We start from the raw sequence: 57,671 nt of genomic DNA on the forward strand, positions 1-57,671 counted from the left end.
CCCTCGTAGGCGGCAAGAACGCCTCGCTGGGAGAGATGTACCGCGAGCTGACCGCAGAGGGGCTACGGGTCCCGGACGGGTTCGCGATCACCTCGGAGGCCTACCGGCACACGCTCGAGGCGAGCGGCGCGTGGCCGGCGCTGCATGCTGCGCTGGACGGGCTCGACCCGACCGATGTCGTCGACCTGGCCGGTCGCGCCCGTCGAGCCCGGGAGATCGTCTACGGCGCACAGCTGCCTGCCGAGATCGTCGAGCAGGTGCTGGAGTCCTACCGCCGCCTGCTGGCCCAGTACGGCGAGCACACGGCCGTCGCCGTGCGCAGCTCGGCCACGGCGGAGGACCTCCCGGACGCGAGCTTCGCGGGCCAGCACGAGACCTTCCTCAACGTGCGCGGGGAGCGAAGCCTGCTCGATGCCGTCCAACGTTGCTTCGCCAGCCTGTTCACCGACCGCGCCATCCACTACCGGGTCGACCAAGGCTTCGATCACTTCAAGGTGGCGTTGTCGGTCGGCGTGATGAGGATGGTGCGCAGCGACATCGGCGCCTCGGGGGTGCTCTTCACGATCGACACCGAGTCGGGGTTCAACGACGTGGTCTTCGTGACGTCGGCCTACGGCCTGGGGGAGAACGTCGTGCAAGGGGCGGTGGATCCCGACGAGTTCTACGTGCACAAGCCGACCTTCTCGGCCGGCTACCGGGCCGTGCTGCGCCGCCGCCTGGGCGACAAGGCGGTCAAGATGGTGCTGTCCGAGGGCGGTACGCGCCACACCACGCGCAACCTGCCCACGCCCAAGGCCGATCGCGCCCGCTTCTCGATCAGCGACGCCGACGTCCTCGACCTCGTCCAAGCCGCACTCGTGATCGAGCGGCACTACGGCGTGCCGATGGACGTGGAGTGGGCCAAGGACGGTGTCGACGGCCTGACCTACATCGTGCAGGCGCGCCCGGAGACCGCCGCGTCGCAGCGCTCGGCGGTCGTCTTGGAGAGCTACGTCGTCGACGAGCACGGCGCGACCTTGTGCGAGGGGCGATCCGTCGGCGAGCGGGTGGCGAGCGGAGCGGTTCGGGTGATCAACGAGCTCGGCGAGCTGAGCTCCTTCAGGCCGGGTGAGGTGCTGGTGGCCGACACCACGACGCCGGACTGGGAGCCGGTGATGAAGACGGCCGCTGCCGTCGTGACCAACCGAGGCGGACGAACCTGCCACGCGGCGATCATCGCCCGCGAGCTCGGCATCCCTGCCGTGGTCGGCACCGGGGACGGCACGACGCGGCTGGCGACAGGTACCACGGTCACGGTCTCGTGCGCTGAAGGTGACACCGGCCGCATCTACGCAGGCAGCGCGTCGTTCCACATCGACACCACCGACGTGTCCGGTCTGCAACGGCCCCGGACCAAGATCATGGTCAACCTCGGCAACCCGGACCTCGCCTTCCGGACCGCCATGCTGCCCTCCGACGGCGTGGGGCTGGCCCGGATGGAGTTCGTGATCAGCGAGTCCATCAAGGCCCACCCCCTCGCGCTCGTGCACCCAGAACTCGTGAGCGACCCTGCGGTGCGCGCCGAGGTGGAGCGGCTGTCCAGCGGCTACCCCGACGGGGCGGCGTACTTCGTGGAGCGACTGTCGGAGGGGATCGGCACCATCGCAGCAGCGTTCTTCCCACGCCCGGTCGTCGTGCGGATGTCGGACTTCAAGACCAACGAGTACGCCAGCCTGCTGGGCGGCTCGGACTTCGAGCCGCACGAGGAGAACCCGATGCTCGGCTTCCGGGGGGCGTCTCGTTACGCGCACCCCGCCTACACCGAGGGCTTCGCTCTCGAGTGCCGGGCCGTGCGCCGGGTGCGGGAGGACATGGGACTGGACAACCTCATCGTGATGCTGCCCTTCGTGCGCAGGCTGCAGGAGGCGGACCTGGTTCTCGACCGGATGGCCGAGCTCGGCCTCAAGCGCGGTGAGAACGGGCTCGAGGTCTACGCCATGTGCGAGATCCCCAACAACGTCATCCTCATGGACCAGTTCGCCGAGCGCTTCGACGGCTTCTCGATCGGCTCCAACGACCTCACCCAGCTGACGCTCGGTGTCGACCGCGACAGCGCCCTGGTGGCGTTCGACTACGACGAGCGCGATCCGGGCGTCAAGGAGATGATCCGGCTCGCCGTCGAGGGTTGCCGCAGGAACGGCGTGCACTCGGGTCTGTGCGGACAGGCGCCGTCGGACTTCCCCGACATGGCCGAGTTCCTCGTCGAGATCGGGATCGACTCGATGAGCCTCAACCCCGACAGCGTGCTGGCCGTGACACGTGCGGTCCTCGACCTGGAGAGCCGGCTCGGGCGCTGAGGCGCGCGATCTCGGGACCAAAGACCCGCTGGGCCATGGTCCTGAGCCTCTGCGGCGACCACCCGGTTGATTCCTACCGTCAGATCAGTGCGGCGATGACGGATCGCAGCCAGGAAAGGGAGAACCATCATGCGATCGGCATTCGACAAGCTCATCTCTTGGACGGGGCTCGCCCTCGTCGCGCTTCTGCTGGCGGCGGGAGGCCTGCTCACCTGGGCCAACCAGTTCGTGGGAGACCAGGTTCACGACCAGCTGGTCATGCAGGACATCACCATGCCCGAGGGCGACGCGCTCAAGAGCGTCCCCGAGGCCGACGCCGCCGCGCTCAAGCAGTACGCCGGCAGCAAGCTCGACACCGGCCCGGAGGCCAAGGCCTTCGCCGACCACTACATCCTGGCCCACATGAACGCGGCCGGTGACGGACGCACCTACGAGGAGGTCAGCGGCGAGTTCATCGCGCTGTCGGACGAGCAGAAGGCATCCGAGGAAGGCCAGGCGCTGGCCGGGCTCCGCCAGACGCTGTTCATGGGCAACACCCTGCGCGGCCTGCTCCTCTACGGCTACGCGTTCGCCACGATCGGCACCATCGCAGGCATCGCCGCCATCGTCTCCTTCGTCGGAGCGGGCGTCCTGCTGGTGCTCGTCGCGCTCGGCTTCCGCCACGCTCGTCGCGAAGGGCATCTCGACCAGCCGCAGACGGGACGAGTGCCCCAGCCCGTCTGACGAGACACCGGAATCCTCCCGGGACCCCGTGGGTCCCGGGAGGTTCTGCGTCCGTAGGCCACGACCGGTCGTGCGTGGGCCAGGGACCATGGTCCCGGGTCGCGGCGACGCACGTCACTGTCGAGCCGCCGAGGCGACGGCGAGACTCTGAATGGAGGTCGGCCCCGACCGGCAGAGGAGGCGTGTTGAGCAGCTTGCTGTCCGGCACAACTACCACCGGGGCTTGGCCTCGGAGCTCCGGAGCCGGATCGCACGACGACAGCGGCCCGCTCGGTGCCGCAGCCTCGCGGACCTTCGAGGACGTGGTGGCGGGCCTTGGCTCAGACGCGAACGCGGGGCTGTCGACCGACGAGGTTGCGGTCCGGACCGCCGAGTACGGACCGAACGCGGTCTCCTCCCATCGTGCCCGCCTGCTGCCAGTGCTCTGGCACCAGCTCCGATCGCCCTTGCTGGGCCTGTTGCTGGCTGCCGCCCTGGCGTCGTACTTCGTCGGTGAGCGCAGCGACGCCGTCATCATCGCGGCCATCGTGGCGATGTCGGTCGGCCTCGGTCTCGTCAACGAGTACCGGGCCGAGAAGGCAGCCGACGCGCTCCACGCCGAGATCAGCCACCAGGCGGTGGTCGTCCGTGACGGTCGCCCGGCCTCCGTGGACGTGACGTCGCTGGTCCCCGGCGACGTGGTCCGGCTCCAGCTCGGCGAGGTCGTCCCGGCGGACCTTCGGCTGCTCGAGGTCAACGGCCTCGAGTGCGACGAGGCGATGATGACCGGTGAGTCGCAGTCGGTGGCGAAGACCACGACGCCGGTTCCGGTGGGGACCGCCATCGGCGACCTGACCTGCTGTGCGCTGATGGGCACGATCGTCAGGGCCGGCAACGGTCGTGGTGTCGTGGTCGCGTCGGGGGCCAGTACCCAGTTCGGCACCATCGCCGCGGGACTCAGCGTCCATCAGCTCGACACGGCCTTCCAGACGGGGCTGCGCCGGTTCTCGATGCTGCTGGTCTACGTGGCGGGGACCCTGACCTCGCTGATCTTCGTCGCCAACCTCGTGCTGGACCGACCCTTCCTCGAGGCACTGCTGTTCTCATTGGCCATCGCCGTGGGGATCACGCCTCAGCTGCTGCCCGCGGTGGTGGCCACCAGCCTCGCCGCCGGGTCCCGGCGGATGCTGCAGCGCAAGGTGCTGGTCAAGCGACTCGTGTGCATCGAGGACCTCGGCGACGTCGACACGCTGTTCACCGACAAGACCGGCACCCTGACCCTGGGGCAGATCACCTACGCCCGTGCGATCCCGGTGGGCACGGCGCGAACCGATGATGTGCTCCGCGCTGGTCTGCTGTGCACGGAGACGCTGGCGTCTGAGGGCGTGAGCGTCGGAGCAAACCCGCTCGACCAGGCGCTCGTCGACTCGCCCGCGGTGGCCCACCTCGCACCTCAGTTGGCGGGCGTCGGGCGCCTGGCCGTACTGCCCTTCGACCACGACCGTCGCATGGTCTCGGTGCTGGTACGTGAGCGCGCGACCACCACGATGGTGACCAAGGGCGCACCGGAGACGGTCCTCGAGCGCTGCCTCGACGTACCCGATGCGGCTCGTCAGGCGATGGCTCGCGAGTTCGACGCCGGCAACCGGGTGGTAGCCGTGGCAACCCGTCAGACGACCGGCGATCGGCTGGTGCCGGCCGACGAGGCCGAGCTGCACCTGCTCGGTTTCCTGGTCTTCCTCGACCCACCCAAGCCCGGAGCGGCCGAGGCCCTGCAGCGGCTCGCCGGGCTCGGGATCAACGTCAAGATCGTCACCGGTGACAACGCCTCCGTGGCCGCCAAGGTCTGCCACGACCTCGGGCTGGCCGGCGGCGCGGTACTCACGGGCCACGATCTCGACGCGCTGACCGACGACGAGCTGCCGGCAGCCGTGGACGCGACCACCGTCTTCGCCCGCGTCTCTCCCGAGCACAAGGCCCGCATCGTGCGGGCCCGACGCAGCGCAGGCGCCGGCGTGGCGTTCCTCGGCGACGGCGTCAACGACGCCCTGGCCCTGCATGGTGCGGACGTGGGGATCTCGGTCGACTCCGGCACCGACGTCGCCAAGGACGCCGCCGATGTCATCTTGCTCGAGAAGGACCTCGGCGTCCTGGCCGACGGCGTCACCGAAGGGCGGCGGATCTTCGCCAACACCATCAAGTACGTCCTGATGGGCACGTCCAGCAACTTCGGCAACATGTTCTCCGCAGCCGGAGCGTCGCTGTTCTTGTCGTTCCTGCCGATGCTCCCGTCCCAGATCCTGCTCAACAACCTGCTGTACGACGCCAGCCAGCTCGCCATCCCGACCGACAACGTCGACGAGGAGCAGCTCCGCCGGCCCTCGCACTGGGACATCGGCTTCATCCGGCGGTTCATGGTGGTCTTCGGGCCACTGAGCTCGCTGTTCGACTTCGCGACGTTCGCGGTGATGCTCGGAATCTTCCATGCCCACGCCGCGGAGTTCCGCTCCGGGTGGTTCGTGGAATCCCTGGCCACCCAGTCCCTCGTCATCTTCGCCATCCGCACCCGGCGGGTGCCGTTCTTCCGCAGCCACCCGAGCCTTCCGGTCGCGCTGGCCGCGCTGGGGGTGGCTGCCTTCGGCGCGATCCTGCCCGCGACGCCGTTCGCCGAGTCACTCGGCTTCGCCCCACTGCCTGGCGCCTTCTTCGTGACGCTGGTGCTGATGGTGCTGGGGTACCTGGTCATCATCGAGATCGGCAAGTGGTGGTTCTTCCGCGTCGCCCAGGCACCGGCCACACCGGTGACCGCGGCCGTGCCGTCGCCGCGCCGACTGCTCAGCCGCCGGGCGCGCCGCTTCAGCACCATCGCCAGGCCGCGCCCCGACCGGCGTATCGACGACCGTCGACGCACCGTAGCTCCACCGACAGGACCTGGAGGCTAGACCCGTGCGATCCACACACGAAGAGTCGCGAGGTGCCCTCCAGGATGCGCTCAGGGCAACCCTCATGGAGGCGACCGGACGCGAGGTCCGCGAGAACCCGGTCCGTCCCGGAAGTGGCGGACCGGCGGGCAACGCCTTGCTCACCGCATGGACGGCACTGGTGCTGCTGGCCCTCTCGGCTGCCGAGCTGCTGACGCTGTTCGACGTGCGAGGCCTCATCACCTGGCACGTCGCGCTGGGGGCCCTCTTGGTCCCGCCGGCACTGATGAAGACGGCAAGCACGGGCTGGCGGATGGTGCGCTACTACGCCGGCGAGACGTCGTACCGTCAGGCGGGGCCGCCGCCGCTCGTGCTCCGGTTGCTGGGCCCCCTGGTGGTCGCCTCGACCCTGGGTCTGCTCGGGACGGGGGTGCTGCTGGTGTTGCTGGGGGAGGACCGGTCGCGGCAGAGCCTGCTCACCATGGCCGGCCTGCGGGTGGACTGGGTCAGTGTGCACCAGGGGTTCTTCGCGGTGTGGGCCGTCGCCGCCGGGTTGCACGTCCTCGGGCGCCTCGTGCCTGCCCTGCGGGCGACTGTGCTGCGCGCGCCGGTGCTGCCGGGGTCGGTCGCAGTCGTGCCCGGGCGCTGGGCCCGCATCCTCTGGATGGTCGTGATGGTCGCTGTGGCCGCGGCCCTGGCCGTGGCGCTGGTGCACGCCGACGGCAGCTGGGCCACCTGAGGTTCGACCTGGCGGCGTGCGCGTTCGGTTTGTCGAGAGATCGCGTCGTTTGCTATGATTCGAACACATGTTCGATTCTCGGGTCTTCGCAACTCTCTCCACGGGTGTGGTGGACGAGTTCGCGCGCGCACTCTCCAGGACACTGGGCACGCCGTCGGACCTGCGCGATGCCGAGCGGGTCGACACGATCCGCGCGCTCGAGGAGCTCGTGTGCGTGGCGACGGCTGCCCAGGCGCTGCTGTCCGCTGAGCTCGACGAGTCGCGGAGGGCGTCGGAGGCCGAGCGCGGGGTGCCGGTTATGCGTCGGGGCCGGGGCGTGGCGAGCGAGGTCGCGCTGGCTCGGCGGGAGTCACCCCACGCCGGGCAGCGACACCTCGGACTCGCGACCATCGTGCGCCGCGAGCTGCCGTGCACCTGGGCCGCGTGGCGGGCCGGTCGGATCACCGAGTGGAAGGCCACCGTCATCGCCCGCGAGACCGCGTGCCTGACCCGCGAGCACCGCGCCGCGGTGGACCGGGAGGTCGCGGCCGACGCGGCGAAGGTGGAGCGGATGGGGGTTCGCGAGCTCGCTGCGGCGTGCCGGCGAAGGGCCTATGGGCTCGACCCGGAGTCCGACGTCGCCAAGCGGCGACGAGCCGAGAAGGACCGCACCGTCACCTTGCGACCGGCCCCCGACGCGATGACGTGGCTGACGGCCCTGCTCCCGGTCCAGGACGGCGTCGCCGCCTACGCCGGGCTGACCCGCACCGCCGACTCGGCCCGAGCCGCCGGCGACCCACGCAGCCGCGGTCAGGTGATGGCCGACACGCTGGTCTCCTCGGTTCTCGACGACGTCTCCCGGCGCGACGATGCCCAGACGCGCTGGCACCTGCCCGAGGAGGCGCCCCACGATGACGCCGCCAGGCCGGCGGGGGTTCTGGTCGAGCTGGTGATGACCGACCAGGCTCTGTTCGGCACCAGCGACGAACCAGCCAACGTCCCGGGCTACGGGCCGATACCGGCCGAGCTGGCTCGCGAGATCGTGACCGGCGCCTGCAGCCGCGACGAACAGGTCTGGCTACGACGGCTCTACACCAGCCCGACAACCGGACAGCTCGTTGCCCTGGACTCGCGCGCCCGCCGGTTCCGCGGTGGCCTCGCGCGATTCATCCGGCTCCGCGACCAGGTGTGCCGCACGCCGTGGTGCGACGCGCCCATCCGCCACGTCGATCACGCCCATGACGTCGCCGAGGGCGGCGAGACCCGAGCCGACAACGCCCAGGGGCTCTGCGAGGCCTGCAACTACGCCAAGCAGGCTGCCGGCTGGACTGCGCGAGGGTCGCCACCCGGCGCGGTGCGCCACCAGGTGGAGACCACGACGCCGACCGGCCACACCTGCCACACGAGTCCCCCCGCCGTCAGGGCGCCAAGGGCGCAGAGGGTCCGCATCGACTTCGTCCTGGCCTTCTAACGACGCACGCGTGCGCGGATCGTCGCCCCGTCGGTCTGGTGGGCACGGTCCCCGGCGTACCAAGCGCGCACTGCGTAGCGGCCGGGGTCCAGCGGCCTGACCCAGCCGAACTTCGCGATCGCGTGACCGTCAACCAGATTGACGACCAGACGCCGGTCGGCGACCTTGACGATGACCTCGCCCGTCGCGGTCGCGACACCGTCGGGGGAGGAGACGCGTACGTCGATGCGCAGCCGACCGTCGCCGCGGGCGTGGGGCATCAGGGTGACGGAGGAGGCAACCGTGACGCGCCGCGACGTCCACAGGGTGCGCTGCGCCGGCTGCATCCCGCTGTTGCGAGCCACCACGCGCACCGCGAGCTTCGAGCCGGCGTCGGCGGGCCGCACGACGTACGACGCCTCGTGGGCGCCTGCGATCGGTGTGCCGCTTCGCAGCCAGGTGTAGGACACGGTTGCGTCGCCAGGGTCGTAGCGGCCACCCTCCACCCGCAGCGTGTGGCCGAGAGCCGGCTCGCCGGTGAGCGTAGGTCGCTCGAGCACGTGGACCTTGGAGTAGTACTCGAGCAGTTGCGCCGTGCGACGCCGGATCTCGGGAATCGCGTGGTAGAGGTGGTCGCCGGGACACGCGGTGTCGTTGGTGTTGCGGTGCCCGTCGATGACCGGGAGGGTCACGGTCCGGCCGACGCGGTACTTGTCGCTGCCCTCGGAGTAGACCCGCACCAGACCCTCGGGGTCGCGACCGTAGGGGCCCAGCTTCCAGGCGGCGATCTTGGCGATGGCGTCGAGCACTGCCGACGACGGCCTCGCCGTCTCGAAGTTGCCGATCACCGAGATGCCGGTCGAGGTCGCGTTGAACCCCAGTGTGTGGGCGCCGCGCACCGGCCGGCCCGCGCCGCCGGCGCGACCGGTCCAGATCCGACCGAAGCGGTCGACCAGGAAGTTGTAGCCCACGTCGGACCAGCCCATGTAGCGGGTGTGGTAGCGGTAGATCCCGCGCAGCAGGGCCGGCACGTCCTCGCGCCGGTAGTCGTTGCTGTTGGCCGTGTGGTGCACGTGCACCTGCTGGATCGTCCGGTTGTAGCGCGGGCTGCCGTCGCGCCACGACTCGTCGGCGTGCCACTGGCGCCTGCCGCGGATGTAGGGCTTGGGCACCGAGACTGCGGCCGAGGCACGGGCCAGCGGTTCCGGCGCGTCGTCGCCGGGCTGCCGCCACGGCTGCATCAGCAGGAGGCGAAGGCCGCGCACCCGGCTGCCCGCGCCCCGGACCTGCACGCCGTCGGCCCGGCCGATCCACATCAGCTCGCTCCCGCCGCGGCTCACGGTCTCGGCTGCGTCGTCCTCGTCCGGCCGGTCGTGCAGCAGCGAGACGCGCCGCCAGTGGCTCCAGGTGCCCTTGCGGCGCGTGCGCACGTCGAGGACGGGCGCGGCGGCCAGGTCATCCCAGGTCAGGGCCAGCATGGAGTAGACCGACGTGGACATCGTCGAGGTCTGCCAGCCCGACGCCGACCGGCTGACCCGCTCGTCGTCGAGTGACACCTCGACCGAGCTGATCTGGTCGGTGCCGTCGCCGGCCAGCACCAACGTGCCTGCCGAGCCGCCGTCGGATCCGTCGTCAGGCCACCACCTGACGGCGCCGCTGACCGCGCCGACGGCCACCGCGCCACCGAGGGCTGCCTTCAGCACTCGACGGCGGGCGGCTGCGGGGGGCTCGTCCATCCCAGCATTGTTGGCACACGTCCGGCGCCCAGCTGGGAGGACACGTCGGGAACCGGCCATCTCTGGCCGGCATGTCCTGAGGCGATCTCGGGTACCCCGCCTCCATGACGGCTCGCATCGGCCGAGCCGGGGCCCCGGCGTGACGGCCGACCTCACCTTCCTGGTCGCCGGCCTGTCCTTGCTCTTGGCGGTCGTCCTTCCCGACCTCGTCAGCCGTTGGGCTCTGTCGGCTCCGATCGTGCTGGTGGCAGTCGGCCTCCTCCTCGGGCTGACACCGCTGCCCGACGGGCTCCCTCTTGATCCCCAGCGCAACCAGGCGACCATCGAGCACGTCACCGAGCTGGCGGTCATCGTGTCCCTGATGGGTGTCGGCCTGGCTCTGGATCGTCCACTGCGCTGGCGAGACCGGTCCTCATGGGCTGCGTGGTCGCCCACGTGGCGCCTGCTGGTCGTGGCGATGCCGCTGAGCATCGCCGCCATCGCCCTGCTGGGCTGGGGTCTGGGTCTGGCGCCCGCGGTCGCCGTCCTTCTCGGCGCGGTGCTGGCGCCGACCGACCCCGTGCTGGCCTCGGACGTGCAGGTGGCCGGTCCTCGCACGGGGGACGACTCGGCGGACGAGGACGACGAGGTGCGGTTCGCCCTCACCTCCGAGGCCGGTCTGAACGACGGGCTGGCGTTCCCCTTCGTGATGGCCGCTGTGCTGCTGGCCACGGAGGGACCCATCACCGGCTGGTGGGCCACCTGGGTCGCTTGGTACGTCGTGGGCAAGGCCCTCGTCGGCCTCGCGGTCGGAGTCGGTGTCGGGTGGGCACTGGCCCGGGTGGCGTTCCGGTCACCCCGCCGGGCACTGAGGGTGGCCGAGCGAGGCGAGTCGCTGCTCGCGATCGCGGCGCTCGTCACGGCGTACGGGCTGGCGGAGGTTGCCAGCGGCTACGGCTTCCTGTCGGTCTTCGCGTGCGCGATGGCCTTCCGATCGGCCGAGCGCGCCCACGAGTACCACGCCGCCATGCACGAGGTCGTCGAGAGGCTGGAGCGCCTGCTGACACTGTTCGTCCTGCTGGTGCTGGGGATCGCGCTGACGCGCGGCCTCCTGGGCAGCCTGGACTGGCGGGGGGTCGTCGTGGCTGTCGCGCTGGTGGCGCTGGTGCGGCCGGTAGCGGGCCTGGTCGCGCTGTCCTCGTGGCACCGCGATGAACGCGCACCCGGAGGGCTGTCGCGGGTGGAGCGCCTGGCCACGGCCTTCTTCGGGGTCCGCGGTGTCGGCTCGATCTACTACCTGGCCTTCGCATCGGGCCGGTCCGAGGAGCTCGACCAGAACTGGCTGTGGTCGACGGTGGCCTTCACGATCGTGTTGTCGGTGCTCGTGCACGGTGTGCTGTCCGCGCCGCTCATGCGAAGGGTCGAGGCTGCCAGGGAGGCGACCATCAGCTAGGAGCGCACCCGGGCCAAGCGGAACAGCAGCCACAGCGCCGCGTCGGCCATCGTCTGCAGCCAGCGGTCGGTTCGTGTCATCTGCCCCACCCCTTTCGGACGACGACGGGGCCAGAGGGTGATCCAGGGTTGAGCGAGCGTCATCCCAGGGTGCGACCCAGCAGGCGGCCTGTCCGTCGTTGGGCCGACGAACCACCCGGGTGGGGCACAGGTTCCTGTCCGAACGGACGATGCATGCGACCCGGACCACCTGGGTACGGTGGACGAATGCCGGTCCCCCCCGCCGGCGAGAGGTCACGTCACGTTCTCGGTGCGATCCTGAGCGTGCTCCTCGCCCTCGCCATCACCGTCCCCCCGACCACCCCCGACGCAGCCGAGGCCCACTCGGACCCGCCCGGCTCGACCCCCGACAACCCGCTCAGCGGCCGCACTTGGGGCGTCTACCAAGGCGGTCTCGAGCACTCGTGGGCGGCGTACCAGAAGGCGAGTGGTCGCCAGCGCGAGCTGCTCGCCAAGATCGCTCTGCGACCCAAGGCCACCTGGTTCGGCCAGTGGCTGCGCACCGACAGGGTGGCCAAGAACGTCCGGCAGTACATCAGTGACAGCCAGCACGGCGACCCCGAGGCGCTGGTCCAGATGGCGATCTTCGCGATGCAGCCGTGGGAGCGCGAGGCCTGCCGTCGGCTGCCCACGGCATCCGAGCGAGCCCGGTACAAGAGGTGGATCGACCACGTGGCCGGTGCGATCGGCACCGCACATGTGGCCCTGATCCTGCAGCCGGACGCGCCATTCGCCCTGTGCACGCCACGTGGCTCCGACCTACCGCTGCGGCTGATCCGCTACGCGACCCAGCGGTTCACCGCACAGCCCAACACCAGCGTCTACATCGAGGTGGGAGCCGCGGACTGGCTCCGCGAAGACGTCGCGAAGGCACTGCGGATCCTGGTGCCCGCCGGAATCGAGTTGGCGCGGGGCTTCGCGCTCAACAGCACCCACTACGACTCGACCGCACGGCAGGTCAGGGTTGCCGCCGACATCGCCCGGGCCCTGGAGCGACGTGGGATCCCGGACAAGCACGCCGTCATCAACACCTCGTCCAACGGCCAGCCCTTCAAGGGCTACGAGTACCGGGGTCCCAACTTCGACAACGCCCGGGTGTGCGCCGACAAGCAGGACTCGCGCTGCGCCACCCTGGGCATTCCGCCGACCACCGACGTCGCCGACCCGGCGTGGGGGCTCTCCGCCGCCGACGAGGCCGAGGCATCGGCGTACGTCGACGGGTACCTCTGGTTCGGGCGCCCGTGGCTCTACAACCAGGCCGCAGGCTGGGACCAGCAGCGAGCGCTCGCCCTGGCCCGGACCACGCCGTACGCCGGGCCCTGACGCACGTCCATCCCGTCCAGACGTCCAGATGGGTGGGCGCGATCTCGCGAGCCGCTGGTCGGGCAGGTGGCCGGCTGGCTAGAGTTCGCGGCGGGGATATGTGAGTTCAAAGGCCGTCATCGGCCGGTTGGAAACGAGGGGGGCCATGGCAACCGCGAGCGTGGCCGGCCAGAGGTGGGCAGCAGTGCTGATCCTCCTGGTCCTCGGCATTCTCAGCCTGCCGATGGCGGCCGCTCCCTTCGGCGAGGACGACAACGAGAACTGGATCATCGTGGTCGCCGTCGCACTGATGGTGCTGGTGGGCCTCGTGGTCGGAGCCCTGCTGCCCGGTCTGGCAGGCCCAAACGCCTCGCGCGCTCGAGGTGCCCGGGTGGGCGCGGTCGTCGGCGTTGCCATGCTGGTGCTCGGGGTCGTGGTCTTCTTCCTCCTGCTGAGCGGGTTCGACGGCGCCTGACCTCAGCCCGCCACGCCGCCGGTGCCGTCCATGGCGGCGGGCGTCAGTGCCGCGCGTCGGCGCGCATCCAGCGGCGACTGCCTGCGGTCGAGCCGCTGGTCGAGGATCTCGGCTGCCCGCTCTCCTTGTCCGGAGCGAGCCAGCGCATAGATCAGCGTGTGAGGACACCTGACGACGGATTCGCGGTGTGCTCACGGTCACGAGGCGACCACAGTGTCATGCCGGGCACAGACGTATCGGCCCGAGGGAGGGAAACTCCTTGATGAGGAACCCCAGGTCGGGCGGTAGCCTGGCGACCTGCGGTGGGGGCCGCGACCAGGCTGGATATTTCGGGGGAGACCGGTGAGGCAACGCAACGAGCGATCCAACACGCGACTGGGGCGGGCTGCGGCTCTGCGTCGTCTGTGTCTGGTCGCCGTGATGGCCCCGGTCGCCGGCGCTGCGCTCGCCGGACTGGTGCGCCCCGAGGCCGGCTCGCACTCCAGTGCCCTTGCCTTCCCCTCCGCCCATCGGGTCGAGCCGGTCGCGCCGCTGCTTCCCGAGCTCGCCGACCCCGTCGAGGCCCCGGCTTCGGTCTCGCGCGAGCCCCGACGAGACGGCGCCGGGCTCGGCGTGGTGGTCAACGCGGCCTACGCCACGGTCGACGCGATCCCCGGTCGCGCGTTGACGGCCTACCAGCGGGCAGGCACCGTGATCGGCTCGGCCGACGCGGCCTGCCACCTGGGCTGGCAGCTGATCGCGGCCATCGGCAAGGTCGAGAGCAACCACGGCCGGTTCGGCGGTGCCCTGATGACCGCCGACGGCGTGGTCCATCCAGCCATCCTCGGCCCGCAGCTGACCGGCAAGGGCGGCACCACGCGCATCGCTGACACCGATGCCGGACTGCTCGACGGCGACTCCAGCTACGACCGGGCGGTCGGCCCCATGCAGTTCATCCCGTCGACCTGGACCGTGGTCGGGGTCGATGCCGATGCCGATGGCCGTCGCGACCCACAAGACATCGACGACGCGAGCCTGGCGACCGCCGTCTACCTGTGCAGTGGCACCGACGACCTCTCGACCGCCGAGGGGCAGCGGGCCGCCGTGTTCCGCTACAACCACAGCGAGGCCTACGTCGAGAACGTGCTGGGCATCATGGCGGGCTACCTGCGCGCCGACCCGGCGCTGTTCCGCGTCTACGGCGGCAGCGGCGTCATCAACCCTGACGACTACCCAGGTGGGGGCTGGACGACCTCGACTCCCACGGCGACCCCCACCCACGGCACGCCGACCTTCGACGTCGTGACGCCGACCGCGAAGCCCACTGGCAAGCCGACACCGACGGCCACGCCCACTGCCTCGGCCACGCCGAGCAGCACGCCCACCGTCACCGCCGAACCGACGAGCGACCCCTCCACCGACCCTTCGACAGAGCCCACGTCGGAGCCCACCTCGGAGCCGACCCAGCCGGAGTCCACGACGACCTCGCCGACCGAGACCGGCACGGCCACCCCGAACGAGACCGGCACGGCCACCCCGACCGAACCGACCGACCCGAGCGACCCCAGCGACCCGACCGACCCCGGCACGCCCGGAGTGCCGCAGGACCTGCTCGACGCCTGGACGTCGTGCCTGGCCCAGGGCGTGTCAGCGGGCGATCTCGTGGCGATGACGGCGTGCCTGGCCCAGACGACCGGTCGCCCGGCGGACGACCCGGCGATCCTGGCGCTCCTGGCCGACCCGCCGGCCACGCCGCCCACCCCTACCCAGACCCAGCAGCAGCCGCGACGTCGGCGACAGACCGTGGAGGACTGAGCGGCTCATCGGTCCGCTCCCTCAGGCGCCCGCCATCACTCCCACGGTCTCGCGCACGAACCCCGGGAACACCGCCGACGTGCTGATCCCGAAGCGGCTGACCACGATCTCCGACAGCACGCTGCGGTAGTCGGTGGTGACCAACAGGTCGCCGTCGAGGCTGTTGGTCAGACCCGGCCACTTCGCGTAGTACTTCTTGCCCTGGACTCCCGCGCCAGCCAGGAACATCACGTTGCCGTAGCCGTGGTCGGTGCCACCGCTGGCGTTCTCCTGCACCCGGCGCCCGAACTCGCTGATCGTCACCACGGTGACCTTGTCGGTCCACGAGCCGAGGTCTGTCAAGAAGGCGCCGAGCGAACCCGCGAAGTCGCGGGCGTTGTTGAGCAGGTTGCCCCACTCGATGGTGCCCTCGCCCGTGTGGTGGTCCCAGTCGCCCTGGTCGACGGTGAGCACGGCGACGCCGATGTCGGTCTTGATCACCCGGGCCACCTCGGACAGCGCCCGACCCAGATCCGAGTCCGGGTAGACGGCACCGTTCGCGGGGTCGGTCGGGCTGGCCTTCAAGGTCTTGAAGGACTCGACCGCGCCGAAGGTCGCCTTCATCGAGCGCCCCAGCCCACTGCTGTTGCCGTCCCACAGCAGGTGCAGGGACTTGAGCCTGCGGTGGTCCTCGTCCCATTGGTCGTCGCCGGCGATGCCCATGTCGGAGATGCGGTCGGCGGACATCACCGGTTGCGGGCCGTACAGCGAGGTCGGCGGGACACCACCAGCCATGTTCAGCGCCTGCAACGGGTTGCTGTCGGAGTCGGTGCCGATGAGCCGGTTGAGCCAGCCCGATCGGGTCGAGGACCCCGGGTTGGCGTCCTCGACGGCCTCCATCGCCGCGAAGTGCGAGCGGTTGGGAGCCGGCAGGCCCGTGGCGTGAACGGCGGCGAGCTTGCCGGCGGTCCAGAACGGCACGAGCGGCGCGAGTGCGGGGTGCAGGCCGAAGTAGCCGTCCTTCTCGAGCAGTGACTCGGAGGGTACGGCGATGCTCGGGCGAGCCGCGTAGTAGGCCGGGTCAGCGTGCGGCACCACCAGGTTCAGGCCGTCGCAGGCGCCGCGCATCGAGAGCACCACCAACACCGACGGCGCGGGCGCTGCCGCAGCCGGGGAGGCGGTGACGACGGCCGATCCGAACACGGTGGTGGAGGCGCCGATCGCGATGGCGCCGCTGAGCAGCCCGCGACGGCTCATGGCGGCGTACTCCGCGCAGCACTCCCGCTGGTCCACGTCTGTCATCGAGGTCACCTGCTCATGAAGTCGGGGGAGTCGAGGATCGTCGTCAGCAGCCGCGGCATCAGCCACAGCACCACCGGGTGCTGGTCGGAGATGATCTCGCCGGGCTTGGCTGCGGTCGCCATGCAGCAGGCCTTGAGCAGCTTGTCGCTCGCGGGCCGGTGCAGGATCCGGCGCGACAGGTCGTCGACCAGCCGGTCGAAGCGCACCTGCTTGGCCGGCAGGCGGTCCACGGGCTGGATGTAGTGGGTGCGCTCGCGCGGCCACCAGCCACCGCTCAACGTGTAGTGCATGTCGAGCGAGGCCATCAGGCGCGCGGGCGAGGACCACGAGGCGTTGTCGATGGGCTGTCCGTCGGGTCGCGGCCAGGCGAGCGGGGTGATCCCGAGAGTGCCGGCCTGCCAGAGCATGGCGTTGACACCGGCGTCGTAGGTAGCTGGCGAGCCGAGGCGCACGCCGAGCAAGCGGTAGGTCGCCACGATGTCCTCGCCGGGGTCGCGTACCTTCGCGCCCACCGAGCGCTGGAACTCGCGCGAGGCGACCAGGGCTCGCAGCACCGGCGCGATCGCCGTGTCGTTCTTCAGGTAGACCTTGGCAAGGTGGCCGACCAGGGTGGAGGACGGCTTGTCCTTCACGAACTTGACCGCGAGCTTCCAGGCGATCCGACGAGCCGTGGCCGGGTGCTTGGCGAGGTAGCGCAGGTAGCGCCGGGTCAGGTCGCGACCGTCCTTGGAGGTGTTGGCGTCGCGGAAGCCCATCACCTTGACGGTGCCGCGCCAGTGCTCCTCGGGGTTGTAGAGCGCCTGCCAGGTGTCCCACATGTCCACCGTGTAGCCCGTGAGGATCCGGGCGGAGGCCTTGACGTGGTCCTCGGTGTAGTGGCCCCTGCCGACGGTGTGGCACTCCAGCAGCTCGCGACCGAGGTTCTCGTTGGGGTGCGCCTTGGTCGAGGTCGCCTGGTCGAGGTAGATGAGCATCGCCGGGTGCGTGATCGCATGGACCAGCAGGTCGCTGAACCTGCCGAGGGCGTGCTTGCGGATCATGTCGCCGTAGGCCGCGCGATAGGTGAACTGCGCGTCGCCGTTGACCGGGACGTTGAGATGGTTCTCCCAGAACTCGCTCATCATCTCCAGAACCGGCCGGTTCGTCCTCAGCCGGCGTTGCAGGGCACGACGCTGGTAGTTCGCCATCACCTCCCAGCCACCTTGTACCTGCTGGATCTGCCGCTGCCACAGCTTGGTGGGAGAGAAGCGGAGCTCGGGCCACCAGGTGTCGACCTTGGCGGCGTCAACGTCGGCGATGGTGCTGGGCCGCAGCTGACGCTCGAACCAGGCGTGGCCGCCTCCGGCCTTGCGCACCTGGTGGGCGAGGGTCGGATTCAGACCGTAGGAGAACCGTGTCACCAGATGACGGTCCGGCCCGCTGAGGAGTCGGATCGAACCGCTGGCGGCGTAGGCCGGCGCGCTGGTCGCAGCTGCGACCGCGGATGCGGCCAGTGCACCGCCGACGAGCGCGCGGCGGCTCGGTGGGGGAGTCGTCATGGAGTGCTCCGAGGGAGGGGGGTGGCCACATCGTAGGACGGGGCGCCCTCGCGCAACCTGTGAATCGTGAAGCGCGATGCGGCGGCACTAGAGTGGCGGAGTTCTCTTCCCCGGACCCCGAAGGACGCACGCGCCGCACATGGACGGCCCTCATCATCCTCGGCACGACCGATGACCGCGTGGATCCTGCTGTCGGTCTCGCTGCTGCTGATCGCGGCGTGCGGGGTGTTCGTGGCGGCCGAGTTCGCGTTCGTGACGGTCGACCGCTCGCGCGTCGAGCAGCTCGCCGCCGAGGGTGATGCCAGCGCCCAGGGCGTGCTGGCGGCCCTGCGCTCGCTGTCCACCCAGCTCTCGGGCGCCCAGGTCGGGATCACCGTCACCAACCTGGCCATCGGCTTCCTGGCCGAACCCGCCATCTCCGAGCTGATCGGTCCACCACTCGAGGGACTCGGCGTTCCGGCAGACGTCGTGCATCCGCTCGCCATCGGGCTCGGGCTTGCCGTGGGCTCGACGCTGACGATGATCTTCGGTGAGCTCGTGCCCAAGAACCTCGCCATCGCCAGGCCGATGGAGACGGCCCGAGCCACCCAAGGCGTGATGCGCGCCTTCACGACGCTCAACACCTATCCGATCCGCCTGCTGAACGGATCGGCCAACGCCATCGTCCGGGCCCTGGGCATGGAGCCCCAGGAGGAGCTGCGCTCGGCCCGGTCCTCGACCGAGCTGGCCTCCCTGATCGCGCGGTCGGCCGACCAGGGCACGCTCGACGCCGACACCGCCGAGCTGATGGAGCGCTCGGTGGAGTTCGGCCAGCGCACTGCCGGCGAGATCATGACGCCCCGCGTGCGCACCATCAGCCTCGAGGTCAGCGACCGGGCGATGGCGGTGCTCGAGGCAGCCAAGACCTCAGGACACTCGCGGTTCCCCGTTCTCGACAACGACGACAACGTCGTGGGGACCGTGCACGTCAAGCACGCGGTCGCGCTGTCGCCCGCCGAGCGCCACACCACGCGGGTCAAGCACCTGATGGTCAAGCCGATCGTGGTGCCCGACTCCCTGCGCCTCGACCCGCTCCTGTCGCTGCTGCGCGAGGACGGCTTCCAGATGGCTGTGGTGCTCGACGAGTACGGCGGCCACGCCGGCATCGTCACCCTCGAGGACGTCGTCGAGGAGATCGTCGGCGACATCGCCGACGAGCACGACCCGCGCGGTCAGCAGGTCCAGCAGCTGCGCGACGGATCCTGGTCCCTGTCGGGGCTGCTCAGGCCCGACGAGGTCGCCGACCTCACCGACGTCGAGCTGCCCGAGAGCGAGGACTACGACACCGTCGCCGGCCTCGTGCTCAGCGTGCTCGGCAAGGTCCCGAGCATCGGCGACGTCGCCGAGGTGGTGGTCCCCGTCCGCGACCGCGGTGAGGGTCCGGAGATCCAGGACGTCCAGCACCAGCTCGCCGCACTCACCGTGACCCACATGGACGGCCTGCGCATCGACCGTCTGTCCATGCGGCTGCTGATCGGGCAGGGAACCGAGCAGGGAACCGGGCAGGCAACCGGGCAGGGAACCGGGCAGGGAACCGGGCAGGGAACCGGGCGATGAACAGCGTCACCGCGATCTTCCTGGCGATCTTCTTGCTGCTGGGCAACGCGTTCTTCGTCGCTGCGGAGTTCGCGCTCGTCTCCGCCCGCCGTACCCAGATCGAGCCACTGGCCGAGTCCGGCAACCGCTTCGCCCGCACCACCTTGCGGGCCATGGAGAACATGTCGGAGGTCATCGCGGTCAACCAGCTCGGCATCACCGTGTGCTCGCTGGTGCTCGGCGCGGTCGCCGAGCCGACCGTGGCTCACCTCATCGAGCCCGGCCTGCACGCGCTGCACGTTCCCGAGTCGTTCCTGCACCCGGTGGCGTTCGCGATCGGCTTGGCGCTCGTGGTGTTCCTCCACGTCGTGATGGGGGAGATGATCCCCAAGAACATCGCGCTGGCCGGACCCGACCGAGCCGCGCTCGTGCTCGGCACGCCCGTGTGGGCGATCGTCACCCTGCTGCGTCCGGTCATCAAGGTGATCAACGGCGTCGCTCGTTGGCTGCTGCGCCTGGTGGGCGTCACCTTGATGGACGAGGTCAGCTCGACCTACACCCGTGAGGAGGTCGCCGCACTCGTCGAGGAGTCCCGGGGCGAGGGCCTGCTGCAAGCCGACGAGTACGACCGCCTCGCCGGTGCGCTCGGGTTCACCGAGCGCTCGGTCTCCGCCGTCGTGATGCGACCCGACACCCTGACCACGGTGCCCCGCGACACCACGGTCGCGCAGGTCGAGGACGTGTGCGCGGCAACGGGTTACAGCAGGTTCCCGGTCGTGGAGAGCCAAGACGGCGCCGGAGGTCCGGTCGGCTACCTCCACATCAAGGACGTGCTGGAGACCGACGAGCAGCGCCGCGACCGCCCGATCGACCCTCGCTGGATCCGCCCGCTGGCCCGCGTGCGATCCAGCGACTCGCTCCACGACGCGCTGGAGATCCTGCAACGGCGCGGCTCGCACATGGCCACCGTGACCGACGACGACGGTGCCTACCTCGGGCTGGCGACCCTCGAGGATGTCATCGAGGAGCTGGTCGGCGAGATTCGCGACGCCGCCCACCTCGACGAGTAGCCTGCCTGCCCGATCGGCGAGACGGCGACGGATAGGGTTGGCCGCGGCGGGGGCGGCCACCCGAGGACTCATCGGCCCCGCGTCGACGTAGCACGAACCACTCACGAGGACGCAGGCAGACAGTGGAGGACACCCCGACGCGCGGCAGCCGCGTGTGGACCGTGCCCAACCTTCTCAGCATGGGCCGCCTGGCCGGCGTACCCCTGTTCTTGTGGCTGGTCCTCGGTCCCGAGGCCGACGGCTGGGCCCTGGTCCTCCTGATGGTCTCGGGTGTCACCGACTGGCTCGACGGCTACCTCGCCCGGCGCCTGGACCAGACCTCACCGCTGGGCCAGATCCTCGACCCGGTGGCCGACCGCCTCTACATCCTGGCCGTCGTCATCGGCCTGGGCCTGCGCGAGATCATCCCGTGGTGGGTCGCTGTCATCTTGCCCTTGCGCGACGTGCTGCTGTGGGGGCTGGTGCCGCTGCTGCGCACCCGCGGCTACAGCGCGCTGCCGGTCCACTTCCTCGGCAAGGCAGCCACCTTCAACCTGCTCTATGCCTTCCCCCTGCTGCTGCTCGGCGACGGGGAGGGCGTGGTGGCCACCTTGGCAAAGGTGTTCGGGTGGGCGTTCGCGTGGTGGGGGATCGGCCTGTACTGGTGGGCCGGTGTGCTCTACGCCTACCAGGTCTTCAAGCTGATGCGCACCACCGAACGCTGGCGACCGGACGGGCGACCGGACGGGCGACCAGGTGGGCAACCGGACGGGCAACTGGACGGGCAACCAGGGCGTCACACCGACATGCCGGGCGAGATGGGGCGCGAGGTGTCGGGCGATGCCTGAGTCGGCCACGAGACTGCCCGACCAGGTCGTCATGCCGCTGCTGGACCGCATCGTGCGCGAGTCCCTCGACGAGGACTACCAGGTGGTGGCCGCGCGCAAGTCCCGCGAGCGGCCGCGCAGCTCCGCTGCCCAGAGGCCGCCCAGCCCGGGCTCTGGTCGTCCCCGCCAGGTGGCCGCCGCAGTGATGGCGGTGTTCGGGGTGCTGGTGGCGATCGCGGCGATCCAGACATCGCGCAACGCCCCGGAAGCCAACGCCAGCATGGCCAGCCTGGTCGAGCAGGCCCAGGAGAGACGTGAAGGTCTGGCCGATCTCCAGGCCGAGCTCGACAAGCTCCGAACCTCCACCAACGCCCTGCGCGGCGACGTCGCCCAGGCGCAGGCCGACGAGCAGGCACAAGCCGCGAGGATCACCCGGCTCGAGGCACGCACCGGTGTGGGTGCCGTCAGGGGACCCGGCCTGCGTATCAGTGTCGACGACGCACCTGACGGGGATGTGTCCCAGCAGGTGCGTGACTCCGACCTGGCCACCTTGGTCGACGGGTTGTGGGACGCCGGTGCCGAGGCGATCTCGGTCAACGGCAAGCGGCTGACCAACCTCACCGCCTTCGACAACGTCGGTCCTGCCATCCACATCGCCGGCACGCCACTCGTGCGGCCCTACACGATCCTGGTGATCGGCAACCCCGACACGTTGCAGGCCGACCTGCTCGACACGACGATGGGCCAACGCTGGTTCACCCTCGTGCAGAGCCTCGGCTTCGACTACGCCGTCAAGCCTGCCGACTCCCTGAGCCTGCCGGCGGCGCGGCCGCACCGGCTGCGCGTCGTCCGACCCTTCGAGCAGACTCCCGAGCGCCCAGGCCAAGATGCGGGGGCAGGTGGGTCATGATCGCCGCCGTTGGACTCCTGGTGGGCATCGTCTTGGGCCTGGTCTTCAAGCCGGACGTGCCAGGCGGCCTCGAGCCCTACCTGCCCATCGCCGTGGTGGCCGCGCTCGACGCGGTCTTCGGAGGCCTACGCGCCTACCTCGACGGCATCTTCGACGACAAGGTCTTCGTGGTCTCGTTCGTCAGCAACGTGGTGATCGCCGCGACCATCGTCTATCTCGGCGATCAGCTCGGCGTCGGCGGCCAGCTCTCGACCGGTGTGATCGTGGTGCTCGGCATCCGCATCTTCTCCAACGTCGCGGCGATCAGAAGACACCTTTTCCATGCCTGATTCCATGCCTGAGGCTCGCACGAGCCGGGGTCCGGGACGCGATCGTCTGCGCGACGCGCTCCTCCACCCAGGCCGTGGCCAGGTCGTGGTGGCGTTCCTGCTCGCGGTCCTCGGCTTCGCTGCCGTCGTGCAGGTGCGCACCACCGATGTCGACGACCGCTACACCGGACTACGCGAGCAGGACCTCGTCGACGTCTTGTCGGGGCTGGCCGGCACCTCTCAGGTGGCCCGGTCCGAGATCGCGCGGCTCGAGCAGACCAAGCGCGAGCTCCAGTCCGACTCGCAACAGCTCAGCGCCGCCCTCGAAGAGGCCCAGAAGCAGGTCGACACCCTCAACATCATGGCCGGACTGGTCCCCGTCACCGGCCCGGGCATCCGCATCACCATCACCGAGGAGACCGGGCCCGTCGACATCGACTCGGTGCTCGACACCATCGAGGAGCTGAGGTCCGCAGGGGCAGAGGCGATGCAGTTCAACGGGCAGGTCAGGGTCGTCGCACAGACCTCGCTCGAGGACTCGGTCGGGGGTTTCTCGATCGACGGGACGGTGCTCAGCTCGCCCTACGTCATCGACGTCATCGGCGACCCGCAGGCGCTGCACGGTGCCCTCGTCTTCAGCGACGGGCCGGCATCGCAGCTGCGCGACGACGGGGCCGACGTACAGATCGACGAGCTCGAGCGCATCGACATCGAGTCCGTGGCACCGTCGACTCGACCCGAGTTCGCCTCACCGGAGTGACTCGGTAGGTTCTGGATACCGTCAGCGGCAACCAAGGAGACAACGTGTACCCCGACGACTTGTTGTACACCGCCGAGCACGAGTGGGTGCGCAGCCCGGGCGAGACCGAGGGCTCGGTGCGCGTGGGCATCACCCACTTCGCCCAGGACGCCCTGGGCGACATCGTCTACGTGTCCCTGCCGGAGGTCGGGGAGGAGCTCCAGGCCGGCACCACCTGCGGCGAGCTGGAGTCGACGAAGTCCGTCAGCGACATCTACGCCCCGGTCTCCGGCGTCGTGGTCGCTCGCAACGAGTCGCTTGACGCCACCCCGGAGCTGGTCAACAACGACCCGTACGGCGGTGGGTGGCTCTTCGACGTCACGCTCGCCGACGCCAGCTCGCTCGACGCGCTCCTCGACTCCGCGACCTACCAGGCCGCGCTCGGAGGCTGAGGCGGCGCGGCACGCCTGCGGCGAACCGCTTGTCGGATCCGCGGCTGCTGGTAGGTTCGGAAGAACCGTCACCCTCAACCGTCTGGTGAGGGTTGACCCAGACAGACTCTGCCACGCCAGACCCGTCCGACCCATCCCGAGCCGTCCCAGGAGAGCGCCGATGACGTTCTGCACCGCCTGTGGCAAGCAGAACCCCGATGACGCCCGCTTCTGCTCACGCTGTGGCACCAAGCTGGTGGTCGACCACCCCGTAGCCGACGGGCCTGCCGTCAGCCCGGCCGAGGGCTTGGGCGGCAGCGCACCAGGAGCCGACGAGGCGACCGCGACGATCAGCATCGGCACCCCGCCCGAGAAGGCTGACACCTCCGATCGCCACCTGAGCCCGGTCGACGCCGCAGCGGTCGACGCACTGCCCTCCGGCAGCGCCATGCTGGTCGTGCAGAAGGGCCCGAGCGCCGGCAGCCGCTTCCTGCTCGACAAGGACGAGGTCGGTGCGGGGCGTCACAACGAGAGCGAGATCTTCCTCGACGACGTCACGGTCTCGCGTCGGCACGCAGTCTTCACCCGTGAGGGCAACGAGTTCTCGGTGGCCGACGCCGGCAGCCTCAACGGCACCTACGTCAACCGCGACCGCATCGACAAGGTCGTGCTCAAGGACTCCGACGAGGTGCAGATCGGCAAGTACCGCCTCGTGTTCTTCTCGGGCCATCCGGGCGCAGCGGCCGGCACCGATTGATCGGGGCGACCGTGCCGGACAACGGGGAGGGCTCGGTCGCTCGGCCGATCACGGGCCAGGCGAACAGCCACACGGCTGGTGCGAGTGCCCGCATGAACATCGGGCAGGTGCTCGACGAGCTGCGCCCCGACTTCCCGGGCGTCACCATCCCCAAGATCCGCTTCCTCGAGGACAAGGGGCTGATCAAGCCCGAGCGCACGCCATCGGGCTACCGGAAGTTCTCCCGCGACGATGTCGACCGGCTGCGCTACGTCCTGCGGATGCAGCGCGACCACTACCTGCCGCTGAAGGTCATCGGCGAGCACCTCGACGCCATCGACCGCGGGCTGGCGCCCCCGCCCCTCGAGCCCGTCGTCCCCACGGTTCCGCAGGTCTCACTCGCTGCTGACGGGTTGCCGAGCGCCGCTTCCTTCAGCCGGCGCGACCAGCTGCGCCTCTCGCGCAAGGAGCTGGTCAAGATCGCCGAGATCAGCGAGGAGCTGCTCGTCGAGCTCGAGCAGTTCGGCCTGATCACCTCACTGCGCGGGACGGGCCACTACGACACCGATGCGTTGGTGATCGCCCGGACCGCCCGCGAGCTGGCCGACTTCGGTTTCGAGCCCCGCCACCTGCGGGCCTTCAAGACCGCCGCCGACCGCGAGGTCGGCCTCGTCGAGCAGGTGGTCGCGCCCCACAAGCGGGGGCGTGACACCGCCGCCAAGGCTCGCGCGGAGGAGACCGTCTCCGAGATCGCCGCGCTGTCGGTGCGGCTGCACGCGACGCTGGTGAAGTCGGGCCTCAAGCAGGGTTGACGACTGGGCTGACGACTGGGCTCGTCGCCGGCCTGATCCCTGGCCTGATCCCTGGGCTGATCCCTGGGCTGATCCCTGGGCTGATCCCTGGGCTGGCCCACGCCTTCACGGTCTAGGGGTAGCCTGATTGCGTGCGCGAAGTGGACGTCATGGGTGTCCGGGTGGAGATGCCCTCCAACCAGCCGATCGTCTTGCTGCGCGAGGTCTCGGGGGAGCGCTACCTGCCGATCTGGATCGGCGCCGTCGAGGCGACGGCCATCGCGTTCGCCCAGCAAGGGGTCGTGCCGCCCAGGCCCTTGACCCACGACCTGATGAAAGATCTCCTCGAGGCGATGGGCCAAGAGCTGACCGAGGTGCAGATCACCGACATGAAGGACGGCGTCTTCTACGCCAACCTGGTCTTCGGCTCGGGGGTCGAGGTCGGCGCCCGCCCCTCGGACTCCATCGCCCTGGCCCTGCGCACCGGCAGTCGCATCGTGTGCTCCGAGGAGGTGCTCGACGAGGTCGGCCTGGCCGTGCCGGCCGAGCAGGAGGACGAGGTGGAGCGCTTCCGGGAGTTCCTCGACCAGGTCACTCCCGAGGACTTCGAGCGCACCGACGGCTAACCCTCAACCAGAGGTTGATGGTTGCGACACGCCGGGTGAGTCTTTGACCACCCTCAGGCTGACCCCTACGGTGAACTGTCTCCGGTGTAACTCCACCGTTGTGGTCTTCCCAGGTCTACCCTGGACCAGACCGCCGCGGTTCCCCTAGGGCTACACGCTGCGGAGCAGACTTCCCGAAAGACTGGTGATCCGGTGAACGAGCACGAGCAGCACCCAGGGATCGACGCGGAGGCCGTGGAGGCCGCCGGTGTCGCGCAGGAGCAGGGACTGCTCTTCACCGACGACGTCTCGCCGCTGCCCAGCGACCTCGGCTACCGCGGGCCGACTGCTTGCAACGCAGCGGGCATCACCTACCGGCAGCTCGACTACTGGGCCCGCACCGGGCTGGTCGAGCCCACGGTCCGGTCCGCGACCGGCTCGGGTTCGCAGCGGCTCTACTCCTTCCGCGACATCTTGATCCTCAAGATCATCAAGCGACTCCTCGACGCCGGCATCTCGCTGCAGCAGATCCGCACCGCGGTCCAGCACCTGCGCGAGCGCGGCACCGACGACCTGACCCGCGTGACGTTGATGAGCGACGGGGCCTCCGTCTACGAGTGCACCAGCAACGACGAGGTCATCGACCTGCTGCAGGGCGGTCAGGGCGTCTTCGGCATCGCCATCGGTGGAGTGTGGCGCGAGATCGAGGGCACGCTGGCCGAGCTGCCCAGCGAGCGCACCCTCGACGATGAGACCGCGTCCACGCCCGGTGACGAGCTCGCTGCCCGCCGGATGCGTCGTACCAGCTGAACCAATCCCACCCGCCTGCTCCTCAGCGGCCCGCGTCGATCCAGGACGCGGGCCGTCGTGCGTGCTCGGCTTCGTCGAGTCGTTGCACGCCTCGCAACAGTGCGGTGGTAAGTTCGCCCACGCAACAGCCGGCGATCCCGCGCGGGAGAGTCTGGACACCAGCGCCGAAGGGGCAATTCCTCCCCGGAACCTCTCAGGCACCAGGACCGCGCGGACCAGGCAGCTCTGGAGCGACGAGCCTCGACCACGAGTGGAGGCGAGCGTGACAGAGGGGGAGGCGACCTAGACCCGACCGTCGAGGAGCCGACCTCTCGTGACCGATCCGCTCGCCGTGCCCACGCCGTCCTCATCGTCCTTCGCGGACCGACACATCGGGCTGGACGCCGATGCGGTGGCCACGATGCTCGGGCGGGTCGGGTTCGCCACCATCGAGGACCTGATGGCAGCCGCCGTGCCGGGTGCGATCCGCACGGATGCGCTCGACCTGCCCGCGGCGGTCTCGGAGCACGCGGCGGCGGCCGAGCTACGCCACCTCGCCGGGCGCAACCGCCCTGCTGAGCCGATGATCGGACTGGGCTACCACGGCACCATCACCCCGGCCGTCATCCGGCGCAACGTGCTCGAGGACCCGAGCTGGTACACCGCCTACACGCCCTACCAGCCGGAGATCTCGCAGGGTCGTCTCGAAGCGCTGCTCAACTTCCAGACCGTCGTCGCTGACCTGGCGGGACTGCCCACGGCCAACGCCTCGCTGCTCGACGAGGGGACGGCGGCGGCCGAGGCGATGACGCTCGTACGCCGGGCCAACCGCAAGGCGACCGGGCCCTTCGTCGTCGATGCCGACAGCCTGCCCCAGACCATCGACGTGGTGCGCACACGCGCGGCGGCCATGGGCATCGAGGTGCTCGTGGCCGACCTCGCCGAAGGCCTGCCCGACGGCGCGCTGTCGGGCCTGCTGGTCGCCTATCCCGGCGCGTCGGGCCACGTCGTGGACCCACGGCCGCTGATCGAAGCGGCCCATGAGCGCGACGCGCTGGTCGTCGTCGCCGCCGACCTGCTGGCGCTGACGCTGCTGGAGGCACCCGGACAGCTGGGGGCCGACGTGGTGATCGGATCCTCGCAACGGTTCGGCGTCCCCTTGTTCTACGGCGGTCCGCATGCCGGCTTCATGGCCGTCGCCGACGGCCTCGAGCGACACCTGCCCGGACGGCTGGTCGGAGTGTCGGTAGACGTCGAGGGGCGGCCGGCCTACCGCCTGGCCCTGCAGACCCGCGAGCAGCACATCCGACGCGACAAGGCGACCTCCAACATCTGTACCGCGCAGGTGCTGTTGGCGGTCGTCGCCTCGATGTACGCCGTCTACCACGGTCCCGAGGGACTGCGGGCGATCGCGGCCGACCTCAACCGCAAGGCCCGTGCCCTCGCGGCGTCGCTGGACTCGGCCGGCGTGGAGGTCGTCCACCAGGAGTTCTTCGACACGGTGCTGGTCAACGTCCCCGGCCGGGCGGGCGCCATCGTGGAGGCTGCGCGCGCCGACGGCGTACACCTTCGCCTCGTCGACGACGACCACGTCGGCATCAGCATCGGCGAGACGGCCGACGGCGCGGCACTCGACGCGGTAGCGGGAGCGTTCGGGGTGACCTGGTCCGCGACCGAGCCGCGCGAGAGTCTGCCTGCGGACCTGCGACGTCACACGCCGTACCTGACCCACGAGGTGTTCTCGAGCCATCGCAGCGAGACCCAGATGCTGCGCTACCTGCGGCGGCTGAGCGCCCGCGACTACGCACTGGACCGGGGCATGATCCCGCTCGGGTCGTGCACGATGAAGCTCAACGCCACCACCGAGATGGAGCCGGTCTCGCTGCCCGGGTTCGCCGACCTGCACCCGTTCGCCCCTGCCGATGACGCCGCCGGCTACCGCGAGCTGGTCGGTGACCTCGAGTCGTGGCTGGCCGAGGTGACCGGCTACGACCGCGTCAGTGTGCAGCCCAACGCCGGGTCGCAAGGCGAGCTGGCCGGGTTGCTGGCGATCCGCGCCTACCACCGGGCGCAGGGGGACACCGCACGCGAGGTGTGCCTGATCCCCTCGTCGGCCCACGGCACCAACGCCGCCTCTGCCGTGATGGCTGGCATGCGCGTGGTCGTCGTGAAGGCCGCCGCCGACGGCTCGGTCGACCTCGACGACCTCCGCGCCCAGTGCGAGGCTCACCGTGAGGACCTGGCCGCGATCATGGTCACCTACCCCTCGACCCACGGCGTGTACGAGGACACCATCAAGGACCTGTGCGCGATCGTGCACGAGCACGGCGGCCAGGTCTACGTCGACGGGGCGAACCTCAACGCGCTCCTGGGCTACGCGCGGCCGGGGGAGTTCGGCGGTGACGTCTCGCACCTCAACCTCCACAAGACCTTCTGCATCCCCCACGGCGGAGGCGGACCCGGCGTCGGACCGGTGGGCGTCCGCGCCCACCTGGCGCCCTACCTGCCGTCCCACCCGATGCACCCCGAGCCGGAGAAGCGACACGGCATCGGCCCGATCAGTGCCGCCCCCTATGGCTCGGCCGGCATCTTGCCCATCTCGTGGGCCTACGTGCGGATGATGGGCGCCGAGGGGCTGACCCGGGCGACGGCGAGCGCTGTGCTGTCTGCCAACTACGTCGCGGCCCGTCTCGGTGAGCACTTCCCCGTCCTCTACCGCGGCGAGGACGGACTTGTGGCCCACGAGTGCATCCTCGACGTCCGCGGCATCACCAAGGACACCGGTGTGACCGTCGACGACGTGGCCAAGCGCCTCATCGACTACGGCTTCCACGCGCCCACGATGTCGTTCCCGGTCGCCGGCACGCTGATGGTCGAGCCGACCGAGTCCGAGGACCTCGGGGAGATCGACCGCTTCTGCGACGCCATGATCGCGATCAAGGGCGAGATCGACCGCGTCGGGGCAGGGGAGTGGCCGGCCGAGGACTCCCCGCTGCGCAACGCCCCCCACACCTCGGCGGCGGTCGTGACCGACAAGTGGGAGCGTCCCTACGACCGGGAGCTCGGAGCGTTCCCGACCGGACCCGACCCCGACAAGTACTGGCCGCCGGTCGCCCGCGTCGACCAGGCCTACGGCGACCGCCACCTGGTTTGCTCCTGCCCGCCACCGGAGGCATTCGCTCAGTGAGCGAGCCCGCGCGTCTGTCCGAGCGTCTGCGCCACATCCAGGGCCACGCGCGCCTGCCGTCCGTCGTCGCCGGAGTCGCGACCGCCGGGGAGGTCACCTGGACCGGCGGAGCCGGCGACGTGCCGGGCGAGCCGGAGGACACGCAGTACCGGATCGGCTCGATCACCAAGACCCTCGTTGCGGTCCTGGTGATGCGAGCCCGCGACGAGGGACTGCTGGGGCTCGAGGACCCGATCGGGCGGTTCGTCCCCGAGACCGCCTACGCCGACGCGACGGTCGCCGAGCTGCTCTCGCACACCTCGGGGATGCAGAGCGAGCCGGTCGGCCCGTGGTGGGAGCGCTCGCCCGGGGTGGCCGTCCCCGACCTGCTGAGGGCCAACGACGGGTCGGGTCGGGTCGCCCCGGCGGGAGCGTACTTCCACTACTCCAACCTGGGCTTCGCGCTGCTGGGCGAGGCCGTCGCCCGACTGCGGGGCGCGCGATGGTGGGAGCTGGTCTCAGCCCAGATCCTCGAGCCGCTCGGCATGTCGCGTACGACGTACCTCCCGGTGGCGCCGCACGCCCAAGGCGCGAGCGTCGTGCACTTCACCGGAGAGCTGCAGCGCGAGCCGCACCAGGACACCATGGCCATGGGGCCGGCCGGCCAGGCGTGGAGCACCGTCACCGACCTGCTGCGCTGGGCCGACTTCTTGGCAACCGGCCACCCCGACGTGCTGTCCTCCGACACGCTGGCGGAGATGGCCACCACGCGACTGCCCGCCGAGGGCTACGGCCTCGGGCTGCGCCTCATCGAGGCCGCAGGCCGTTCGCTGTCGGGGCACACGGGCTCGATGCCCGGATTCTTGGCCAGTCTGTTCGTCGACCGCTCCACCCGGGACGCGAGCGTGTTGATGACCAACGCGACGGCCGGCATCGGCACCGAGTGGGTGCCCGAGATGCTGCTCGGCAACGACGAGCCGGACCCGGTCGAGCCGTGGAGCCCCAGTGCTCCCGTGCCGCCCGTCCTGGCGGGCGTGCCGGGGGTGTGGTTCTGGGGCAACACGGCTCACGAGCTGCGCTGGCACCGTGGGCAGGTCCACCTGTGGGAGTTCGGCGACCCCGGAGACGCCTTCGTCTTCGACGTCTCCGGGGACCGCATGGTGGGGGTCGTGGGCTACCACCGCGGTGAGACGCTCCACGTCGTCCGGGGTGATGACGGCACGGTCAGCCACCTGGAGTGCGCGACGTTCGTCTACACCAAGGTGCCCTACGACCCGGACGTCGCCATCCCTGGCGGACATCCGTGAGGATCAGCCGATCGGCGTCCTCTTGACCTCGAGGTTGTAGTAGAACGCCGTGTCACAGGTCAGCGACACGATCTTGCCGTCGTACTTGGCCACCAGGTCGGTGCGCAGCTTGCGCTGGAAGCCACGGCTGTCGATCCGCATGTCGCCGTCGTCGAAGGACTCCGACACGGGGATGCGGGCGCCGACGCGAGTGGCGGTGCCCTTGATGACGGCTCGCTTGCCCTCGACCTGGACCGTGGCCCGCAAGAAGCCGTCGACGAGGAACTTCTGGTCGGTCTGGCGCATGCCGTCGCGGTCGGCATCGGGGTTGCCGAGACCCACTTGCACCGTGTTGCCGTAGCGACTGTTCTCGTAGACCGTGGTGCGGACCGTGAAGCCGGGCTTGTGGCCGTGGCACTCGACCACGATGCCCTTCTCGGTCTTCCACTCCGCCGCCTGGGCGGGGGCCGCGAGGGCGACGACGCTGGTGATGGTGGTGGCGAGAAGGCCTGCCGCGGCGAGACCTCGTGCGCTCTTGGTGTTCATGGCTGCTCCCTGGTTACGGATGTCTGGTGGGTTAGTCGAGACCAGGACGCGATCGAGGTACGGCGGGTTGGAATGCGGGCAGGTGGCGCGAGTGTGGCGTGTGTCACGCAGCGGCTCAGCCGGGGTTGGCGTCAGCCGCGCAGGTGCACGGTGGACCCGGTGCGCGCCTTGGAGACGACCAGCTGAGTCGGGATGCGGTCGCGCATCTCGGCGACATGGCTGACCACGCCCACGACGCGCCCCCCGTCGCGCAGAGAGTCCAGTGTCTCCATCACGTCATCGAGCGTGTCGGCGTCGAGCGAACCGAAGCCCTCGTCGACGAAGAGTGTGTCGAGACCAACGCCGCCGACCTCGTGCATGATCACGTCGGCCAGCCCGAGGGCCAGGGCCAGCGAGACGACGAACGTCTCGCCGCCGGAGAGCGTCGCGGGGTCGCGGCTCTCGCCCGACCAGTCGTCGCGCACCAGGAGACTGAGACCGCCCCGGCGTTCGCCTGCTCCGCGTCGGCCCGTGTGCTCCAAGGAGTAGCGGCGGTCGCTCATCGTGGCGAGTCGGACGTTGGCCGCGTCGACGACCTGCGTGAGCCGGAAGGCGAGCACGTAGGCCGACAGCCGCATCTGGAGCTGGTTGTCGCCGGACTTGCCCTCGGCGAACGACGCCACTGACGAGACCAGGTCCAGCTCGGCTCGCACGGGATCCCAGGCGGTGACGGCGTCGGACAGCCGTCGGTCGAGCTGGACGAGCCGGGTTGCCCTGACGACCTCTTGTTGCTCGGCCGCGAGCGCGGAGGCCAGCTCGTCGGCAGCCGCCAGATGGGCGGAGGCCAGCGTCTCGAGGTCGGGCGACTCACCCTCGCGTGCGTCCGAGAGGGCAGGGTCGGCGAGCACGGCCTCGACAGCAGCCATCCGTCGTGCGTGCTCGTCGACAGCGGCCTGCAGGGCGACCACCTCGTCGTGGGGCAGCGCCGCCGCGAGCGCGGAGGGTACGTCGGGGAAGCCGGCCTCGGCCGCCGTCGCGGCAAGCGCTTCGACCGCGTCGTCGCGGTGGCGCTCGGCGACCACGAGCGCAGCGTGGGACTCCTGGAGGGACGCGGTCGCGTCGGCGACGGCGGCTCGGTGGGCGATGAGGGACGAGACATCGCCGTGGTCGTCGCCGAGCGCGGAGGCGAGCTCGGAGGTCACCTCGGCCAGGCGGGCTGCCAGAGGAGCGATGGTGGCGTCGAGCTCGGCGACCGTGGCTGCAAGGCGCTCGAGCTCCTCGGCTCCGGCTGCGAGGTGGGCCGTGTCGCGCAACACGGCTTCGGCGTCGGCCAGGGCACGCGTCAGCGCGTCGAGGTCGTCGGTGCCGGCGGCCTGGAGAGCCAGTGCCGCCCGGGTCTCGAGGTCCTTGGCGTGCGATGCCCTGGTGTGCTGCTCGAACTCGGCGTCGTCGAGGCGCTTGCGCAGCGCCTTCTCCGCTGCGGCGTCAGGTGCGCCGGGCGCAGCCGTGGCCAGGTGAGGGTGGTGCTGCGAGCCGCACACCGGACAACTGCCCCCACCCGCGGCAAGGCGACCGGCGATCTCGGCAGCCATCCCGTCGAGGCGCGCCTGCTGCAGCATCACCAGCTCCTCCGCGAGCACGAGACGGGCGGTGACGACCTGGTTGAGGTCGAGCTGCGCAACGACCAGCTCGTTGCGGACGGCTTGGAGGGTGCGACCGGCCTCCACCCGGCTGACGGCGACGTCACGAGCCGACTGCTCGGCGGGCAGTCGGGTGGCAGCCTCACGAGCGCTGGCGGCGCGGGCCCGCACCTCGGAGAGGTCCGCCTCGCCGCGCTGGTTGCGGGCGAGGGCCAGCTGATCGGCGAGCTCGGCGCGCTCTCGCTCGCGAGGCAGGAGCGCGCGCGCCCGCGCGCTGGCATCGGCGGCGTCGCGGACCAGCTCGGGCACGGTCTCAGCTGTGAGCTCTTCCGGCTCCAGCCCGAGCAGTGCCGCGGCCCGCGCTCGCTCGCGCACCACCCGGAGCTCTGCGTCCTCAGCGGCGGCCCCGGCCACGATGACGACTCGCTGCAGCGGCACGACGCCCCTGGCCCGCGCCGCCGCGGCGAGCACGGCCCGGGAGCGGGCCACCTCGGGGGCCTTCTGCAGCAGTCGCTCGCGCTCGCGGATCGCCTCGGCCAGCCGCGTCCGTCGATCGGCTGAGGCCTTGCCGGCCTCGAGCGCGGCACGCGTCGTCGCCTCGGCGTCGCGAAGGCCCGGGAGAGCGGCGCCCAACGATGCGGCAAGGTCGTTCGCTGCGGCCACCAAGGTCGCGCTCCACTGCTGCGCGGACTCATCGGCTGCCGGCGCGGATGCCTGTGCCGTCTCGCTGATCCGGTGGACAAGGCCCGTGACCGAGCGCTCGTGGTCGTGGCTGTGACGCTGGAGGACGAGCCGACGATCGCGCAGCCACGACTCCACCCGCTCGAAGCGCTCGGTGCGGAACAGCTGCTGGAGCAGCCGGTGACGATCGTCGGACGACGCCCTGAGGAACGCCTGGAACCGACCCTGGGGCAGCATCGCCACCTGGGTGAACTGCGTGAGGTTCATGCCGACGAGCCCGGAGATGAGATGGCCGGACTCGTCGAGACGGGTCGTCAGCGGAAGCCAGGTGCCCTCGACCAGCTCGCTGACCACGACGGCGGCCTGCTGGGCAGTGACCCCGGGCCCGCGCTTCTTGGGTCGCTGCCATGCCGGCGAGCGGACGATGCGAAAGCGTCGCCCAGACAGTGTGGCCTCGAGTGAGACGCGCGGGGGAGTCGAGGCGTCGGCCTGGTCGGAGCGCAGCCGCTTGGCGTCGTTGCGCTCGCCGGGCACAGCGCCGTAGAGGGCGAAGCAGACCGCGTCGAGGACGCTGGTCTTGCCGGCGCCCGTCGCGCCCGACAGCAAGAAGAGCCCGCCCGCGCTGAGGGCGTCGAAGTCGACGGATGTGGTCTGCGCGAACGGACCGAACGCCGTGATCTCCAGCCGGTGCAGCCTCATCGGGTGCTCTCCGTGAGCAGGCTGTCGGTCTCGGGGTCCTCGCTGCACGCCTCGCACGCCTGCTGCAGGAGAGCGGACTCCTGGTCGGTGGCGGGCACTCCGCGGAGCTCGGCGACGAAGGCCAGCGCGATCTCGTGGTCGGTGAGGGCTCCGGGGCGGACGGTCGGCACGCCCCCGACCTCACCGCGCGCGGGCTCGAATGCGAGGACCAGTGTGTGGGGGAACCTCCGCCGCAGCCGCTCCATGGGCTGGTGAGGGCGGGTGGCATCGGTGATCGTGGCGTGCACCCAGCAGGTCTCGGCGTGCTCGAGGCGCGGATCGGCGAGCAGGTCGTCGAGCTTGCCGCTGATGCGGGCCAGGCGACGCGGGACCGGCGCCGCGACGAAGTCTGCGGTCACCGAGCCGTCGGCCGCCAGGTCGACGAGCCACGAGCCCTTGGTCTGGTGGGCCTCGGAAAAGGAGTAGGCGAGCGGAGACCCGCTGTAGCGGATGCGATCGCTGAGGCTCTGGGCTCCGTGGAGGTGGCCGAGGGCGGCGTAGTCGACACCGTCGAAGACCGACCCGGCCACTCGAGAGACGCCCCCGACGCTGATGTCACGCTCGGACTCGCTGGGCTCGCCTCCGGTGACGAAGGCATGAGCCACGACCACCGAGCGCGTGGACGCGGACCGGGTCGCGAGATCGCGGCGTACGCGGCCCATGGCGGCAGCCAGCGCTGCCTGGTGGGAGCGAGTCGCCAAGGCCCACGGCTCCGAGAGCGCGAGCGGGTCGAGGTAGGGGAGCCCGTAGACAGCCACCGGTCCGTGGTCGTCAGCCAGCACGACCGGGACACCGACGCTCGAGACGTCTGCTCGGATGAACACGCCTGCTGCGTCGATGAGGCGTGAGCTGAACCCCAGTCGCTGGGCGGAGTCGTGGTTGCCGCTGGTCAGCACGACCTGGGCCCGCGAACGTGCCAGCCGCACCAAGGTCTCGTCAGCCAGGCGCACGGCGTCGACCTGGGGGAGTGCGCGGTCATAGATGTCGCCGGCCACCACCACGAGGTCGACCTGCTCGGACTCGACGACCTCGAGCAGGTGGTCGACGTAGGTCGCCTGGTGCGTGAGCATCCCCTCCCGGTGGAAGGACCGGCCCAGGTGCCAGTCGGAGGTGTGGAGGATGCGCACACCACGACCGTAGGAGTCGGCACCGACATCTCCCGGTTGCCCACGCCGCACGGGGCTACACGTGGCGGTAGCCGAGATGCTGGCACCGACGTCGTCCGGGTGATGTCCTCGGCCAGCACCACGAAGTCCACGACCAGCTCCACCGGAGCAGCGGGGGCGGAGGGCGTCGTGCGACGTGGGGCGTACGACGCCCTCCTGCGGCCGTGATCGTCAGGCGACGTCGAAGCGGTCGTTGTCCATGACCTTGGTCCACGCACGCACGAAGTCTCGGACGAACTTCTCGCCCGCGTCGTTGCTGGCATAGACCTCGGCGAGGGCCCGCAGCTGGGAGTTGGAGCCGAAGACCAGGTCGACGGCGGTCGCGGTCCAGCGGACCTCGCCCGACGACAGGTCTCGGATCTCGTAGACGTGCTCGGAGTCGCGCGATGCCTTCCACTCCGTCCCGCTCGCGAGCAGGTTGACGAAGAAGTCGTTGGTGAGCGCGCCCACCCGGTCGGTGAGGACCCCGTGTGAGGAACCTCCCGCGTTGGCGCCCAGCGCGCGGAGGCCGCCCACCAGGACCGTCATCTCCGGTGCCCCCAGTCCGAGCAGGTAGGCCCGGTCGACCAGGTGCGTCTCCGGCGGCAGCTTCTCGCCGGGCTGCAGGTAGTTGCGGAACCCGTCGGCGCGCGGCTCGAGGTAGTCGAACGCCTCGACGTCGGTGTCCTCCTGCGAGGCATCGGTCCGGCCCGGGGTGAAGGGAACGGTCACCTCGTGCCCGCCATCGGCAGCAGCCTTCTCGATGCCCGCGGCACCGCCGAGGACGATCAGGTCTGCCAGGGACACGCGCTTGCCACCGGACTGCTGGTCGTTGAACTCCTGCTGCACGCGCTCGAGCACCGAGAGCACCTCGGCCAGCTGGTCGGGGTCGTTCGCCTCCCAGCTGCGCTGCGGCTCCAGGCGCAGGCGGGCGCCGTTGGCGCCGCCCCGCCGGTCGGTGTAACGGAAGCTCGACGCCGCCGACCAGGCGGTGCCGACCAACTGCTGGACCGACAGGCCCGAGGCGAGCAGTGCAGCCTTGAGGGCGGTGACGTCGGCCTCGTTCACGAGCTCGTGGTCGACGGCCGGGACGGGGTCCTGCCACAGCTGCGGCTCGGCGACCCACGGCCCGAGGAACCGGGAGACGGGGCCCATGTCGCGGTGCAGCAACTTGTACCAGGCCTTGGCGAAGGCGAGCCGGAACGCGTCGTTGTCCTCGTGGAACCGACGCGAGATCTGCTCGTAGGCCGGGTCCTCGCGCAGCGCGAGGTCAGTGGTGAGCATCGTCGGGCGTCGCTTCTTCGAGGAGTCGAAGGCGTCGGGGATCGTCTCGTCGGAGTCCTTGGCCACCCACTGGTGAGCGCCCGCCGGGCTTGTGGTCAGCTCCCACTCGTAGCCGAAGAGGTTGTCGAAGAAGCCGCTGCCCCAACGGGTCGGGGTGGGGCTCCAGGTGACCTCGAGGCCGCTGGTGATCGCGTCGGGGCCCTTGCCGCTGCCATAGGTGTTGTGCCAGCCGAGGCCTTGGCTCTCCAGTGGTGCGCCCTCGGGCTCGGGTCCGACGTGGTCGCCGGAGGAGGCGCCGTGGGTCTTGCCGAAGGAGTGGCCGCCGGCGATCAGCGCGACCGTCTCCTCGTCGTTCATCGCCATCCGCTTGAAGGTCTCGCGGATGTCGTGGGCCGCGGCAAGGGGGTCAGGGTTGCCGTTGGGACCCTCGGGGTTGACGTAGATCAGGCCCATCTGGACCGCACCGAGCTTGGGGGCCAGCTGACGGTCGCCGCTGTAGCGCTCGTCGCCCAGCCAGGTGTCCTCCTGGCCCCAGATGATCTCCTCGGGCTCCCAGACGTCGGCCCGCCCGAAGCCGAAGCCGAAGGTCTCGAAGCCCATCGACTCCAGGGCTACGTTGCCGGCATAGACCAGGAGGTCGGCCCAGGAGATCTTGGCGCCGTACTTCTGCTTCACCGGCCACAGGAGACGGCGCGCCTTGTCGAGGTTGGCGTTGTCGGGCCAGCTGTTGAGCGGCGCGAAGCGCTGGCTGCCATCGCCGGCCCCACCCCGACCGTCCTCGATGCGATAGGTGCCTGCAGCGTGCCAGCTGAGCCGGATCATCAGGCCGCCGTAGTGCCCGAAGTCGGCGGGCCACCAGTCCTGCGAGTTCGTCATCAGAGCCAGCAGGTCTTGGCGCAGCTCCTCGACGTCGAGCCCGGCGAACGCCTGGCGGTAGTCGAAGTCCTCGCCCATGGGGTTGCCCTTCGGCGAGTGCTGGTGGAGCACCTGCAGGTCGAGCTGGTTGGGCCACCAGTCCTTGTTGGTGCGTGGTCGCGCGCCTGGCTTGGGCTCAGGGGCGTCGATGACGGGGTTCTCACTCTCGGACACGGGTGTCCATCTCCTGTCTGTCGTGGACTTCGGGTTGCAAACGGGGTCAGACGGTCGAGAACGTGCAGTCGGGGCAGCGGCCCCAGTAGATGACCTCCGCCTCGTCGATGGTGAAGCCACCGGCGTCGGACGCGACCAGGCACGGCGTCTCGCCGACAGCGCAGTCGACATCGCCGATCGCGCCGCAGGAGCGGCACACGACGTGGTGGTGGTTGTCGCCCACCCGGGTCTCGTAGCGGGCCACCGAGCCGAGGGGCTGGATGCGACGTAGCAGCCCTGACTCGCTCATCACCCGCAGGCAGTCGTAGACCGCTTGGTGGGAGACGGCTGGAAGCTCACGTCGGACGGCGCTGATGAGGGCGTCGGTATCGGCGTGAGGGAGAGCTGCGACGGCGTCGAGGACGGCGAGCCTCGGTCGGGTGATCCGCAGACCGGCGTCTCGCAGCAGCCGGGCGTGACTGCCGGTCTGCTGGCTGGTCGTCACCACACGATCCAAGCGCCCTTTCCTGAATGAGTCAAGAAAGACTCACGAGTAGCGCACGGTGCGGTCGGCCGAGGTGAAGCCGAACAGCCCGAGCCCGGCCTCGCGTGCCAAGGAGACGGCCAGGCTGGTGGGGGCGCCTACCGCGACCAGGCAGCCGATGCCTGCGGCCACGGCCTTCTGTACCAGCTCGAAGCCGGCCCGCCCGCTGACGACCAGACAGGCCTCGGCGGGGGAGAGGCCCGCCATCACGCGTGCTCCGGTCACCTTGTCGACGGCGTTGTGGCGACCCACGTCCTCACGGACGAGGAGTCGCTCGCCCTCCGCGGTAAACAGGCCCGCGGCATGCACCCCGCCCGTCCGGCTGAAGACGGCCTGGCCCTCCCGCAGGCTCTCGGGCAGCCGGCGTACGACGGCGGGGGAGGGGAGCGGCCCGGTCCACCGAGGTACGACGAGACCGGATCTCGCCACGTCCAGCACCGCCGTCACCGAGTCCTTGCCGCAGACCCCGCACGCCGATGACCCGGCACTCATGCCGGTATGGCGATGGCCGATGTCGGCGGGCGCGTCCAGGGTCACCGTGACGACGTTGAACTCCTGCTCCGGGGTGAGGTCGACGTCGGTGCAGTAGGCGATCCCCTTGATGGCCGTCGGCGCGGCGATGGCCTCGTGGCAGCAGAACCCCGCGGCCAGCTCGAAGTCGTGCCCCGGTGTCCTCATCGTCACCCAGACCCGTTGCGCCGGGGAGCCCGGCGAGGTCAGGCGGATCTCCAGTGGCTCCTCGGTGGCCAGGCGGTCCTCACGATCGCGCTCGAGGTCGTCGGTGTGCTCGGTGACGCGGGTCCTGACGGTCGGTCCCGGTCGACGGGGCCGGGCCTCCGGCTCGACGAGGTGCTCGTTCACGGCTTGATCGCCCCGGACGACCCGAACGCCTCGACGACTGCCAGGCGGCGCTCCAGGTCCCAGGTGAAGTCCACGACCTCGCGGCGGAGTACCGGGTCGAGGTCTTCTCGGCCCAGCAACGACCTGGCCCGCTCCACGGTGCCGGCGTTGATCGACCACCGGGGGTAGAAGTCGCCCACCGACTGGGCCAGCAGGTAGCCGGTACGCACCTCGGCGGTCGCCGGCAGGTCCTCGAAGTAGCGCTCGACGTAGGGGTCGGTCAGGTGCTCCTGCCCGACCTGCCACACGCCGAGCCCGATGGCCTCCAGCTCGTAGTTGGGCACCTCGACCTCGCCAGTGAAACGGGCCCACGCCCACGACTTGGCCGCGGCATCCGGCAGCGCCGCGAGCGCCTTGGCGTGCTCGACCTGCGAGACGGCCGTGACCTCGTCGGCGAGCTGGGCTGCGAGCTCGTCGCGGTCGATCGCCCCCCGGACGGCGAGCTGGACCAGGATCCGCCAGCGCAGGTCGAGGTCCACGACGACGCCCTCGGGCAGTCGGTCGCCCGCCGCGAGCCAGTTCCGTAGCAAGGCGGGCTCCTGACAGGCCGACACCTGCCCCTGGAACGCGGCGAGCTGGAGCGTGGAGCCTGCCTGCGACGCTGCGACGCAGGCCGCGGCGGTCTCATGCACCCGCGCGCGTGCGGCGACGGGGTCCTGCGACACCGGCACCACGGCGCCCAGCGCCCAGGCAAGGGTCTGGCCGACGCCGTCGTCGGTGTCCTCGTGGGGGAGGGCCGCCGCGAGGAGGTCGAGAGCAAGAGCAGGGTCGAGACGTGCGTGCTGAAGGGCATTGCGCACCGACAGCCATACGCTGGCGCGTAGCAACGGGTCGGTGCTCGTGGACAGCACGTCGGGTAGCGCGGCCAGCGTGCTCGCGTCGGGAAGGGTGACGGCCCAGGTCTCGATCTCGGGGTCGAGCACGACTGCGCCGGTCGGCACGGTCACCGGCACGGTGTCGGAGTCGACGACGAGGCGTTGCACTCGCCAGGTGCCCGTCCGATCCGCCGGCGCGGCCGCCACGGCCAGGGCGTGGTGGCGGCCGGCCCGCTCTCCGGGTGGTGGAGTCAACCGGATGAGGCCGGAGGCGCGGTCGAGCTCGAGCGTGTCGGGCCCAGCCGAGAGCAGCCAGCCGTCGCGGAAGCCGGCCAGGTCCTCGGCACCGGCGCGCTCCCACGCCTCGAGCAGGTCGACCATCGTGGCGTTGGCGAAACGGTGTCGCTGGAAGTGGTCGCGCACCCCGCCGAAGAACACCTCGTCGCCCAGATGGCTGTTGAGCTGCTTGAGGATGCCGGCGCCCTTGGCGTAGGAGATCCCGTCGAAGTTCTGCAAGGCGGTCGCGGCGTCCTCGGCACCGTTCCCGGCGACCGGATGCGTGCTGGGCCGCTGGTCGGCAGACAGCCCCCACGACCTCCTGCTGTAGGCCTCGGACACCCACACGTCCTCGAACTCGGTCGCGTCCGCGGTGACCCGGGCGCCCATGTACTCGGCGAACGACTCGTTGAGCCACAGGTCGTCCCACCATCGGGGAGTGACGATGTCGCCGAACCACATGTGCGCCATCTCGTGGGCGATCGTGCTGGCGCGGAGGGTGTGAAAGGTCCTGACCACGCGACTTTGGAAGATCATCGGGTCACGGAAGGTCACGCAGCCGGCGCTCTCCATCGCTCCTGCGTTGAACTCCGGCACGAAGGCCTGGTGGTAGTCGCCGAACGGGTAGCGGATCTCGAACAGGCGGTGGAACTCGTCGAAGCACTGCGCGGTGACGGTGAAGATCTCCTCGGCGTCGTGGTCGAGGTGAGCGGCGATCGAGGCGCGCGCGCTGAGACCGAGCGGGATGCCGTCGTGCTCGGTGCGCACGACGTGGTAGGGACCGGCAACGAGCGCCACCAGGTAGGTCGGCAGCGGCAGGGTGGGCCCGATCTCCCACACGCCGGGCTCGAGCTCGGTGGCAGGAGAGTTCCCGATCACCACCCAGTCACGTGGCACCCGGGTGCGGAACCTCCACTCGGCCTTGAGGTCGGGCTGGTCGAAGCAGCCGAAGATGCTCGGGGCAGCGTCCAGGAAGGGCATCGCATAGACGTAGTGCCGGCCGTCGGCGGGGTCGACCGAGCGGTGCAGCCCTTCGCCGTCGTGCCGGTACGTCATCACCGCATCCACCACGACGCGGTTGCTGCCGGGCTCGGTGTCGATCGGCACCCTGCCGCCCTGGTGACGCGAGAGGTCGACGGGAAAGTCGTTGACCGTGACCGACAGGAGCGAGGCGGGCTGGATCTCGAGGAACGTCGGCCCTCCCAGCGACACCAGGTCGATCGTCGACACCGAGCCGAAGGTCTCGTCGCCGCGGTCGAGGTCGAGCGACACGTCGTACGACGTGACCTCGATGCGGTCCGCGCGGTCGCGGGCCTCGCTCTGCCGGAGGCTCAGGGGTTGGGCGGCTCCACCCGGGAGCCGTGCGCTGCTCACCATGTCAGCCTAGGAGCAGCCGACCAACGTGTCGCGGACAAGCGGCCGGCAAAGACCGGCTGTTCGGTGTCGCAGTGCCCACGGGACCTTCGTGAGAGGCAGACTGTGCGCCGCGGGGGCCACGGGGGCTGCCGAGTCTGCACGAGAGGAAGCAGCGATGAGATCTTCGCGTTCCCGGGGCCTGGGGGTCGCCGTCATGGCCAGCCTTGCCCTGGCCATCCCTACGGCACTGGTGGAAGGTGCGACCCTCAATGCCGCTCACTCCGCGACGAGCGCCGCTGCACCCACGGGTGACTGCGCTGAGGCCTACCCGGTCTCCGAGGTGACCGTCGACCAGGACGTCCACGGCCTCTCGACGACTCAGGGCGTCACTCCGTCGGGCTTCACCGGCAAGGTCCTCGGCGTCTTGAAGGACGGCGTGCTGCCGGGCATCGACCTGGTGATGGCGCGTCTGGACTCGCCGACGATCCAGCAGGTCGGCGGCATCTGGCAGGGCATGTCCGGCTCGCCGGTCTACGCACAGGACGGTCGCCTCATCGGCGCGGTGGCCTACGGCTTCTCCTTCGGGCCGTCGCCGGTCGCCGGCATCACGCCGTTCGAGCAGATGCAGACCTCGCTCAACACCAGCCTGCCCCAGCAGCTCAAGGTCGGCGACCGCACTGCGCGGTTGCTCGCCCGGACGACGGATGTCTCCCAGACCCAGGCGTCGCAGGGTTTCTCGCAGCTGCCGACGCCGTTGTCGGTGGCGGGCGTACCTGCCAGGTTCCTGCACCGCACGCCCCGGCGGGCCTGGCAGCCGGAGAGCGCCTCGGTCGCGGGGGCTGCTCCCGCTGCGACCACCCCGACTGCGGCCGACATCGTGGCCGGCGGCAACCTGGGCGTCACCATGTCGACTGGCGACATCACCCAAGGCGCGATCGGCACGGTCACCTCGGTGTGTGACGGGCTGGTCAGAGGCTTCGGCCACCCGTTCAACCTGCTCGGCAAGACGACCTACGGGATGTCGGGCGCAGAGACCCTGTACATCCAGGAGGACCCTGCCGGAACGCCGTTCACGATGGCGAACTTCGGACCGACGGTCGGCACCATCGACCAGGACCGCAACGTCGGTGTCTCCGGGCCGCTCGGCGTCCTGCCTCACGGCACCGAGGTGACCTCGGTGCTCACCCACGGGCCGGACCAGCGCACCAGCGAAAGCGTCGTCACGATCCAGGAGGCCCTGGCGCAGACCACCAACTACGCCTTGGTCGTCAACCACCTGCGGGTGCTGGACTCCTTCCCCCCGGGCGCTGAGGAGCAGGGCTGGACCATCACCGGTACGGCGGGCGGCGAGCCCTTCGTACTGCAGGCGGGCAACCGCTACGCCGACAGCCTCGACATCACCGGGATCGCGCAGTGGGACCTTCCCGACCTGGTCTGGGCTCTCAGCCTGATCCCCGATGTCACCGTCGACTCCGTCACGGGCACCTCGACGGTCACCGACGACCCCTCCGGCTTCCGGCTGGCGAAGGTCCAGCAGCGCCGGGGTGGCCTGTGGGTGACCGTGAACCGGCTCAACCCGGCCATCGTCAAGGCCGGGAGGCTGCTGGTGCTCCGCCTCGTGCTGACCAACCCGTCGGGCAACCAGACGGTGCCGGTGACCTACCGTGTCCCGCGGGCAGCCGCTGGTCTGCGCGGTCAGGTCTCCTTCTTCCCGGGGCTCCCGTTCCCGTTCGAGACCGGTGAGATGCCGGGCACGTTCGACGAGGTCCAGAAGATGGTGAGCACCTTCGTGCGCAACGACCAGTTCGACAGCCGACTGTCCTTGTTCGGCGGAGCGATCCAGAAGCAGAAGAAGACCACGCCCGCCACCCGCGTGGTGTCCGGCAACCGCCGGTTCCCGGTGATCGTCGTCCGCTGAGGCTCAGTCGGAGACGCCCGTCGCGGCTTCGCGGCGGGCGTCTCCGGCCGCCTGCAGCTCACCGGACGGTGACACCGCCGCGGCGCCCACGCCGCCGAAGTACATATGGGGCTCGGGGTACTCGTGTCCGGGTAGCCCGGCTCGTTGCACGGCGGCCATGATCTCGTCGTCTGCCTCGTGCTCCACCACGAACCCGGCCTCGCCGTGCTCCTCGACCACGCGCACATGGACCCTCGGCGCCGCGATGGCTGCCTGGAGATCGCGGTCGTGCAGACAGCCCTGTCCCAGCACGAGCATCAAGGCGGTGGTGATCCGGTCGGCGCCAGGGGACCCGATGGCCAGGACCCGTCCGGGCTCGGCCCGAGCGGTGGTCGGCGCCATGTTGGAGGCGAGCCGGGTCCCCGGGGCCAGTGCATGGACGCCCAGGCGATTGAGCTCCACCTCGCCGAGGGCGTTGTTGAGCAGGATCCCGGTGCCAGGGATGACCAGCCCCGCGCTGTAGCCGCTGCTCATCGTGATCGTGCAGGCGTTGCCGTCGGAGTCCACCGCCGAGACGTTGGCCGTCGAGGAGGATCCGCGGAGGGCACTCAGGCCGTGCTCCCCGACACGTGCGAGCAGGTCGACGCCGTCTGCCTCGAGGTCCTCGGACAGGTCGTGGATCGACGTGCGGTAGGACAGCACGGCGCGCTGGATCTCGATGACGTCGTCCCAGCTCCAGTCTCCGCGACGCGCGAGCTCCTCGAGCATCACCGCCAGCATCGGCCCCCCGACGGCCGGCGGCGGGTTGACCGCGACCGTCCATGCGCCGACCGTGCTCAGGTGCGCGGGCCTCACGACGGGCTGGTAGGCGGCCAGGTCCTCGAGCGTCACCAGCCCGTCGTGCTCGGCCATCGTGGACACGAGGGCGCGTGCGACATCGCCGGTCGTGAACAGTGCCGGTCCCTCGGTGGCCAGCCGGTCCAGGGTGTCGGCGAGTGCGGTGTTGCTCCGCTCCTCACCTCCGCTCAGCACGGCGCCACCCTCACCAGTGACCAGGGCGTGGGCCTCGGCGTCCTCGGCGAACAGCGTGTCGGCCACGAACGCCAGGTACCGGGAAGCGGCGCTGCCCATCGGATAGCGACGTGCAGCCGTCGCGGCCGGCGACACGAGCCTGGCCCAGGGCAGCGCGGCGTACCGCTCGGCCGCAACCGCGAAAGCGGGGATGATCCCCGGCGTGGCGACCGAGCCGTGCCCCGCATGCATGGTGACCCCGCCGCCGTAGTCGGTGCGGACCTCGCGCACTCCGCGTCCGAAGCGGGATGCTTCGACACCGCGCCCGGGCATCTCCACGTTGCCGTCGACCACCACCGGGTCCTCGTCGGCCAACCAGACCGAGACGTAGGCGCCCCCACCGAAGCTCACCATGCCGGGCTCGGTGGCCAGCGCGGTGAAGGCGGTCGCCAAGGCGGCGTCGACGGCGTTGCCTCCGTCGGCTGCCACCGCCAGCCCTGCATCGAGGGCCTGCTGACCCGTGGCGGCGACGGCGATCCGGCGTTGCGGCACGGTGTCCATCTTGGCCCCATCTCGGCGCACGGCCATCAACCGGGGGGCCGCCGTTCGCAGCGGAGGGGGTGTGGCCGCGAACGGCGGCGTCCGCAGGGCCTGAGGCCAGGCCATGGGTCTTTCACCGTGTCGGGGGGCGACAGCACCCCTGGTCCGGGCGACGAGCGCGCATCGGGGGATCCCCGCCAGATTGGCTGTCCGGGCCCAATTTACCTGCCGGAAGCGTTACGTCCATACCCCAACCCGATGCTTGGTCACCGGACCTGGGGTCTTCTGGCACGCTGACGCACATGACGCAGGCAGCGAACAGCCCGACCAGCGACGAGACCCTGCGCTGGGTCGAGCTCACGCGGATGGGCAAGGAGCGCTACAAGGCGACCAACGGTCGCGGGGGAGTGCTGCCGATCGGGCCGATCGAGGACCCCGACTTCACACCGGTCGAGCTCCTGCTCGCGGCACTGGCCGGATGCGCGGCCGCCGACATCGACCTGATCACCGGCAAGCGCGTGGATCCGACCACGTTCGAGATGCGAGCCACGGGTCACAAGGTGCGCGACGAGGCGGGGTCGCACCTGGTCGAGCTGACCATCCAGCTCGACGTGCGCTTCCCCGAGGGTGCCGACGGCGACCGGGCCCGCGAGATGCTGCCGCGAGCCATCCAGCAGACCCGTGACCGTATTTGCACGGTCGGCCGCACGGTGGCTCTGGGCGAGCCGGTCGGCTACGTCGAGGAGGACCTGTCAGCGCGGGAGATCAGCCGACGCTGACCTTCTGCATCGTCACCGTCTCCTTGGGGGCACCGTCACCGGTGGGGCTGTCGACGCCCTTGTCCGCGACTCCCTGCACGGTGGCCACCGCAGCGTCGTCGACGTGTCCGAACACGGTGTAGGCAGGCGGCAGCTCGCTGTCGGCGTACACGATGAAGAACTGGCTGCCGTTGGTGTCGGGGCCGGCGTTGGCCATCGCCAGCGTGCCGGCGGGGTAGGTCTCGGAGCCGTCGAGCTCGTCGGCGAAGGAGTAGCCAGGTCCGCCCGCGCCGGTGCCGGTCGGGTCACCGCACTGGAGCACGAAGATGCCGGCCGTTGTCATGCGGTGGCAGGTCACGTCGTCGAAGTACCCCTGCTCGGCAAGGGAGACGAACGAGTTGACCGTGCACGGCGTCTTCTCGCGGTCGAGCGTGGCCTCGAGGTCTCCGACCGTGGTGGAGATGGTGACGGTCACCTCTCCGGTGTCGGGTGCCTTCGACGACGGCGCGTCCACCTCCTTGGCGGCACTCCCGTCGGTCGGGTAGTCGCAGGAGGTCGTCGACCCGGTGGATCCTGCGTCGACGGCGGTCGAGGAGTCGTCGCCGCTGCACGCGGAGAGCATCGCGGCGCACACGGTCAGAGCCACGGGCAACAAGGTGAGGGGCTTGCGCATGGCGTGCATGGTACGGGCGGCCGCTGGGTGGGCCGTCAGCTGTTGCGCCCCCGCGCCACGACCGGCCATCGCTCGAGCCCGGTGCCGCTGTCGGCCCACAGCTCGTCGGCGAGGTTGACCGCGGCGCACACGTGGTTGGGCACCAGCCGCAGTCGGCTGCCCAGCGGGGGAGGAGGGCCGTCGTACCCCTCGATCACGGCGTGGTGCTCGGACATCAGGACCACCTTGGCGTCCGGGTGGTCGAGTAGCCGCGCTGCACCGGAGTTGTACGGCGCCCGGTCGGCCGCCAGCGCCTTGCCACCGGCGTCCACGACGATCCGGCCGCCCGCGTGGGAGACCACGGTGGCCTGGCAGGTCAGTGCGATGTCGTCAGCAGTGGCGGAGCCGAGCTCCCACTGCTGCGCGTCGTTGAGCGCGTAGACGCCGGGGCGCAGCTCGGTCGGCACCCCCATCGCCAACGCGGCCTGGAGAGTGGGCGTCGACCCACCGCTGAGCACGCGCGGTTCGATGCCGACGCCCCTCAGGGATCCTGCGGCGACGTGCAGCGCGTCGGCCTCGTCGCGCGCCGCGACATCTCGACCGTCAGGGGAGTAGCCGTGGCCCGGGAAGGTGAAGACGCCGAGCACGTCCAGGCCCGCGTCGGATGCGGCGGAGGCGACCTCTCCGGCCTGGCGAGGCCGGACTCCTGTGCGGTGGTGGCCGCTGTCCAGCTCGACGAGCACGGCCTGACCCGGCAGCCATCGTGCGAGGTTGGCGGCTGACTCGGCGCTGTCGACGCCGACGGTGACGACGGCCCGGTCCGAGAGTGCCGCCAGGCGTCGGGCCCGTCGGGGATCGAGCCACAGGGGATAGGCGACGAAGAGGTCCGTCACTCCCTGGTCGACGTACGCCTCGGCCTCACCGACCGTGGCCACGGTCAGCCCGACCGCACCGGCAGCCAGCTGCAGGCGGGCGATCTCGGCCGTCTTGTGGGTCTTGGCGTGGGGACGCAGCCGCACATCCGCCTGTGCAGCGGCCGCCGCCACCCGGTCGATGTTGCGCTGAAGCCGCGGGACGTCGACGACGAGGTACGGCGTCTCGGGCTCGCGCACGAGCGTCAACCTAGCCGCACTGTGGGCGACCGAGGGGAGGGTCGGCAGCCACCGGTGAAGGGGTTGAGAGGAGTCAGTCCTGCGTTAGTGGACAGCCTGCGTATCAAGAGCGTGCGAATTCCGGTGTCGGAAGACGCGTGGTCAGCGGGTGCAATCGAGCCGTCGCAGTTCCATTGAGATCGAGGTGACGACGTCGTCGATCTGAATGCGGTAGACGGCATTCTCGGATGCGTCGACGACAACGAGGTTGCCATCTTGGCGGTTGTAGGCCGTTCGTAGATCGCTCAGGGTGGAGCACGCGGCTCGTGCTGTTGGCTCCTAGCGGATCACCTCGACGAATCCCTCAGCGCCCTGGTCGGGCGAGGTGTCGACCAGTTGCCAAGTCAAGCGCGCCTCCGCCATGGCCGGCGCGGTGTCGGGCACCCGCAACTGCATCACGTAGGCCCGCGTGGCCCCGGCCGGCAGCATCGGGTCGCTGTCGCAGTTGAGCCGGTAGACCTCAGAGACGGGCTTTGCGAAGTCGTTGCCGTTCATGTCCTGAAAGGCCAACTGTTGCGAGAAGCCGCCACAGGGAGCGAGATCGACGTCCTCTTGGCCACGGTTGTGCAGCGTCACGACATAGGTCAGGAGTCCGCCGGCGACCACCTGGTCCGGCAGGGCTACCTCGGCGCTCAGCGAGTCCCAGCGAACCGGCTGCTCGATCGGTGAGTTGTCGCGGGTGAAGCGGGAGACCGACATCCCGCAGGTTGTGGAGTCGTCCCGGTTCAGCCCGAGCTCGCTGCCGTCGCGCAGGACGACGGTGAGGGCGGTCCACTTCTCGGTCGGTATGGGTGCACTGCCCTGCGCCTCCTCGCAGTTGCGTTGGTCGCTACTGATCGTCAGCTGCGCGGTCTCGCCCGGGTCGAGCGTTGCCGGGCTTTCGGCGTAGTCGCCGAGCCTTTCGTCGTGCTCTGTGGGAATGGTGACCCGGGCACCTGAGTCGTCGAGCCCGATGAGTGTGGGGTACCCGGCGAGGGTGCATCGTCCGTCAGTCTTCTTGACCACGTCGACGAACAGGAACGTCTGCCCGCTGGCGCCATCGCCCTGAACCTGGCGTACGCGCAGGTCGGATGCGGTGCAGGGCGTCGTCGTCGGTCGAGGTTCCGGGGGTGGCGCTTGCCAGACCTCGAAGTCACGACGATCGCTCCACGGCACCGCGCCTTCGGGGACGTCGACGGTCGCGGTGGTGCTGGCCGTCGGCGTGGGCTGGATGAGTTGGGCGGGCGCGAAGCCGTCCACGTACTGCCAGGTCCAGCCGCCGTCAGGGCTGATCACCAAGCCGTTGCGGGCGGCGATCAGGGCGACCCCTTCCATGGCCTCGACGGCGACGGGCTCGTCGATGGGCGGTGTCGGCGCTGGCTTGTACGTCGACGGCAGGCCCATCACGGCAATGTCGGTGACGTCCTGACCAGGTGTGTTGCTGCCCGGCGGTACGCCGATTGCCTGACGGTCGTCGATGCCGACGACCTGAGTGCCGAATCCGAACGCCTCCGTGTCCAGCCGGGTCCATGTCTTTGCGCCGTCGGTGCTGACGTGGACGCTGGTGGTCTTGGCCTCGTCGCAGGCAATCCAGAGCGCCGCGGGTGTGCCGGTGAGCTGGCCACGTCCGGCTGGGTCGCAGGGTTGGGTAAGCGGCGCGGCAGGCTCGGCGAGCGCGTAGAGCTCGAGCGCACCTTCCTCCCCGAACTCGCCGGTCTGGAACCGGCCCAGGACAAAGACTCCGGCACTGGTTTCGGCGGGGGTGACCCAGCCTTCGTGTTGGATCTGCGGCAGCCCGGGCATGTCCGCGGACGCGGCGCCAGGCGCCGCGAGGATCACCCGCCGTCCGCCGTCGCCGTCCACCCAGGTGAGCAGTCCCGCGGCGGTGGCCCGGCCGTCACCGATGGGGCTGGTGTTGTGGGGCAGGGTGACCGGGGTCCACGTAGTGCCGCCGTCGCTGGTCGCCCAGAGCTCGTGTGGCCCCCATGCCCAGCCGCTCTGCCGGTCCTGGAAGGCGATCCCATAGACCCAGCCAGGCGGGGGAGTGACGGCCTTGAACGACTCACCCCCGTCTGTCGTCACTGACAGGCGCAGACAGTCCTGCTGCTCGCAGCCGGGCGCAGTGCCCCCGAGCACGAACCAGTCCGTCGCGCTGGCCATGCTGATGTCGATCGGGTGAAGGCCGATCGCCGGCCCCGGGGCGGGCTCAGCGGGTGGCGGCTCGCGGTCGGGCAGCGCTTTGAGGACGCCGGTGGCTACCACCACCGCCACCGCGACCGATGCGACAGCCAGTCCGACCGCGCGGCGCCGCTGCCTCGCGGCACGGCGGCGTACGTCGGCCAGCGCAATGTCCGCCGAACTGGCGGGAAGGTCATCGTGACGCATCGTCTGTGCGATCTCATGGGTGAACCGGTCCATCGGACACCTCCTGTCCGAAGCTGTTGTCGGCCAAGGCGAGCCGCAGCTTGGCGACTGCCTTGGCCGTTTGGCTCTTCACCGTGCCCTCGGAACACCCCATGAGGTCCGCGACCTTGGATACCGGAAGTTCCTCGTAGAATCGCAGGGCGACGACCGTGCGCTGGCGCGGCGGCAGGGCCCGGATCGCGGCCCAAACCGAGACCCGCCACTCGTGGTCCGCTGTGGGTGGCGGGTCCGGGGCAAGCGAGAGATGAACGTGCTCCCGCGTCCGCCGACGCCACAGGCTGATGTTGCGGTTGACCATCGCCCGGCGCACGTAGCCTTCTGGATCGCCATGGGACTCCACGCGATGCCATGCCCGAAGCGTGCCGGCCAGCGCGTCGTGGAGGAGGTCGGCGCCGTCCTCGGGGCTACCGGTCAGCGCCCGGGCAAAGCGCAGCAAGTCGGCGTACCGGGCGCGAACGAACCCGTCGAACGCGTCCTGCCCGTCCGCATCCACCCGAGGCCTCCTGACGGCTGCTCATCTGCATCCTGACACCTCCAAGGACGCCCAGGTCGGCACATCGGTTGCCCGCGGTGACGGGTCGGACAAGGAGCACGCGAGGACCAAGGCGCGGCCGACCGTCTCCTCGAATGAGCGCGCGAGGCTCTTCAGGGGGACCTGATGGACCGGCCCGCGTATCGGGCCCACGGCTCGGCGGCCTTATCGGCGTGGAGGAACGCCACCTGCGCGCTGTAGCCGAGAGCCTCGGCCACGAGCGATGGTGGGCACTCGAGCACGAGCTCCCCGATCGCGCGGTTGCGGGCGCCGAGGAGGTTGACGCCGAGGTCGCGGAGACGATCCATCACGGTGTTGGGGTGGATGTACCGCCCGGCGAGAGTGCTGGGGAACAGCCAGGGACTGTCAGGCCCCGCGCCGGTGCGTAGGTTCGGCCGAGCGGCGAGGTGTGCGCGCAGGACTGAAGCGAACGGCTCGGGAACGTCAGTGGGGTGCTGGCCGAGGGTGATGCTCATGCCGGTGTCGGTGTCGTCGATGACGCTGGTCGGCAGTGTGACGACCTTGACCAGCGGCTGCGCGTAGAGCAGCAGGAGCATTCCGGCAACGCGGTAGGGGAGTGACTCGCTGCTGCCGGTGAGGAGCTCCTGGATCCAGGCGAGTCGCTGGTCCTGGCTGAGCGACGGGCTGGACTTGGCCGATCGATGCTGGATGTTGACGCTGGTGTTCATGCGTGACTTCTTCGCAACGACGAAGAATGTCCTGATCGCGCTGCGTGTAGTCGGCCCAGTGGCGAGCCACTCGTCGACATCCTGCTGGGTGCATGTCGCGGCGGTTCGTTGGTAAGTCTCGAGGAGCCAGAGGAGGAACTTCAGGGTTTCTGTGATCTCCTGTTTGGCGGAGTGGACCGGCCCGCGGGTCGTGGCCCCCGCGGCTGCCTTGGCGCGGATGCGCCGCAGGTGGTGCCAGGTGGCGAAGTGCTGCACCGGCTGGCGCACTTCGGCGGGGAGGCCGTCGAGCTTGGCGTCGATCCACCGCTCGAAGCGGGGGAGATAGGGGTCGCGCTGTGGGAGCAGGCCGTGATGCTGCAGCAGCGCACGCAGATGCTCGGCTTGCTTACCGGGCACAGAGTCGAGACCTTCGTGCGATACCCGGATCGTGCCGTCGCCGAGTCCGCGAAGCAGTTCCTGGACCTTGGATGAGCGCTTCCAGACGATGATCGACTCGGGGCGGTCCGAGGCACACAACAAGTCGACCAGGCCGACCAGCTCAGGGGCGTTCGGTTCACCGCCGAGCAGGCCGTGGAGGTCGTCGCGGAGGGCGCAGCGGGCGCACAGTCGGCCGCGGTGGTGCCCGGCTTCGACGCCGCAGCATTCGCAGTGGAAGTCGTACGGGATCGCAGCGCAGGTCGAGCAGACCGGGTGGCCGTCGGCGTTGGGCGGGCCCGGCAGCAGACGGTCTTGGAGGCACTCGGGGCAGGTGCCGCGAGTATGGATGGCGTCGAAGTAGCAGATGTTGCAGAGTCGGCCTTCTGGCCACGTGGCTGCGAGTCGGGGGATGTTCCGGCCGCAGCGCGCACAGGGGTCGTCGCGGTTGCTTCTCGTGCGCGGTCGTCCGCGCAAGGTCGAGCGAGGGGAGAGGCCGATCGGCTTCGGATCCATCGGGACTCCCGAGCGCTATTCGTCGAGGATGTTCGCGCGGCGCGGCCGGACGGTTCGGTCGAGCGAGACGACGTTCGGTGGGGCAGCGGTGCCGGTCTTGCGGGCACGGACGTCGGCTGCGGTGGTGGTGAGCAGGTCTGCGGGCGTGCACTCGAAGATGTCGCACAGGGCCGCGATCACCTGGAGCGACATCCGCTCCGGACGTTGGTTGACGAGGCGGTAGACCTGCGGTCGGGACAGGGTGATGTCGCGTTCGGCCAGCAGGGGAATGAGGTCTGTCGTGTTGTGCAGTCCTCGCGCCGCCATCAGCTCGGCCAGTCGCCACGTGTAGTCGACCTTGCGCTTCATGATGTGCCGTCCTCAATCCTGCGTTGCATGGCTTCCGTCACCGTACGGTCCAGCGCGTCCCTGAGCGTGGAGCGGCGGAAGTCGTCGGAGACGAACTGGTAGATCCCTGTGGTCGCCGCGTGCTCGTGGCCCATTTGGTACTGAACGAATCGCGGGTCCCAGCCATCCTCGAGAAGGTGCGTGGCGTACGAGCGCCGGAACGAATGAAAGTCGAGACCGTCGGGGAAGCCGAGTTCCTTGCAGTAACGGGTGAGGCGGCGGTTCATCGTCGACTCGCCCACCAGGTAGCCACGCTCGGTCGTGAACAAGTCGAGGGAGTCAGGTGCTCCGCGGCCGTTCGCGAGCCAGTCCTCAAATATCCCGGGCGTCCAGTGCCACACAGTCAGAACGCTGCGGGGCTTGGGCGGGGAGGCGCGCTTCGCCTTGCCGAACCGGACCTTGCAGACACCGAATGCGCCGAACTCGCGGGCGTGAGGGTTGCGCGCGAGGTCGACTGTCTGGAGACGCCGAACTTCGTTGAAGCGAAGGCCGTAGCCGTAGGCGATCTTCATCATGACTGCGTCGCGGTAGGCGGCGTGCCAGCCCTTGCGGCCGGATGCGCCGATGCGTTCAACCTCGTCATCGGCGTGATCAAACAGCGCCACGAGTTCCTCGCGCGTGTAGGGGCGCTTGCTGGGGCGGCCGTCGTACTCCTGGACGTGGGGAGCGGTGTTCCAGTCGAAGAAGACCTGGGCCGGGTGCGTGCCAAAGTACTTCTCACAGATCCGGTCCCAGCCGTAGTCGGGGTTGCTGATGTAGCTGGTGAACGCTCGGAGGGCTGAGTGGTAGCCGCGGAGCGTCGAGTGGGAGACGTGCTTGACCGTGCGCAGGTCGGCCGAGAACTCCTCAACTATCGCCGGCGTCCAGTTCCACGGGTCCTCGTTGACGTGATCGATGAATCGGTGCACACAGCGCAGACGCTGCTCGATGGTGGCGAACTGGAGGTTGCGCGACAGCTGCTGGTTGCGCCAGCCGTCGAGCATCATCTGGAGCACCTGCTCGTCGGGCCGGAGGACCGGCATCGACTGCACCAGGTGGACTCGTCCTGAGCCGTCAATCTGCATCGAAACCCCCGAGATCCCGGTTACGTCCAGTGATTCAATGATGCATCTGATGAGACCTCAACGGTGTTTGTGCAGGTCAGCGGCGTGTCGCCGATGCCGTCGTGTCCGCCAATCTCGCAGTCGCCAGCCTGCCGCCAGCGCGCTAGACGCGGTGACGGTGCGGCGTTTCTGCAGGTCAAAGCCGCAGTGGGCTTCTTCGCGGGGTATTGGATCGAGCCATGTCTTGGTTGATTCATCTGATGCAATACGCAGACTAGGACTTGACATAATGTCAGTTATCGGCGTTATGTCTGACCCTCCCGGGACCGAACCGAAAGGGGCCCTGTCGACGTCACAGTGGCGGCACCGACAGCTTGCATGGGCAGCAGCATCCTCCTGCACGACCCGACCGGAAGGCGGACTGTGAGCGAGCGCGACGAGTTCACGGCGTTCTACGTCGCGAGCTGGGCACGCCTGTTCCGCACGACCTACGCCGTCGCCGGCGACCGGCAGCGAACCGAGGATGCGCTGCAGACGGCGTTTGCCCAGGCATGGTCTCGCTGGTCGAAGGTCTCCTCGGCTGACGATCCGGCCGCCTACGTGCGTCGGATGGCGATCAACGCGGCCATCAACGGCCATCGGCGTGCTTGGTCGCGTCGCGAGACGAGCGTTCCCGAGGTTCCGGACGTGCCGCTGCCTGACAGCTCACGACTCGACCACCATGCGACCTGGCAGGCGGTCAGCCTGCTTGCGCCGCGGCAGCGGGCGGTCGTGGTGCTGCGCTACTACGAGGGACTCAGCGAGCGCGAGATCGCGGAGGTGCTGGGCTGTCGACCAGGCACGGTGAAGTCCCAGTCGTCGGCGGCGCTGGCCACGTTGCGAGCGCGGCTGGATGAGACAGAGGAGAGCCGGCGATGACCGTCGAGGACCGCATCAGCAGCGCGCTGCGAGAGGGGCTGGACCGCATCCAGGTCTCCCCTGGCGACCCGCTCGCGGCACTCGGTTCCGGCGACTCCCTGCGTCACCGGCGTCGCTCAGCGCGCGTCGTGGCCGCCATCGCCGTGGTGTCGGTCGTTGCCGCGATCAGCGCTGTCATCGGGACCAGGGACAGTGCGGTTGAGCCGGCGCCCGCTCCGACTGTCGGCAGCTGGTCCGAGCTGCCCGCGCCGGCCCTGTCACCGCGCGCCGGAAGTCTGGCGGTGTGGACCGGGCAGGTGGCCATCTTCCTGGGTGGCCAGACCGAGGCGTTCTGCCCGCCCAGCGCAGACTGTGCCAGCCCCCCGACCTACGCGCGAGACGGCGCCGCCTACGACCCGTCGACGGGTCAGTGGCATGCCATCGCGGACGCGCCGGTCCCCGTGGCCTCCTACACGCCGCGGGTCGTCGTCGACGGACTGCTGGTGATCGTGGACGACGACGGTGGCTGGCACGCCTACGATCCACACGCTGATGCCTGGCGCAGCCTGCCGGATCCGCCGAGTCGCACCGAGGCTTCCTACGCCGCCAGCATCAGCGCGACCGGGAGCTCGGTCTACGCGCTCGGCCGAGGCGATGTGGTCCTCGTGCTCGACGTCACCGAGGAGACCTGGAGCACCTTGCCCGCGAGCTCCGCCCGGCCACACCTGGACCAGGTGACGCTCCAGGCAACCCCGGAGGGCATCGTGCTGCTGGGGGTCGACGCCACCGCCGGGAACGACGGCACCGCGCCGTCGTACCTCCTGGCCGACGTCTTCCGCGACGGCGCCTGGCACCGCGCAGAGCGCAGCGACATGATGGGCGGCTACGGCTGGCACTGGACGGGCGAGCGCCTGGTCTCCCCGACACCGACCTGCGTCGACGGCGGCGAGGTGAACCCGTTCCCCGGCTGCATCCCCGAGGGCGGCACCTTCGACCCCGCCACAGGCGTATGGGGTGGGCTCCCACCGGCCCCCGATATCGGCGGAGGGACGAGTTGGCAGCTGACCGCCCAGGGCGGTCCGCGGATGCTCAGCTACGGACTGACCTACGACGACGCAGCGCGGGCCTGGTACTCCGTGGGTGCACCGCGTGGCGCCGAAAGTCTGATGGACGCTGCGGCCGTCGTCACCGACGACGCGGTGATCGCCTTCGGCGGGGTCGAGTTCGGTGAGGGTGAGGAATTCGTGCTCGGCGCCCGCGCGACCAGCCGGGCCTGGACGTGGCACGGCACTTCCTGACGGCCCGGTGTCGTCAATGCCAGTTGCTGACCTGTACGTCGCGGGGTGCCGGCTGGCCGCTCCCCGTCTCGGTGAGGGACTTCAGGCTCATCAAGAAGGTCGCCCACTTGGTGCTGCAGTGGTACATGAACGGCACGACCTCCCGCCAGCCGGAGTGGCGGAACATCACGATCGTGAAGCCGTCCTCCTGCGAGAGCTCGAAGGAGACCTCCGTGCCGAGCCACTCGTCCGGTCCTGCTACGACCTCCCAGCGCACGAGCTCGCAGGGCGCCACCTCGAGCACCTGCATGTCGAAGCCACCCGGCTCGGGTGCCCCGGCGAACCGGAACCGGATGACTCCCCCTGCCTCGCCGGCGTCACCGTCCTGCTTGGTGTCCTCGGTCCACCAGCCCGCGAGGCCCTCGACCGTCGTCAGTGCGCGATAGACGTCCTCGGGCGAGGCCACGGCCCCGATCCTGTGCACGATGTCCAACATGGTTCTTCTCCTTCTACCTTGAGTTCTACCTTGATGTGCGCACCCTGGTCCGGGCGCGCTCGACCGCGTCGCCACGGACGTGGCGACGTTGCTGCGGAGGGCTCAGTCGTCCCGGCTGGGCGCGCTGCGCTCGATGGCCTCTGCGATCCGCTTGATGCGGGCCAGTCGGCCGTCCCAGGCGGCGCTCACCGAGGCGAGCTGGGCCACGGCCCGGGCGAGCTGCGCCTCGTCGACGTCGTAACGGCGCTCACGCCCGGCCATCGAGCCGTGCACGAGACCGACGCGGTCCAGGACGCCGAGGTGCTTGGCCACCGCCTGGCGGGTGACCGGCAGCTGGTCGCTGAGCGTGGTGGCAGTGCCGCCTCCCTCGACCAGCAGCAGGTCGAGCATCCGACGCCGGGTCGGGTCTCCGATCGCTGACCACAGGTCGTCGTCGACGGCGCTGCCGGCGCTCATCGCGCGGCCGCCACTCGCCCGGCGTAGGCCTCGAGACGCGGCAGGAAGTAGTCCCAGCCGCTGGTGTGGTCACGGTAGGCCTCCTCGGGGACCGCCGCCTCCCAACCCCGCTCGCGGAAGCCCTGCTCGCTGAATCTGAGCAGGGTGCCGGAGCCCACCGCCACCAGGTCGAACGTGACCAGCAGCGAGTTGTCCGGCGCGGCAACCAGACCGTCGTCGTAGGTCCAGCGGAACGCGAACCGACGCGGTGGGTCGGCCTCGACGACCGTGAGTGCCTCGAGCTTCGTACCTTCTGGCCTGACGAAGCTGATCCGGCCTGTGCCGCCTGTGGACGGCTCGAGCTCGGCCTCGTCGGGCCACCACTGGCTGAGGTGCTCGGGCTCGCTGACGACGCGGTAGACGATGTCGGGAGATGCCTCGATGTGGATCTCACGCTCGATGGTGCCGAACTCCGTGCCCAGACCCATGGTCCGCTCCCCTGCCGTCATCTCGCGCAACTAATGGTTGCAGATGACGATAGGGCAAGGATGGTCTATGCGCAACCTTTAGTTGCGAAACCGAAGCGGGAAGGTGACGGCGCCCGTGTTGCCGGAGACCGGCAGCCACTCGCCCGGGCCGTCGGCC

General features: G+C 70.1%; 48 protein-coding genes and 1 riboswitch (2 of these 49 only partly in view). Of the genes, 26 read left to right on the forward strand and 22 right to left on the reverse strand.

What is annotated here, in order from left to right; genetic code table 11:
• The 5 genes from ppsA to ISU10_RS05455 all read left to right on the forward strand — a co-directional run.
• On the forward strand, nt 1–2,336 hold the 3' portion of the coding sequence (gene ppsA, locus ISU10_RS05435; protein WP_194695356.1) for a phosphoenolpyruvate synthase. The gene continues 55 nt to the left of window position 1, outside the view; only the last 2,336 of its 2,391 coding nucleotides appear in the window; its start codon lies off the left edge, out of view; it ends in the stop codon at nt 2,334–2,336.
• 129 nt (nt 2,337–2,465) lie between these two features.
• Nucleotides 2,466–3,059, forward strand: a complete 594-nt coding sequence (locus ISU10_RS05440; RefSeq protein WP_194695357.1) for a hypothetical protein — start codon at nt 2,466–2,468, stop codon at nt 3,057–3,059.
• Nucleotides 3,060–3,241: 182 nt separating this feature from the next.
• A complete protein-coding gene (mgtA, locus tag ISU10_RS05445; RefSeq protein WP_370864787.1) occupies nt 3,242–5,980 on the forward strand; it encodes a magnesium-translocating P-type ATPase in 2,739 nt (912 codons plus the stop codon).
• A gap of 4 nt (nt 5,981–5,984) precedes the next feature.
• Entirely contained in the window at nt 5,985–6,698 is a 714-nt protein-coding gene (locus tag ISU10_RS05450) for a hypothetical protein (RefSeq protein WP_194695358.1), read from the forward strand.
• Between the two features lie 67 nt (nt 6,699–6,765).
• Nucleotides 6,766–8,148, forward strand: coding sequence for an HNH endonuclease (locus ISU10_RS05455; protein WP_194695359.1), 1,383 nt, complete (start codon nt 6,766–6,768; stop codon nt 8,146–8,148).
• Here the strand turns inward: ISU10_RS05455 and ISU10_RS05460 are convergent.
• The gene (locus ISU10_RS05460) at nt 8,145–9,863 is read right to left on the reverse strand and encodes an N-acetylmuramoyl-L-alanine amidase (RefSeq protein WP_194695360.1); all 1,719 of its coding nucleotides are present in this window, start codon (nt 9,861–9,863) and stop codon (nt 8,145–8,147) included. The genes ISU10_RS05455 and ISU10_RS05460 overlap by 4 nt on opposite strands.
• 139 nt (nt 9,864–10,002) lie before the next feature.
• Between ISU10_RS05460 and ISU10_RS05465 the strand changes: the two genes are divergently transcribed.
• The 4 genes from ISU10_RS05465 to ISU10_RS22880 all read left to right on the forward strand — a co-directional run bounded on the left by ISU10_RS05465 (nt 10,003) and on the right by ISU10_RS22880 (nt 14,925).
• Nucleotides 10,003–11,295: a cation:proton antiporter gene (locus ISU10_RS05465; protein WP_194695361.1), complete on the forward strand. Its 1,293-nt coding sequence runs from the start codon at nt 10,003–10,005 to the stop codon at nt 11,293–11,295.
• Between the two features lie 266 nt (nt 11,296–11,561).
• On the forward strand, nt 11,562–12,677 hold the full coding sequence (locus ISU10_RS05470; protein ID WP_194695362.1) for a glycoside hydrolase family 6 protein: 1,116 nt from the start codon (nt 11,562–11,564) through the stop codon (nt 12,675–12,677).
• Nucleotides 12,678–12,822: 145 nt separating this feature from the next.
• Complete coding sequence (locus ISU10_RS05475) at nt 12,823–13,131, forward strand: hypothetical protein (RefSeq protein ID WP_194695363.1); 309 nt, start codon at nt 12,823–12,825, stop codon at nt 13,129–13,131.
• Between the two features lie 342 nt (nt 13,132–13,473).
• On the forward strand, nt 13,474–14,925 hold the full coding sequence (locus ISU10_RS22880; RefSeq protein ID WP_370864791.1) for a lytic murein transglycosylase: 1,452 nt from the start codon (nt 13,474–13,476) through the stop codon (nt 14,923–14,925).
• Nucleotides 14,926–14,946: 21 nt separating this feature from the next.
• Here ISU10_RS22880 and ISU10_RS05485 read toward each other — a convergent pair whose 3' ends face one another.
• Entirely contained in the window at nt 14,947–16,206 is a 1,260-nt protein-coding gene (locus ISU10_RS05485) for a DUF1501 domain-containing protein (protein WP_194695364.1), read from the reverse strand.
• A gap of 5 nt (nt 16,207–16,211) precedes the next feature.
• A complete protein-coding gene (locus ISU10_RS05490; protein ID WP_194695365.1) occupies nt 16,212–17,744 on the reverse strand; it encodes a DUF1800 domain-containing protein in 1,533 nt (510 codons plus the stop codon).
• Nucleotides 17,745–17,915: 171 nt separating this feature from the next.
• Between ISU10_RS05490 and ISU10_RS05495 the strand changes: the two genes are divergently transcribed.
• From ISU10_RS05495 to ISU10_RS05555, 13 genes are all read left to right on the forward strand, one after another.
• Nucleotides 17,916–19,340: a hemolysin family protein gene (locus tag ISU10_RS05495; RefSeq protein WP_194695366.1), complete on the forward strand. Its 1,425-nt coding sequence runs from the start codon at nt 17,916–17,918 to the stop codon at nt 19,338–19,340.
• Nucleotides 19,337–20,389, forward strand: a complete 1,053-nt coding sequence (locus ISU10_RS05500; protein WP_194695367.1) for a hemolysin family protein — start codon at nt 19,337–19,339, stop codon at nt 20,387–20,389. The genes ISU10_RS05495 and ISU10_RS05500 overlap by 4 nt, the downstream gene beginning before the upstream one ends.
• A gap of 122 nt (nt 20,390–20,511) precedes the next feature.
• Nucleotides 20,512–21,216: a cardiolipin synthase ClsA gene (gene clsA / locus ISU10_RS05505; RefSeq protein WP_194695368.1), complete on the forward strand. Its 705-nt coding sequence runs from the start codon at nt 20,512–20,514 to the stop codon at nt 21,214–21,216.
• Nucleotides 21,209–22,105 carry a DUF881 domain-containing protein gene (locus ISU10_RS05510; protein WP_194695369.1) on the forward strand — a complete coding sequence of 299 codons (897 nt, stop codon included), beginning with the start codon at nt 21,209–21,211 and terminating at the stop codon, nt 22,103–22,105. Before clsA ends, ISU10_RS05510 begins: the two co-directional genes overlap by 8 nt.
• Complete coding sequence (locus tag ISU10_RS05515) at nt 22,102–22,434, forward strand: small basic family protein (RefSeq protein WP_194695370.1); 333 nt, start codon at nt 22,102–22,104, stop codon at nt 22,432–22,434. The genes ISU10_RS05510 and ISU10_RS05515 overlap by 4 nt, the downstream gene beginning before the upstream one ends.
• A gap of 4 nt (nt 22,435–22,438) precedes the next feature.
• Nucleotides 22,439–23,173, forward strand: coding sequence for a DUF881 domain-containing protein (locus ISU10_RS05520; RefSeq protein ID WP_194695371.1), 735 nt, complete (start codon nt 22,439–22,441; stop codon nt 23,171–23,173).
• A gap of 44 nt (nt 23,174–23,217) precedes the next feature.
• Nucleotides 23,218–23,604, forward strand: coding sequence for a glycine cleavage system protein GcvH (gene gcvH, locus ISU10_RS05525; RefSeq protein ID WP_194695372.1), 387 nt, complete (start codon nt 23,218–23,220; stop codon nt 23,602–23,604).
• 160 nt (nt 23,605–23,764) lie between these two features.
• Nucleotides 23,765–24,340 (forward strand): zinc-ribbon and FHA domain-containing protein, encoded by a 576-nt coding sequence (locus tag ISU10_RS05530; RefSeq protein ID WP_194695373.1) that lies wholly within the window; start codon nt 23,765–23,767, stop codon nt 24,338–24,340.
• 92 nt (nt 24,341–24,432) lie between these two features.
• Nucleotides 24,433–25,131, forward strand: coding sequence for a transcriptional regulator FtsR (ftsR, locus tag ISU10_RS05535; RefSeq protein WP_194695374.1), 699 nt, complete (start codon nt 24,433–24,435; stop codon nt 25,129–25,131).
• A gap of 131 nt (nt 25,132–25,262) precedes the next feature.
• Nucleotides 25,263–25,736, forward strand: coding sequence for a bifunctional nuclease family protein (locus tag ISU10_RS05540; protein WP_194695375.1), 474 nt, complete (start codon nt 25,263–25,265; stop codon nt 25,734–25,736).
• A 192-nt stretch (nt 25,737–25,928) separates the two neighbouring features.
• Nucleotides 25,929–26,525, forward strand: coding sequence for a MerR family transcriptional regulator (locus ISU10_RS05545; RefSeq protein ID WP_194695376.1), 597 nt, complete (start codon nt 25,929–25,931; stop codon nt 26,523–26,525).
• A gap of 132 nt (nt 26,526–26,657) precedes the next feature.
• A riboswitch (glycine riboswitch) is annotated at nt 26,658–26,744 on the forward strand.
• A gap of 181 nt (nt 26,745–26,925) precedes the next feature.
• Entirely contained in the window at nt 26,926–29,691 is a 2,766-nt protein-coding gene (gene gcvP, locus ISU10_RS05550; protein ID WP_370864802.1) for an aminomethyl-transferring glycine dehydrogenase, read from the forward strand.
• On the forward strand, nt 29,688–30,977 hold the full coding sequence (locus tag ISU10_RS05555; protein ID WP_194695378.1) for a serine hydrolase domain-containing protein: 1,290 nt from the start codon (nt 29,688–29,690) through the stop codon (nt 30,975–30,977). The genes gcvP and ISU10_RS05555 overlap by 4 nt, the downstream gene beginning before the upstream one ends.
• Nucleotides 30,978–30,980: 3 nt before the next feature.
• Here the strand turns inward: ISU10_RS05555 and ISU10_RS05560 are convergent, their stop codons facing one another.
• The 7 genes from ISU10_RS05560 to pepN all read right to left on the reverse strand — a co-directional run bounded on the left by ISU10_RS05560 (nt 30,981) and on the right by pepN (nt 41,946).
• Entirely contained in the window at nt 30,981–31,502 is a 522-nt protein-coding gene (locus tag ISU10_RS05560; protein ID WP_194695379.1) for a hypothetical protein, read from the reverse strand.
• Between the two features lie 131 nt (nt 31,503–31,633).
• Nucleotides 31,634–34,501, reverse strand: coding sequence for an AAA family ATPase (locus tag ISU10_RS05565; protein WP_194695380.1), 2,868 nt, complete (start codon nt 34,499–34,501; stop codon nt 31,634–31,636).
• The gene (locus ISU10_RS24040) at nt 34,498–35,667 is read right to left on the reverse strand and encodes an exonuclease SbcCD subunit D (protein ID WP_194695381.1); all 1,170 of its coding nucleotides are present in this window, start codon (nt 35,665–35,667) and stop codon (nt 34,498–34,500) included. The genes ISU10_RS05565 and ISU10_RS24040 overlap by 4 nt, the downstream gene beginning before the upstream one ends.
• 210 nt (nt 35,668–35,877) lie before the next feature.
• Nucleotides 35,878–38,058 carry a catalase/peroxidase HPI gene (gene katG, locus ISU10_RS05575; protein WP_194695426.1) on the reverse strand — a complete coding sequence of 727 codons (2,181 nt, stop codon included), beginning with the start codon at nt 38,056–38,058 and terminating at the stop codon, nt 35,878–35,880.
• Between the two features lie 46 nt (nt 38,059–38,104).
• Nucleotides 38,105–38,545, reverse strand: a complete 441-nt coding sequence (locus tag ISU10_RS05580) for a Fur family transcriptional regulator (protein WP_370864804.1) — start codon at nt 38,543–38,545, stop codon at nt 38,105–38,107.
• Between the two features lie 39 nt (nt 38,546–38,584).
• Nucleotides 38,585–39,442, reverse strand: a complete 858-nt coding sequence (locus tag ISU10_RS05585; RefSeq protein ID WP_194695382.1) for a formate dehydrogenase accessory sulfurtransferase FdhD — start codon at nt 39,440–39,442, stop codon at nt 38,585–38,587.
• Nucleotides 39,439–41,946 carry an aminopeptidase N gene (pepN, locus tag ISU10_RS05590; RefSeq protein WP_370864795.1) on the reverse strand — a complete coding sequence of 836 codons (2,508 nt, stop codon included), beginning with the start codon at nt 41,944–41,946 and terminating at the stop codon, nt 39,439–39,441. Before pepN ends, ISU10_RS05585 begins: the two co-directional genes overlap by 4 nt.
• A 157-nt stretch (nt 41,947–42,103) precedes the next feature.
• On the opposite strand from pepN, the gene ISU10_RS05595 reads away from it, so the two are divergent.
• Nucleotides 42,104–43,846, forward strand: coding sequence for a SpoIVB peptidase S55 domain-containing protein (locus tag ISU10_RS05595; RefSeq protein ID WP_194695384.1), 1,743 nt, complete (start codon nt 42,104–42,106; stop codon nt 43,844–43,846).
• A 3-nt stretch (nt 43,847–43,849) separates the two neighbouring features.
• Here the strand turns inward: ISU10_RS05595 and ISU10_RS05600 are convergent, their stop codons facing one another.
• A complete protein-coding gene (locus tag ISU10_RS05600; RefSeq protein WP_228499645.1) occupies nt 43,850–45,502 on the reverse strand; it encodes a gamma-glutamyltransferase in 1,653 nt (550 codons plus the stop codon).
• A 176-nt stretch (nt 45,503–45,678) separates the two neighbouring features.
• On the opposite strand from ISU10_RS05600, the gene ISU10_RS05605 reads away from it, so the two are divergent.
• Complete coding sequence (locus ISU10_RS05605) at nt 45,679–46,155, forward strand: OsmC family protein (protein WP_194695385.1); 477 nt, start codon at nt 45,679–45,681, stop codon at nt 46,153–46,155.
• Here the strand turns inward: ISU10_RS05605 and ISU10_RS23780 are convergent.
• The 7 genes from ISU10_RS23780 to ISU10_RS05640 all read right to left on the reverse strand — a co-directional run bounded on the left by ISU10_RS23780 (nt 46,142) and on the right by ISU10_RS05640 (nt 53,864).
• On the reverse strand, nt 46,142–46,807 hold the full coding sequence (locus tag ISU10_RS23780; RefSeq protein ID WP_306442091.1) for a peptidylprolyl isomerase: 666 nt from the start codon (nt 46,805–46,807) through the stop codon (nt 46,142–46,144). The genes ISU10_RS05605 and ISU10_RS23780 overlap by 14 nt on opposite strands.
• Before the next feature lie 35 nt (nt 46,808–46,842).
• On the reverse strand, nt 46,843–47,898 hold the full coding sequence (locus tag ISU10_RS05615; protein WP_194695387.1) for an alanine racemase: 1,056 nt from the start codon (nt 47,896–47,898) through the stop codon (nt 46,843–46,845).
• A gap of 318 nt (nt 47,899–48,216) precedes the next feature.
• Nucleotides 48,217–49,779, reverse strand: coding sequence for a DUF4232 domain-containing protein (locus ISU10_RS23785; protein ID WP_194695388.1), 1,563 nt, complete (start codon nt 49,777–49,779; stop codon nt 48,217–48,219).
• Between the two features lie 535 nt (nt 49,780–50,314).
• Nucleotides 50,315–50,833, reverse strand: a complete 519-nt coding sequence (locus tag ISU10_RS05625) for a SigE family RNA polymerase sigma factor (RefSeq protein ID WP_194695389.1) — start codon at nt 50,831–50,833, stop codon at nt 50,315–50,317.
• Between the two features lie 152 nt (nt 50,834–50,985).
• Nucleotides 50,986–52,491, reverse strand: a complete 1,506-nt coding sequence (locus ISU10_RS05630; protein WP_194695390.1) for a site-specific integrase — start codon at nt 52,489–52,491, stop codon at nt 50,986–50,988.
• A gap of 15 nt (nt 52,492–52,506) precedes the next feature.
• On the reverse strand, nt 52,507–52,839 hold the full coding sequence (locus ISU10_RS05635; RefSeq protein ID WP_194695391.1) for a helix-turn-helix domain-containing protein: 333 nt from the start codon (nt 52,837–52,839) through the stop codon (nt 52,507–52,509).
• Complete coding sequence (locus ISU10_RS05640; protein ID WP_228499651.1) at nt 52,836–53,864, reverse strand: tyrosine-type recombinase/integrase; 1,029 nt, start codon at nt 53,862–53,864, stop codon at nt 52,836–52,838. Before ISU10_RS05640 ends, ISU10_RS05635 begins: the two co-directional genes overlap by 4 nt.
• Nucleotides 53,865–54,299: 435 nt before the next feature.
• Here ISU10_RS05640 and ISU10_RS05645 point away from each other — a divergent pair, with 435 nt between their 5' ends.
• Nucleotides 54,300–54,839 (forward strand): SigE family RNA polymerase sigma factor, encoded by a 540-nt coding sequence (locus tag ISU10_RS05645; RefSeq protein ID WP_194695393.1) that lies wholly within the window; start codon nt 54,300–54,302, stop codon nt 54,837–54,839.
• Entirely contained in the window at nt 54,836–56,116 is a 1,281-nt protein-coding gene (locus tag ISU10_RS05650; protein ID WP_194695394.1) for a Kelch repeat-containing protein, read from the forward strand. The genes ISU10_RS05645 and ISU10_RS05650 overlap by 4 nt, the downstream gene beginning before the upstream one ends.
• 13 nt (nt 56,117–56,129) lie before the next feature.
• On the opposite strand, the gene ISU10_RS05655 is transcribed toward ISU10_RS05650, so the two are convergent.
• From ISU10_RS05655 to ISU10_RS05670, 4 genes are all read right to left on the reverse strand, one after another.
• Entirely contained in the window at nt 56,130–56,591 is a 462-nt protein-coding gene (locus ISU10_RS05655) for an SRPBCC family protein (protein ID WP_194695395.1), read from the reverse strand.
• Nucleotides 56,592–56,693: 102 nt separating this feature from the next.
• Nucleotides 56,694–57,047, reverse strand: a complete 354-nt coding sequence (locus ISU10_RS05660; RefSeq protein ID WP_194695396.1) for an ArsR/SmtB family transcription factor — start codon at nt 57,045–57,047, stop codon at nt 56,694–56,696.
• Nucleotides 57,044–57,514 (reverse strand): SRPBCC family protein, encoded by a 471-nt coding sequence (locus ISU10_RS05665; RefSeq protein ID WP_194695397.1) that lies wholly within the window; start codon nt 57,512–57,514, stop codon nt 57,044–57,046. Before ISU10_RS05665 ends, ISU10_RS05660 begins: the two co-directional genes overlap by 4 nt.
• A gap of 78 nt (nt 57,515–57,592) precedes the next feature.
• Nucleotides 57,593–57,671: the 3' end of a cytochrome P450 gene (locus ISU10_RS05670; RefSeq protein WP_194695398.1), read on the reverse strand. It continues 1,121 nt past the right edge of the window; the window shows 79 of its 1,200 coding nt (coding positions 1,122–1,200); the start codon falls outside the window, past its right edge; it ends in the stop codon at nt 57,593–57,595.

The organism is Nocardioides agariphilus, from assembly GCF_015352445.1.
Lineage (GTDB): Bacteria > Actinomycetota > Actinomycetes > Propionibacteriales > Nocardioidaceae > Nocardioides > Nocardioides agariphilus.

Coding starts and splice junctions, on each gene's coding strand:
- ISU10_RS05470 (WP_194695362.1), top strand. CDS start 11,562: ATGCCGGTCCCCCCCGCCGGCGAGAGGTCACGTCACGTTCTCGGTGCG.
- ISU10_RS05605 (WP_194695385.1), top strand. CDS start 45,679: ATGACGCAGGCAGCGAACAGCCCGACCAGCGACGAGACCCTGCGCTGG.
- ISU10_RS05660 (WP_194695396.1), bottom strand. CDS start 57,047: ATGAGCGCCGGCAGCGCCGTCGACGACGACCTGTGGTCAGCGATCGGA.
- ISU10_RS05600 (WP_228499645.1), bottom strand. CDS start 45,502: ATGGCCTGGCCTCAGGCCCTGCGGACGCCGCCGTTCGCGGCCACACCC.
- ISU10_RS05475 (WP_194695363.1), top strand. CDS start 12,823: ATGGCAACCGCGAGCGTGGCCGGCCAGAGGTGGGCAGCAGTGCTGATC.
- ISU10_RS05650 (WP_194695394.1), top strand. CDS start 54,836: ATGACCGTCGAGGACCGCATCAGCAGCGCGCTGCGAGAGGGGCTGGAC.
- ISU10_RS05510 (WP_194695369.1), top strand. CDS start 21,209: ATGCCTGAGTCGGCCACGAGACTGCCCGACCAGGTCGTCATGCCGCTG.
- ISU10_RS05645 (WP_194695393.1), top strand. CDS start 54,300: ATGGGCAGCAGCATCCTCCTGCACGACCCGACCGGAAGGCGGACTGTG.
- ISU10_RS05515 (WP_194695370.1), top strand. CDS start 22,102: ATGATCGCCGCCGTTGGACTCCTGGTGGGCATCGTCTTGGGCCTGGTC.
- ISU10_RS05485 (WP_194695364.1), bottom strand. CDS start 16,206: ATGACAGACGTGGACCAGCGGGAGTGCTGCGCGGAGTACGCCGCCATG.
- ISU10_RS05560 (WP_194695379.1), bottom strand. CDS start 31,502: ATGAACACCAAGAGCGCACGAGGTCTCGCCGCGGCAGGCCTTCTCGCC.
- ISU10_RS23780 (WP_306442091.1), bottom strand. CDS start 46,807: ATGCGCAAGCCCCTCACCTTGTTGCCCGTGGCTCTGACCGTGTGCGCC.
- ISU10_RS05530 (WP_194695373.1), top strand. CDS start 23,765: ATGACGTTCTGCACCGCCTGTGGCAAGCAGAACCCCGATGACGCCCGC.
- ISU10_RS05500 (WP_194695367.1), top strand. CDS start 19,337: ATGAACAGCGTCACCGCGATCTTCCTGGCGATCTTCTTGCTGCTGGGC.
- ftsR (WP_194695374.1), top strand. CDS start 24,433: ATGAACATCGGGCAGGTGCTCGACGAGCTGCGCCCCGACTTCCCGGGC.
- ISU10_RS05490 (WP_194695365.1), bottom strand. CDS start 17,744: ATGACGACTCCCCCACCGAGCCGCCGCGCGCTCGTCGGCGGTGCACTG.
- gcvP (WP_370864802.1), top strand. CDS start 26,926: ATGCTCGGGCGGGTCGGGTTCGCCACCATCGAGGACCTGATGGCAGCC.
- ISU10_RS05665 (WP_194695397.1), bottom strand. CDS start 57,514: ATGGGTCTGGGCACGGAGTTCGGCACCATCGAGCGTGAGATCCACATC.
- ISU10_RS05460 (WP_194695360.1), bottom strand. CDS start 9,863: ATGGACGAGCCCCCCGCAGCCGCCCGCCGTCGAGTGCTGAAGGCAGCC.
- ISU10_RS05520 (WP_194695371.1), top strand. CDS start 22,439: ATGCCTGAGGCTCGCACGAGCCGGGGTCCGGGACGCGATCGTCTGCGC.
- ISU10_RS05595 (WP_194695384.1), top strand. CDS start 42,104: ATGAGATCTTCGCGTTCCCGGGGCCTGGGGGTCGCCGTCATGGCCAGC.
- ISU10_RS05440 (WP_194695357.1), top strand. CDS start 2,466: ATGCGATCGGCATTCGACAAGCTCATCTCTTGGACGGGGCTCGCCCTC.
- ISU10_RS05640 (WP_228499651.1), bottom strand. CDS start 53,864: ATGATGCTCGACGGCTGGCGCAACCAGCAGCTGTCGCGCAACCTCCAG.
- ISU10_RS05455 (WP_194695359.1), top strand. CDS start 6,766: ATGTTCGATTCTCGGGTCTTCGCAACTCTCTCCACGGGTGTGGTGGAC.
- ISU10_RS05565 (WP_194695380.1), bottom strand. CDS start 34,501: ATGAGGCTGCACCGGCTGGAGATCACGGCGTTCGGTCCGTTCGCGCAG.
- ISU10_RS05495 (WP_194695366.1), top strand. CDS start 17,916: ATGACCGCGTGGATCCTGCTGTCGGTCTCGCTGCTGCTGATCGCGGCG.
- ISU10_RS05635 (WP_194695391.1), bottom strand. CDS start 52,839: ATGAAGCGCAAGGTCGACTACACGTGGCGACTGGCCGAGCTGATGGCG.
- ISU10_RS05655 (WP_194695395.1), bottom strand. CDS start 56,591: ATGTTGGACATCGTGCACAGGATCGGGGCCGTGGCCTCGCCCGAGGAC.
- ISU10_RS05630 (WP_194695390.1), bottom strand. CDS start 52,491: ATGGATCCGAAGCCGATCGGCCTCTCCCCTCGCTCGACCTTGCGCGGA.